The 56,313-nt window shown below is 50.6% G+C and carries 67 protein-coding genes, 2 tRNA genes, 1 rRNA gene and 1 other RNA gene (2 of these 71 cut by a window edge); 35 read left to right on the top strand and 36 right to left on the bottom strand.

What is annotated here, in order from left to right; genetic code table 11:
- The 7 genes from IMZ38_RS01660 to IMZ38_RS01630 form a co-directional block, all read left to right on the top strand.
- Positions 1–121: the 3' portion of a hypothetical protein gene (locus IMZ38_RS01660; protein ID WP_193436465.1), read on the top strand. It extends 164 nt beyond the left edge of the window; the window shows 121 of its 285 coding nt (coding positions 165–285); the start codon falls outside the window, past its left edge; the stop codon is at positions 119–121.
- Between the two features lie 142 nt (positions 122–263).
- Complete coding sequence (locus IMZ38_RS01655) at positions 264–785, top strand: hypothetical protein (protein WP_193436464.1); 522 nt, start codon at positions 264–266, stop codon at positions 783–785.
- Entirely contained in the window at positions 709–1,371 is a 663-nt protein-coding gene (locus IMZ38_RS01650; RefSeq protein ID WP_193436463.1) for a hypothetical protein, read from the top strand. The genes IMZ38_RS01655 and IMZ38_RS01650 overlap by 77 nt, the downstream gene beginning before the upstream one ends.
- Positions 1,372–1,707: a hypothetical protein gene (locus tag IMZ38_RS01645; RefSeq protein WP_193436462.1), complete on the top strand. Its 336-nt coding sequence runs from the start codon at positions 1,372–1,374 to the stop codon at positions 1,705–1,707.
- Between the two features lie 45 nt (positions 1,708–1,752).
- Positions 1,753–3,291, top strand: a complete 1,539-nt coding sequence (locus tag IMZ38_RS01640) for an ATP-binding protein (RefSeq protein WP_193436461.1) — start codon at positions 1,753–1,755, stop codon at positions 3,289–3,291.
- A gap of 119 nt (positions 3,292–3,410) precedes the next feature.
- Positions 3,411–4,412 carry a DNA double-strand break repair nuclease NurA gene (locus IMZ38_RS01635; RefSeq protein WP_193436460.1) on the top strand — a complete coding sequence of 334 codons (1,002 nt, stop codon included), beginning with the start codon at positions 3,411–3,413 and terminating at the stop codon, positions 4,410–4,412.
- 1,170 nt (positions 4,413–5,582) lie between these two features.
- Positions 5,583–6,554, top strand: a complete 972-nt coding sequence (locus IMZ38_RS01630) for a hypothetical protein (RefSeq protein WP_193436459.1) — start codon at positions 5,583–5,585, stop codon at positions 6,552–6,554.
- Between the two features lie 71 nt (positions 6,555–6,625).
- Here IMZ38_RS01630 and IMZ38_RS01625 read toward each other — a convergent pair whose 3' ends face one another.
- From IMZ38_RS01625 to IMZ38_RS01615, 3 genes are all read right to left on the bottom strand, one after another.
- Positions 6,626–6,826 carry a hypothetical protein gene (locus IMZ38_RS01625; protein WP_193436458.1) on the bottom strand — a complete coding sequence of 67 codons (201 nt, stop codon included), beginning with the start codon at positions 6,824–6,826 and terminating at the stop codon, positions 6,626–6,628.
- A gap of 76 nt (positions 6,827–6,902) precedes the next feature.
- Positions 6,903–7,073 carry a hypothetical protein gene (locus IMZ38_RS01620; protein ID WP_193436457.1) on the bottom strand — a complete coding sequence of 57 codons (171 nt, stop codon included), beginning with the start codon at positions 7,071–7,073 and terminating at the stop codon, positions 6,903–6,905.
- A gap of 122 nt (positions 7,074–7,195) precedes the next feature.
- Entirely contained in the window at positions 7,196–7,390 is a 195-nt protein-coding gene (locus tag IMZ38_RS01615; protein WP_193436456.1) for a hypothetical protein, read from the bottom strand.
- A 714-nt stretch (positions 7,391–8,104) separates the two neighbouring features.
- Between IMZ38_RS01615 and IMZ38_RS01610 the strand changes: the two genes are divergently transcribed.
- From IMZ38_RS01610 to IMZ38_RS01590, 5 genes are all read left to right on the top strand, one after another.
- Entirely contained in the window at positions 8,105–8,599 is a 495-nt protein-coding gene (locus tag IMZ38_RS01610; protein WP_193436455.1) for a hypothetical protein, read from the top strand.
- Between the two features lie 364 nt (positions 8,600–8,963).
- On the top strand, positions 8,964–9,650 hold the full coding sequence (locus IMZ38_RS01605) for an SPFH domain-containing protein (protein ID WP_193436454.1): 687 nt from the start codon (positions 8,964–8,966) through the stop codon (positions 9,648–9,650).
- A gap of 6 nt (positions 9,651–9,656) precedes the next feature.
- Positions 9,657–10,478: a hypothetical protein gene (locus tag IMZ38_RS01600; RefSeq protein ID WP_193436453.1), complete on the top strand. Its 822-nt coding sequence runs from the start codon at positions 9,657–9,659 to the stop codon at positions 10,476–10,478.
- Positions 10,471–11,409, top strand: a complete 939-nt coding sequence (locus tag IMZ38_RS01595) for a hypothetical protein (protein WP_193436452.1) — start codon at positions 10,471–10,473, stop codon at positions 11,407–11,409. Before IMZ38_RS01600 ends, IMZ38_RS01595 begins: the two co-directional genes overlap by 8 nt.
- Before the next feature lie 33 nt (positions 11,410–11,442).
- A complete protein-coding gene (locus IMZ38_RS01590) occupies positions 11,443–11,580 on the top strand; it encodes a hypothetical protein (RefSeq protein WP_193436451.1) in 138 nt (45 codons plus the stop codon).
- A 167-nt stretch (positions 11,581–11,747) separates the two neighbouring features.
- On the opposite strand, the gene IMZ38_RS01585 is transcribed toward IMZ38_RS01590, so the two are convergent.
- From IMZ38_RS01585 to IMZ38_RS01575, 3 genes are all read right to left on the bottom strand, one after another.
- Positions 11,748–11,930, bottom strand: a complete 183-nt coding sequence (locus tag IMZ38_RS01585; protein ID WP_193436450.1) for a hypothetical protein — start codon at positions 11,928–11,930, stop codon at positions 11,748–11,750.
- Positions 11,931–12,115: 185 nt separating this feature from the next.
- Positions 12,116–12,328: a hypothetical protein gene (locus tag IMZ38_RS01580; RefSeq protein WP_227410895.1), complete on the bottom strand. Its 213-nt coding sequence runs from the start codon at positions 12,326–12,328 to the stop codon at positions 12,116–12,118.
- Entirely contained in the window at positions 12,318–12,839 is a 522-nt protein-coding gene (locus IMZ38_RS01575; RefSeq protein ID WP_193436448.1) for an HIT family protein, read from the bottom strand. The genes IMZ38_RS01580 and IMZ38_RS01575 overlap by 11 nt, the downstream gene beginning before the upstream one ends.
- 87 nt (positions 12,840–12,926) lie before the next feature.
- Here IMZ38_RS01575 and IMZ38_RS01570 point away from each other — a divergent pair, with 87 nt between their 5' ends.
- Positions 12,927–13,736: an A24 family peptidase C-terminal domain-containing protein gene (locus IMZ38_RS01570; RefSeq protein ID WP_193436447.1), complete on the top strand. Its 810-nt coding sequence runs from the start codon at positions 12,927–12,929 to the stop codon at positions 13,734–13,736.
- Between the two features lie 187 nt (positions 13,737–13,923).
- Here IMZ38_RS01570 and IMZ38_RS01565 read toward each other — a convergent pair whose 3' ends face one another.
- Positions 13,924–14,142, bottom strand: coding sequence for a hypothetical protein (locus IMZ38_RS01565; protein ID WP_193436446.1), 219 nt, complete (start codon positions 14,140–14,142; stop codon positions 13,924–13,926).
- A gap of 39 nt (positions 14,143–14,181) precedes the next feature.
- Here IMZ38_RS01565 and IMZ38_RS01560 point away from each other — a divergent pair, with 39 nt between their 5' ends.
- Positions 14,182–15,093 carry a geranylgeranylglycerol-phosphate geranylgeranyltransferase gene (locus IMZ38_RS01560; protein ID WP_193436445.1) on the top strand — a complete coding sequence of 304 codons (912 nt, stop codon included), beginning with the start codon at positions 14,182–14,184 and terminating at the stop codon, positions 15,091–15,093.
- Between the two features lie 8 nt (positions 15,094–15,101).
- Here IMZ38_RS01560 and IMZ38_RS07380 read toward each other — a convergent pair whose 3' ends face one another.
- Positions 15,102–15,488, bottom strand: a complete 387-nt coding sequence (locus IMZ38_RS07380) for a hypothetical protein (protein WP_193436444.1) — start codon at positions 15,486–15,488, stop codon at positions 15,102–15,104.
- Between the two features lie 538 nt (positions 15,489–16,026).
- On the opposite strand from IMZ38_RS07380, the gene IMZ38_RS01550 reads away from it, so the two are divergent.
- The gene (locus tag IMZ38_RS01550; RefSeq protein ID WP_193436443.1) at positions 16,027–16,701 is read left to right on the top strand and encodes a TIGR00266 family protein; all 675 of its coding nucleotides are present in this window, start codon (positions 16,027–16,029) and stop codon (positions 16,699–16,701) included.
- Between the two features lie 101 nt (positions 16,702–16,802).
- Here IMZ38_RS01550 and radA read toward each other — a convergent pair whose 3' ends face one another.
- Positions 16,803–17,783: a DNA repair and recombination protein RadA gene (gene radA, locus IMZ38_RS01545; protein WP_193436442.1), complete on the bottom strand. Its 981-nt coding sequence runs from the start codon at positions 17,781–17,783 to the stop codon at positions 16,803–16,805.
- Positions 17,784–17,883: 100 nt separating this feature from the next.
- Here radA and IMZ38_RS01540 point away from each other — a divergent pair, with 100 nt between their 5' ends.
- Positions 17,884–19,722, top strand: coding sequence for a threonine--tRNA ligase (locus IMZ38_RS01540; protein WP_193436441.1), 1,839 nt, complete (start codon positions 17,884–17,886; stop codon positions 19,720–19,722).
- A gap of 58 nt (positions 19,723–19,780) precedes the next feature.
- Positions 19,781–19,942: a hypothetical protein gene (locus IMZ38_RS01535; RefSeq protein WP_193436440.1), complete on the top strand. Its 162-nt coding sequence runs from the start codon at positions 19,781–19,783 to the stop codon at positions 19,940–19,942.
- A 103-nt stretch (positions 19,943–20,045) separates the two neighbouring features.
- Here the strand turns inward: IMZ38_RS01535 and IMZ38_RS01530 are convergent, their stop codons facing one another.
- Positions 20,046–20,657, bottom strand: coding sequence for an archaellin/type IV pilin N-terminal domain-containing protein (locus IMZ38_RS01530; RefSeq protein ID WP_193436439.1), 612 nt, complete (start codon positions 20,655–20,657; stop codon positions 20,046–20,048).
- Between the two features lie 189 nt (positions 20,658–20,846).
- Positions 20,847–22,127 (bottom strand): phosphoadenosine phosphosulfate reductase domain-containing protein, encoded by a 1,281-nt coding sequence (locus IMZ38_RS01525; RefSeq protein WP_193436438.1) that lies wholly within the window; start codon positions 22,125–22,127, stop codon positions 20,847–20,849.
- A 518-nt stretch (positions 22,128–22,645) separates the two neighbouring features.
- Here IMZ38_RS01525 and IMZ38_RS01520 point away from each other — a divergent pair.
- Both IMZ38_RS01520 and IMZ38_RS01515 read left to right on the top strand, forming a co-directional pair.
- A complete protein-coding gene (locus IMZ38_RS01520; protein ID WP_193436437.1) occupies positions 22,646–23,134 on the top strand; it encodes a DUF4352 domain-containing protein in 489 nt (162 codons plus the stop codon).
- A 307-nt stretch (positions 23,135–23,441) separates the two neighbouring features.
- Entirely contained in the window at positions 23,442–24,398 is a 957-nt protein-coding gene (locus IMZ38_RS01515) for an NAD-dependent epimerase/dehydratase family protein (protein WP_193436436.1), read from the top strand.
- Between the two features lie 14 nt (positions 24,399–24,412).
- Here IMZ38_RS01515 and feoB read toward each other — a convergent pair whose 3' ends face one another.
- From feoB to IMZ38_RS01490, 5 genes are all read right to left on the bottom strand, one after another.
- Positions 24,413–26,482, bottom strand: coding sequence for a ferrous iron transport protein B (gene feoB / locus IMZ38_RS01510; RefSeq protein ID WP_193436435.1), 2,070 nt, complete (start codon positions 26,480–26,482; stop codon positions 24,413–24,415).
- The gene (locus tag IMZ38_RS01505) at positions 26,473–26,730 is read right to left on the bottom strand and encodes a FeoA family protein (RefSeq protein ID WP_193436434.1); all 258 of its coding nucleotides are present in this window, start codon (positions 26,728–26,730) and stop codon (positions 26,473–26,475) included. The genes feoB and IMZ38_RS01505 overlap by 10 nt, the downstream gene beginning before the upstream one ends.
- 84 nt (positions 26,731–26,814) lie before the next feature.
- The gene (locus tag IMZ38_RS01500; protein ID WP_193436433.1) at positions 26,815–27,792 is read right to left on the bottom strand and encodes an alpha/beta fold hydrolase; all 978 of its coding nucleotides are present in this window, start codon (positions 27,790–27,792) and stop codon (positions 26,815–26,817) included.
- Between the two features lie 21 nt (positions 27,793–27,813).
- Positions 27,814–28,053: a hypothetical protein gene (locus IMZ38_RS01495; protein ID WP_193436432.1), complete on the bottom strand. Its 240-nt coding sequence runs from the start codon at positions 28,051–28,053 to the stop codon at positions 27,814–27,816.
- Entirely contained in the window at positions 28,037–28,756 is a 720-nt protein-coding gene (locus IMZ38_RS01490) for a DUF2208 domain-containing protein (RefSeq protein WP_193436431.1), read from the bottom strand. The genes IMZ38_RS01495 and IMZ38_RS01490 overlap by 17 nt, the downstream gene beginning before the upstream one ends.
- A 276-nt stretch (positions 28,757–29,032) precedes the next feature.
- Between IMZ38_RS01490 and IMZ38_RS01485 the strand changes: the two genes are divergently transcribed.
- A complete protein-coding gene (locus IMZ38_RS01485) occupies positions 29,033–29,515 on the top strand; it encodes a hypothetical protein (protein ID WP_193436430.1) in 483 nt (160 codons plus the stop codon).
- 112 nt (positions 29,516–29,627) lie between these two features.
- Here the strand turns inward: IMZ38_RS01485 and IMZ38_RS01480 are convergent, their stop codons facing one another.
- From IMZ38_RS01480 to IMZ38_RS01470, 3 genes are all read right to left on the bottom strand, one after another.
- Positions 29,628–30,398: a DUF72 domain-containing protein gene (locus IMZ38_RS01480; protein WP_193436429.1), complete on the bottom strand. Its 771-nt coding sequence runs from the start codon at positions 30,396–30,398 to the stop codon at positions 29,628–29,630.
- A 14-nt stretch (positions 30,399–30,412) separates the two neighbouring features.
- Positions 30,413–30,826 (bottom strand): AbrB/MazE/SpoVT family DNA-binding domain-containing protein, encoded by a 414-nt coding sequence (locus tag IMZ38_RS01475; RefSeq protein ID WP_193436428.1) that lies wholly within the window; start codon positions 30,824–30,826, stop codon positions 30,413–30,415.
- 72 nt (positions 30,827–30,898) lie between these two features.
- Positions 30,899–31,708, bottom strand: coding sequence for a phosphoribosyltransferase family protein (locus tag IMZ38_RS01470; protein WP_193436427.1), 810 nt, complete (start codon positions 31,706–31,708; stop codon positions 30,899–30,901).
- Between the two features lie 188 nt (positions 31,709–31,896).
- Between IMZ38_RS01470 and IMZ38_RS01465 the strand changes: the two genes are divergently transcribed.
- Genes IMZ38_RS01465 through IMZ38_RS01455 form a run of 3 tightly spaced genes read left to right on the top strand, consistent with a single transcriptional unit; the run spans position 31,897 to position 33,975 of the window.
- On the top strand, positions 31,897–32,088 hold the full coding sequence (locus IMZ38_RS01465; protein WP_193436426.1) for a hypothetical protein: 192 nt from the start codon (positions 31,897–31,899) through the stop codon (positions 32,086–32,088).
- Positions 32,066–32,326: a hypothetical protein gene (locus IMZ38_RS01460; protein WP_193436425.1), complete on the top strand. Its 261-nt coding sequence runs from the start codon at positions 32,066–32,068 to the stop codon at positions 32,324–32,326. Before IMZ38_RS01465 ends, IMZ38_RS01460 begins: the two co-directional genes overlap by 23 nt.
- The gene (locus IMZ38_RS01455) at positions 32,323–33,975 is read left to right on the top strand and encodes a DEAD/DEAH box helicase (RefSeq protein WP_193436424.1); all 1,653 of its coding nucleotides are present in this window, start codon (positions 32,323–32,325) and stop codon (positions 33,973–33,975) included. The genes IMZ38_RS01460 and IMZ38_RS01455 overlap by 4 nt, the downstream gene beginning before the upstream one ends.
- Positions 33,976–33,995: 20 nt before the next feature.
- On the opposite strand, the gene IMZ38_RS01450 is transcribed toward IMZ38_RS01455, so the two are convergent.
- Together IMZ38_RS01450 and albA are read right to left on the bottom strand one after the other, a co-directional pair.
- Complete coding sequence (locus IMZ38_RS01450; RefSeq protein WP_193436423.1) at positions 33,996–34,694, bottom strand: hypothetical protein; 699 nt, start codon at positions 34,692–34,694, stop codon at positions 33,996–33,998.
- Between the two features lie 65 nt (positions 34,695–34,759).
- Positions 34,760–35,050, bottom strand: a complete 291-nt coding sequence (gene albA, locus IMZ38_RS01445) for a DNA-binding protein Alba (protein WP_193436422.1) — start codon at positions 35,048–35,050, stop codon at positions 34,760–34,762.
- 139 nt (positions 35,051–35,189) lie between these two features.
- On the opposite strand from albA, the gene rgy reads away from it, so the two are divergent.
- Positions 35,190–38,822 (top strand): reverse gyrase, encoded by a 3,633-nt coding sequence (gene rgy / locus IMZ38_RS01440; protein ID WP_193436421.1) that lies wholly within the window; start codon positions 35,190–35,192, stop codon positions 38,820–38,822.
- Here the strand turns inward: rgy and IMZ38_RS01435 are convergent.
- Complete coding sequence (locus IMZ38_RS01435) at positions 38,806–39,069, bottom strand: DNA-binding protein (RefSeq protein ID WP_319637047.1); 264 nt, start codon at positions 39,067–39,069, stop codon at positions 38,806–38,808. The genes rgy and IMZ38_RS01435 overlap by 17 nt on opposite strands.
- Before the next feature lie 308 nt (positions 39,070–39,377).
- Here IMZ38_RS01435 and IMZ38_RS07345 point away from each other — a divergent pair, with 308 nt between their 5' ends.
- Positions 39,378–39,506, top strand: coding sequence for a hypothetical protein (locus IMZ38_RS07345; RefSeq protein WP_264409062.1), 129 nt, complete (start codon positions 39,378–39,380; stop codon positions 39,504–39,506).
- Between the two features lie 41 nt (positions 39,507–39,547).
- An RNA gene (gene rnpB, locus IMZ38_RS01430) (RNase P RNA component) lies at positions 39,548–39,861 on the top strand.
- A gap of 2 nt (positions 39,862–39,863) precedes the next feature.
- On the opposite strand, the gene IMZ38_RS01425 is transcribed toward rnpB, so the two are convergent.
- Positions 39,864–40,373, bottom strand: coding sequence for a DUF367 family protein (locus tag IMZ38_RS01425; RefSeq protein ID WP_264409123.1), 510 nt, complete (start codon positions 40,371–40,373; stop codon positions 39,864–39,866).
- Positions 40,374–40,482: 109 nt separating this feature from the next.
- On the opposite strand from IMZ38_RS01425, the gene IMZ38_RS01420 reads away from it, so the two are divergent.
- Positions 40,483–40,746 (top strand): Lrp/AsnC ligand binding domain-containing protein, encoded by a 264-nt coding sequence (locus IMZ38_RS01420; RefSeq protein WP_193436419.1) that lies wholly within the window; start codon positions 40,483–40,485, stop codon positions 40,744–40,746.
- Between the two features lie 66 nt (positions 40,747–40,812).
- Here the strand turns inward: IMZ38_RS01420 and IMZ38_RS01415 are convergent.
- The 3 genes from IMZ38_RS01415 to IMZ38_RS01405 form a co-directional block, all read right to left on the bottom strand.
- Positions 40,813–40,918: transfer RNA gene (locus tag IMZ38_RS01415), tRNA-Ala, on the bottom strand.
- A 51-nt stretch (positions 40,919–40,969) separates the two neighbouring features.
- Positions 40,970–42,058, bottom strand: coding sequence for a tyrosine--tRNA ligase (locus IMZ38_RS01410; RefSeq protein ID WP_193436418.1), 1,089 nt, complete (start codon positions 42,056–42,058; stop codon positions 40,970–40,972).
- Positions 42,059–42,247: 189 nt separating this feature from the next.
- Positions 42,248–42,934: a metal-dependent hydrolase gene (locus tag IMZ38_RS01405; protein WP_193436417.1), complete on the bottom strand. Its 687-nt coding sequence runs from the start codon at positions 42,932–42,934 to the stop codon at positions 42,248–42,250.
- 70 nt (positions 42,935–43,004) lie between these two features.
- Between IMZ38_RS01405 and map the strand changes: the two genes are divergently transcribed.
- The 4 genes from map (at position 43,005) to rrf (ending at position 45,486) form a co-directional block, all read left to right on the top strand.
- Positions 43,005–43,907: a type II methionyl aminopeptidase gene (gene map / locus IMZ38_RS01400; protein WP_193436416.1), complete on the top strand. Its 903-nt coding sequence runs from the start codon at positions 43,005–43,007 to the stop codon at positions 43,905–43,907.
- Between the two features lie 28 nt (positions 43,908–43,935).
- Positions 43,936–45,066: a DUF1512 domain-containing protein gene (locus IMZ38_RS01395; RefSeq protein ID WP_227410893.1), complete on the top strand. Its 1,131-nt coding sequence runs from the start codon at positions 43,936–43,938 to the stop codon at positions 45,064–45,066.
- A complete protein-coding gene (locus IMZ38_RS01390) occupies positions 45,066–45,353 on the top strand; it encodes a hypothetical protein (RefSeq protein ID WP_193436415.1) in 288 nt (95 codons plus the stop codon). Before IMZ38_RS01395 ends, IMZ38_RS01390 begins: the two co-directional genes overlap by 1 nt.
- A gap of 14 nt (positions 45,354–45,367) precedes the next feature.
- Positions 45,368–45,486, top strand: a 5S ribosomal RNA gene (gene rrf / locus IMZ38_RS01385).
- Between the two features lie 29 nt (positions 45,487–45,515).
- Here rrf and IMZ38_RS01380 read toward each other — a convergent pair.
- Together IMZ38_RS01380 and IMZ38_RS01375 are read right to left on the bottom strand one after the other, a co-directional pair.
- Positions 45,516–45,809, bottom strand: coding sequence for a hypothetical protein (locus tag IMZ38_RS01380; protein ID WP_193436414.1), 294 nt, complete (start codon positions 45,807–45,809; stop codon positions 45,516–45,518).
- A complete protein-coding gene (locus IMZ38_RS01375; RefSeq protein ID WP_193436413.1) occupies positions 45,806–46,042 on the bottom strand; it encodes a TIGR00304 family membrane protein in 237 nt (78 codons plus the stop codon). Before IMZ38_RS01375 ends, IMZ38_RS01380 begins: the two co-directional genes overlap by 4 nt.
- 67 nt (positions 46,043–46,109) lie before the next feature.
- Here IMZ38_RS01375 and IMZ38_RS01370 point away from each other — a divergent pair, with 67 nt between their 5' ends.
- Together IMZ38_RS01370 and pyk are read left to right on the top strand one after the other, a co-directional pair.
- Entirely contained in the window at positions 46,110–46,412 is a 303-nt protein-coding gene (locus tag IMZ38_RS01370; protein WP_193436412.1) for a YunC family protein, read from the top strand.
- An 11-nt stretch (positions 46,413–46,423) separates the two neighbouring features.
- On the top strand, positions 46,424–47,827 hold the full coding sequence (gene pyk, locus IMZ38_RS01365) for a pyruvate kinase (RefSeq protein ID WP_193436411.1): 1,404 nt from the start codon (positions 46,424–46,426) through the stop codon (positions 47,825–47,827).
- 5 nt (positions 47,828–47,832) lie between these two features.
- On the opposite strand, the gene IMZ38_RS01360 is transcribed toward pyk, so the two are convergent.
- From IMZ38_RS01360 to IMZ38_RS01330, 7 genes are all read right to left on the bottom strand, one after another.
- Positions 47,833–50,229: a heavy metal translocating P-type ATPase gene (locus IMZ38_RS01360; RefSeq protein ID WP_193436410.1), complete on the bottom strand. Its 2,397-nt coding sequence runs from the start codon at positions 50,227–50,229 to the stop codon at positions 47,833–47,835.
- 42 nt (positions 50,230–50,271) lie between these two features.
- Positions 50,272–50,460: a YHS domain-containing protein gene (locus IMZ38_RS01355; protein WP_193436409.1), complete on the bottom strand. Its 189-nt coding sequence runs from the start codon at positions 50,458–50,460 to the stop codon at positions 50,272–50,274.
- Between the two features lie 61 nt (positions 50,461–50,521).
- Positions 50,522–50,624, bottom strand: a tRNA-Thr gene (locus tag IMZ38_RS01350).
- Positions 50,625–50,671: 47 nt separating this feature from the next.
- Entirely contained in the window at positions 50,672–51,379 is a 708-nt protein-coding gene (gene tpiA, locus IMZ38_RS01345; RefSeq protein WP_193436408.1) for a triose-phosphate isomerase, read from the bottom strand.
- 47 nt (positions 51,380–51,426) lie between these two features.
- A complete protein-coding gene (gene fbp, locus IMZ38_RS01340; RefSeq protein WP_193436407.1) occupies positions 51,427–52,572 on the bottom strand; it encodes a fructose-1,6-bisphosphate aldolase/phosphatase in 1,146 nt (381 codons plus the stop codon).
- Between the two features lie 87 nt (positions 52,573–52,659).
- The gene (locus IMZ38_RS01335; protein WP_193436406.1) at positions 52,660–54,468 is read right to left on the bottom strand and encodes a ribosome biogenesis/translation initiation ATPase RLI; all 1,809 of its coding nucleotides are present in this window, start codon (positions 54,466–54,468) and stop codon (positions 52,660–52,662) included.
- Positions 54,469–54,637: 169 nt separating this feature from the next.
- Positions 54,638–54,943, bottom strand: a complete 306-nt coding sequence (locus tag IMZ38_RS01330) for a DNA-directed RNA polymerase subunit M (RefSeq protein ID WP_319637046.1) — start codon at positions 54,941–54,943, stop codon at positions 54,638–54,640.
- Between the two features lie 158 nt (positions 54,944–55,101).
- Here IMZ38_RS01330 and IMZ38_RS01325 point away from each other — a divergent pair, with 158 nt between their 5' ends.
- On the top strand, positions 55,102–55,305 hold the full coding sequence (locus IMZ38_RS01325; RefSeq protein WP_193436405.1) for a 30S ribosomal protein S17e: 204 nt from the start codon (positions 55,102–55,104) through the stop codon (positions 55,303–55,305).
- 11 nt (positions 55,306–55,316) lie between these two features.
- On the top strand, positions 55,317–55,820 hold the full coding sequence (locus tag IMZ38_RS01320) for a hypothetical protein (protein WP_193436404.1): 504 nt from the start codon (positions 55,317–55,319) through the stop codon (positions 55,818–55,820).
- Positions 55,821–56,015: 195 nt separating this feature from the next.
- Here the strand turns inward: IMZ38_RS01320 and dnaG are convergent, their stop codons facing one another.
- Positions 56,016–56,313, bottom strand: partial view of a DNA primase DnaG gene (gene dnaG, locus IMZ38_RS01315; protein ID WP_193436403.1) — the final stretch only. Its footprint extends 956 nt past the window's final position; the window shows 298 of its 1,254 coding nt (coding positions 957–1,254); its start codon lies off the right edge, out of view; the stop codon is at positions 56,016–56,018.

Here is a 56,313-nt window from a genome sequence, read left to right as displayed (position 1 = left end):
CTATAGGTTAGCGGATAGAGGGCTGGCTCAGAAGTGGCGTGAGTTCCACAGAAAACATGCTCACCTCCTGATACTACCAAGGAGGTTACACTTGGAGAAACACGGACAAAAACAAAAATAGGACGCATACCCCATTCCTTCATGTAAAGAATCCTCTAGAAGCCTTATTCAAACCCGTCGAGTCCAAGCTGGCCAGGGAGCTCGCGCCCATTCTCGAAGACATATACTTTCTGACAAAACACGTTAACACCTCCCGTGATGTGTTGAAGTTCACGGTTAAGCTTGAAGTTGCCGGCCGGGACGTGTTGAACAGTCAGGCATGGCCTCGGGGAAGCCCTTGCAGAGCTGTAGGCGGCGTGTATGAGCCTGGAACCGGGAGGATGATCATCTACGTGGACCGCGTCCTGGAGGAACAGGGTGAAAACAGCCTGTTCAAACCGGTGGAGATGACCCTGTGGTATCTTCTAATACGCCACCTCCAGCACACCGCGCCCCACCTAACCATCAGCGGGCTCGCACCGGGCTCCATGGATAAGCCCACGGCCTGGGAGATGAAGGCTTGCATACTGAGCACTGTGCTCTCAAACTTCTTCCGCGTAGGCGTGGACCCAGCCTTATACAAGTTGGTCTTCGGCCGGACATGGCCGCTCGTGAAAACCCTGCTAGAGAAACCCCGTATAAGGGATATGAGATCCCCTCCCAGTAAGGTTGGGTTTACACCTCCCGAGAGAGACTCTTCTAGACAAGGTGAAACACCTGGCTTTCGAGCTGGAGAGAGAGTTTGAGAAACTACGCTACTTCGTCCTGGAGAAACCCATTGTATGGGAGCTGGCCAACGACTCCGGCGTGGACTGGAATATATATGTTGCGGCGCTGAGGCTCTCCCACCACCCGGTTGCACTGATGAGCCCTGGGGGCAAGGTGGTGCTGGAGTACTCGAGGAATGGGGTGCACACACACTGGTTCAACTGGGTAGAGGCGGTGCTTGATGAGCCTGTTGAAGTAAGCACGTCCAGGCTCGAGGAGGTGGTCTTCCACCCGGGGCACCCGGAGCCGGATGTTGAGCTCGCAGGCCCCGACTGGAGTGTAAGGGTGAAGGCTAGGATCAAGCCAGACCCGAGGGGTGAGGAGCCCCTGGTTTTCAGCAACCTCGGGGAGGCTATTGCAGAGCTGTCGAGGGCTAAAATACCTGTGGAGCTATCCAAGCCGGAGTGCCTGAAGAATTGGAGGTGGAATGAGCTGGTTTACACGCTACCGAGGCATGTTAACTTGAAGGAGAAGGTGTACCGCCTGACCAGTGTGAGGCTGATGCTACCGCCCGGCGCCTGCCCAGAGGATGAAGAAGAAAGGGGCCGCGCAGGGTGGTTTTAAGTGGACCACGAAGAGTGCTTCGAGAGCGAGTTCTACACCGGGATAGTGTACGGGGTGGCGGCAACCGTTATCGCCATCCTGGTTCTATTGTTCCTGGTGACTCGTGACTACTTTCAGCTAAGCCAGGGGCTTGCAGGCTTGTCGGAGGGCGCACTGATGGTTATCGGGGCCGTCTGGGGGAGCGGTGCAATGCTCTCCCTCCGCGTGAGGAAGGGCGGAAGGATCTGGTTCATCGGCGGAGTAATCGCTGGGACGATCATAGTCGTGGTTGTCGCAGCACTAATACTCGCCATTCTCGCATCAGCCAGCAGTGAGAAGGAGAACAATGCAGGATGATGCGCATAAATACGTGTTAAGCTAATAATAAAAGTGGTGGAGTTCTTGAAGCCTATCGGTGTAGTTGTAAGCGGTTCCTCACCCGTCAACGTCCCCATCCATGTGTACAAGGGCTGTGAAAACCAAGTCATGGAGGAAGCCTTCGTCATAATCAAGGATGACGAGAAGAACACGGATTACTTTGGAGTTATACGTAGCTTAAGGATGAACGACCCGTTGCTCAACCAGTCGCAGAGATCCAGCATCATAGACAACCCGGAGCTGGCTAAGCAGGGGAGGGAGGTGGTTTTTGAAACCTCGTACGTGAGAGTGCTAGGGGTTCTCCAGCCAAACGGCCAGCTAACCCCTCCGAGACAGCCTCCGGCGCCGAGGAGCGAGGTCTACCTTGTCGAGTCACCGAGGGATGTAAAACTCGCGCTTGAAACCGGCCTGGAGCTGGGGGAGCATAAGTTCAGCAGGATAAGAATACCGTTGAAGCCGGAGGCGCTTAAATACCATGTAGGAGTGGTAGGGGCGACAGGCACGGGCAAGTCTAAGCTGGTTGTAGCCCTGGTGAACGAGGTACTCGAGAAAACCGACTGGAAAGTATTAGTGTTCGACCACTCGGGGCAGGACTACGTTAACGTGCCGGGGTTCGAGGGTAAAGTGTTAGACGCGTCCGAGATCACGCTGGACCTGGAGTCCATAGCCGAGTATTTGAAAAAAGAAATATCGGCTAAGGAGGCGGGAGAGGATGCGCTATACGTCTCGCTCATCCTGTACATACTGAGCAAGGGTGATCTGCGTAAATTCTCGGAAAGCCAGGACCGGTCTATCACCGAGTTTGCTAAGGGCGTTGAGGGGAAGGTTGAAGTCAGCATTAGTGAAAACAAGGTGGGAGAGGCGTTGGAAAAGATGCCCGTGCTGCTTGAAACAGTTGATTTAGAGGAGGAGATGAAGAAGGTTAAGTGGGAAACTTCATCACTCGTAAAGCTGTTTGAGACCGTGATAAATATCGTGGCGGGAAAATCAACCAGTAAGAGGAAATACGTCACATTCATGTCGTTGCAGAAGGAATACATTGAATCCTTGAACAAAAGGAGAATCAGCAGTAGAGATATTCTCGAGAGGCTGGAGAAGGACAGGCTGGTTGTCTTAGACTTGAGCACCGTGAGGCAGGAGGAGCGGAAGTATGTGGTCTACTCTGTTCTACGCAGGATTTGGGACCGTATTGACGAGGCGAAGAAGCCTGTGAACACTCTAGTAGTTGTTGACGAAGCCCACAACTACGCCTGCTACCAGGGCTGCTACCCTTCAAGCAGCATTATCGAGAGGACTGCCAGGGAGGGGAGGAAGTGGGGTCTCGGGCTCGTGCTCGCCAGCCAGAGGATGATCGACTTCAGCACTGATGTAAGGAACAATATCAACACGTTCTTCTTCAGCAAGCTCCAGACGCCTGGAGACTTAGACAATTTGAAAGGTGTTTTAGACCTTGGAGGAGTAGAGTACGACGACCTTGCCATATTGGCGACCAGGGAGTTCTACTTCGCCGGGCTGGGCAACCCGTTGAAGTATCCTGTGTTGATCGAGGTGAAGCAGGTCTGAGCGTTGAAGAAGAAGCAGGCGTAGTTCCTGAGATACTAGCTGGGGAGCTCGATAATCTGGTTGATAACATACTCGAGAATGCTAGAAACATTGGGAAAACCCGCGAGCTTAGAGAGAAGTTGAGCAGTCAGGGCTTGATCAAGAAGTTTCCCGAGCACGGTGGAGGGGCTTGCACATACGCTGTTGACTCAAGCTATACTGTCCCACCCATAGAGGTGGCAGGAGGCTACATCTGGATTATACAGGTTGCAGAGATAGTAATGGGCGTTAAATGCAACACCCCGCCAACGCTTAAAGCATATGTAAGCTACCACCGCGATAGAGACTTAGCTGGTGTTCAAGCCAAAGTCCATGAGCGCAACGCCCTCTTGAAAGCACTGAAGGATAAGAAGAATGGGCAGATGGAGTTCGATATAGCGATAGTGGATGGAGAGATCTTGACGAGATATGGGGAAGAAGAGGATTCATCTCTCCCTAGCGAAGCCCGTGAACTCGTGAAGAAGGCGGAAGAGTTAACGAGAGAAGCCCTCGACCTAGCATGGGAGACTGATACACCGTTAATTGGTGTTTTAAAGAGGAGCTACTCCGGCGATATTAGAATTATTCATGAACTCTTCGATATTGGATTGAGTGATAGGGTGATCGCTTCCATAGTGCTAGACCATGGCGAATACTTTACAATAGGTACTTACAAAGAATTCTACGACGAGTTTAACCGGAAAATTAGAGAGATACTGGATAAAGTAAGCGATGAAAACATTGCCTCGAGAATACAGGCTAGATATGAATGGATTGGAAGAATAATTAGAGCGTATAAAGGATACGTTGGCAGAGTTAAAGTAGTCTTCTACAAGCCTGCTTTGAAAACAATTAATCTAGCTGTGAAAACAGAGATCGCGGAAGCACCCAGCTGGAGCGTGGAGAAAATAGTTTCGGCGCTCTCAGGAATCACCGGCAGCACCGGGTTCCCACTACCGCTCGACTACGTTGACCAGCTCTCATACGTGAAGTACGATACTAGGAGGCTCGTGTACGAGCTAGTGTACTCCAAGCTCTCGCAGAAAGACATGGAGCTTGCAAGACTACTCTTAAGCCTGGTAAACCCACAAAAACCCGTATAACCAATATTTTTACACGCCACTTTAACCTCCTCCACTAACCCCCGTAAAGAAAACACATTCCACCTACTATCCCGTAACCCCAGATTATATCGCGTAAGCACAACAAACAAGTCTTATACGATGTGAGAAGAAACCACTTTTATATTTCACCCTCCACATTGATTCACAGAGGAGTTCCTGGATTTGGTTAAGGAAAACATTTCGTAAGGGTCTGTATTAAATTCAACTAACCAATATTTCAGAATAATAAAAGCTAGAAAGAACTAGGAAACATGCATGAAAAACCAGAAATTTAGTTAAAGCATTGCATTAATGGATCCACTAGAAGCTTAATTGTTTTCCACGGGCTACAATGTTTATTGGTGCCTTGCAGCAATGTGTGGTCACAATCTCGCAACAAGTAGTTATTCAACGCACATTAACACTCGAATTCAACTAAACTCCTGTTTCTTTCATTCCCTATCTCGTAAGGATTATAGTCGTTTCTAATCAAAGATCCACGCATAGAATTCGTTCTAAATATATTTTGATTCGGGGTTATGGATCACTAGTGCTTATAGTCTCTAACTAACTGTTCTATAACGCTGTTTCTAAGTGTGAAAGTAAGAGTGTTCACCCCGCTACTTCATAGTGGAGCAGCAGACAATACCTTGTTGAAAACCAAGAATCGTGCTAAAGGAGTAACTGGTGCCAGGGATTGTTTCAAGGGTTTTAGCAGGTGAGAATTTATAACTTCGAGAAAGTAATAATGATGAAAAGAGAGAATACAACCAACTTGTAGAGTTGTAAAGACGAAGGGAGTTGTGGGAATTGGTTGAGGAAATACTCCATACGTTCTGGAATGGATTCTTGGAATCAATTATGAAAATGCTCCCCTTGCCCGAGGGAATATTGAGATGGTTCATACTTATCCTCGTATTTACCAGCCCTTTCATACTAGCTTTCCTATGCTTTTCCTTTACCGAAGCTTTCAGGAGGCGAAAGGGGTTAGTCACGGTAATAATACTCTTTCTCACTACTTTACTTTATGGATTGGTAAACATTCTCATGGGAATACTCCTATTTTTTATTTCTGCTCTCTTGATTATAGCGGCTGAAGGAATCGTTAAAACCCGGTGGAAAGGGTTAGTCACGGTAATAATCTTAATCGCTATTTTGTTTTCGACTGGATTGATTAAGTGGGAATGGATTGTTGAGTGGGTGAAGCAGATTAGATGGGAATGGATAGCTACGACAATGTTTTTCTATGTTTGGGTTTCGATCCTCATTTCAGACGACGAAATGAGTAAAACTACGGAATTGGAGAAAATGCCTGAGACTTCCGTTGTCTGCCCTAAGTGTTACGCGATGGGTGTAAGATTTGTCGTTCACGAAGTAATGGATCGGAATGAACTTATGCGTTACTCAGTAGCCTACTGCCCTAACTGCGGCTTCACGGTTATCACGGATGAAAAGGCAGAATACGTCCGCCACATTAAGAACGGTAGTCGTGAACAGGCAAAAGAGCTTGCCAAGAGAATCCGTGAATACAGAGAGTTCGCACAAAAGCTAAACTTAGATGAACTCGTCGAAAAATTGAAGAAAACGCCTGAGACTTCCGTTGACTGCCCTAAGTGTTACGCGATGGGTGTAAGATTTGTCGTTCACGAAGTAATGGATCGGAATGAACTTATGCGTTACTCAGTAGCCTACTGCCCTAACTGCGGCTTCACGGTTATCACGGATGAAAAGGCAGAATACGTCCGCCACATTAAGAACGGTAGTCGTGAACAGGCAAAAGAGCTTGCCAAGAGAATCCGTGAATACTTTCAACACATTCGATGCGGAGAGATAGAAATGCGTCTTAACCTGGAAGAACTCGTCGAAGAATTGAAGAAAATGCATGGAACCCTCGTTGCCTGCCCTATGTGTGGTAGACCGGGTGTAAAATACGATGTCTATGCGGAGACGTATCTAGGAAAGCCAATATCCTACCTCGTAGCCTACTGCCCTAACTGCGGCTTCACGGTTATCACGGATGAAGAGGCAGAATACATCTGCCACATTAAGAACGGCAGTCGTGAACAGGCAATAAAGCTTGCCAAGAGAATCCGTGAATACTTTCAACACATAGATAATCTTTTCGAAGAGAAGATGAAGTAATAGCTAGAAGTCTAGAGCAGTTGTTACGAAGTCTTCACATCCAGTAAACCAGCCAGCTTAACACATACTATTCAACCGGGAGAATGTACGCTGCTTGTCAAGGTTTTATGCCTTATAATAAATTCTTCTAGACACTCAATGCTGAAATCCATCTTCGACTCCAATCCTAATCTCGTATCGTAGATAATTATAGGTCTGCCCCACAAGGGAAACCTGTCAGCTGTCCATGACTGGATTTTCAACATCGTAATGCTCGGAACGGAACAAGGCAACAGAGCGGTGATGGTCGGTCTCAATCATGTTGACTTTAGCAAGAAATATAACTGCATAGTTGTATTGAAGCGTGCTTCAATAATATGTTTCGCCGGGTTTAACATCCAGTGTTTCAACACGTTCGATATCCATGATGTGACCAGTACTCTTCTTTATCCCCTTTCTAATTAACTCGTCATTCTCCCACAGCTTTTTCTCAATCTGCTCACAGTTGACCTGGGGCCTAGAACCAGAATTATCCGACAACACCCAGTTCTTATTGAGAAGGAAACTAACACTTATTCTCCTCATTACTGTGCAACTACTTGTTTTAACAACGAGAAATCTGGTTTTAGAACACTTTATGAATTTAACAAGCCATTAAAACACTAAAGCTCAACTGATTTCCAGTTAAGGCCTAAGGCTATGGCAATAGATGTTGCCCCAACATTAGCCGCGCCCAGAAACTTCGAAACCTCCGGGAAAACATAACCCAACATCACCTCAGCAACCACAGCGTCAGAAACTCCTCCAGCATTGAAAGCCCCGAGACTTCCCACATCTCTACCTCGCCTATAACGCAATCAACAGAACAACGTTTAAAACCAGATGTTATCCACTGCTTTTCCATGATTGCGTAAGTGGAAAAACAAGTAGAATTTAGTAAACCATAAATACACTGGTAAATTAAACCTCTCATCACCCACTTTTCGAAACATTCTGGAGGCATTGAACCCGTAAGGAGAAGGAATGTGTCATGGTGTGAAACCCTTGGAACCCTTGCATATGTTTCTAGGATTTTATAATCTCCGCGAGTCATAGCGAGATACGGGTAAATCATAACAGCCAGGGAGAAACCCTTCCACCCTCAAGGATGCGCTCAGCCTTAACATCATGTCAAGAACCCTCCTGGAAAAGCTTAAGCAAGGGAAGAAACCAATTAAAAATCCTTCAAGAACAATATGAATCTAGAGGATGCTGAAGCACTAGTAGCAGAAAACGTTGAAAACGCCCCAATCTAAAACAGCAACCATGGAAAGATGTGTTAGATCGGGCGGATAATTCAGAGTTACAGACAGAGGCCCGTTGTGAAAACCCTACTCACCTACATCATCATAGCAACCATCATAGCCGCGACAGCATCAAGCAAGCTGTTGAACAAGACCTGGACAAGCACCTGGAAATAATTAAACCACTAGACAACAACGGATTCCAAGACAATAATGAGAAACGATTTACCCAGCAAGTAAGCAACAGTAAGAATCTCTTGGAAATCCAATCCTTTTACTAACTATTTAATGGAGAAAGCATTAGACGGGGAAATAACCAGTGAAGAATTAAACCACACGATCAACCTAACCACCCTGGTTAAAGGATTATACAACGAGGTTCCCAAATTCTACTTCATAAAATACGATGAAATCTACAGACCCTACAAACAATACATCAATGATACGGTTCAAGTAACCGATCACGCTTTCAATCTAGGGTTAAAACTATGTTTCGACAAGGAATCAACCAATAACGCAACAGTAGAAGCAATCACATACTACAACATAGTCGTTGAAAAAGACAACCTGCAAGAAGATCTAGAAGCTAGATTTATTAACAAAAGGAACACGGGTCAGAAATACCGCAACAACCTAGTCGACTTCGAACCAACCACAATAATAGACGCAACCGGCAACACCATCCTAATAGAAAGCTTCGACAAAGCAAGAGACACGTGGATGATAACCCACCTGTTAAAGCAGAAGTCCAAGCTAGTAAACCAGCCAAAGAAGTTTGGGTAAACAAAATGATACAGCAAGTTGCATGGAACATATTCGACGACAAAAACGGCCTATCATACCATGATGGGAAAATGTTCTCCAACAGATAAAAACGAGTGGCAAGTAATCCTAGGCTTCGCGACTACATGGACAACCTGCCATCAAAAATGGAAAAATGGTTTACCAATATTCTTCTTCTACTGGGATTCCGATTTATTAGAAAAATACCAGACAATATTAATATAGAACTGTCACCCTGTTTTATCTCAGGAAATTTACCGAACAAGGCTTTCAACAGGGAAACCTACGAAATTGATGCTGGAATAAACGCATCTAAACCTTTCATTAAAAGACTGCATCAAATGTATGACATGGTAGTAATCGCGTGGAAAACCCCGAATCAGAAGAATACGAATACGCCATGATAGCAGACAGCAGGACACTTTATTTGACTGAGTTCAGGTGTCGTGTTAGCGATCCAGTCTTATTCCTAACACAGGTTGCTGGAGCATCGAGAGGGCTTTCTCCACCTGCAGTAGCAGACTTCATTAGGAATTACTTCCTAGAGGACTTTATACAAGAAATACGTAAGTACACGGTTATGGATACTTATTCAAACATAAGCGGGGTTGTAGCCGGGGTAAAAGCAGACATTATCTACGATGCATTTAAACAGAGAGGCCTTGAATTTTATATGTTTAAAAATGATATTGAAATAGGTGGTGTAAGTCTCCCAATGTTAGAGAAGATGGAGAAAGAAGACCCGACACATGGTCTTCCATTACTCCTTGCAATTCAAAGAGGCAATGAAGACAAGGTATTGGAGATGGTTAGAACAGTTGAGGTTATGAGGGCTTCGGGTAGGTCACCTGTAACTGGATGGTTGGGTGCTTTGATCGCTACACCTGGATTCCCCCAGCCAATGGTTCATCAGCAAGAGCAACAAAGAAGGTCACAGATAATTGAGAAGTTAAGAGAATTAAAACGAATGCTCGATAAGGGATTGATTAGACAGGAAGAATACGAAAAGTTAATGAAGAAATCATTAGGAAAATACAAACAAGAGATGTGATAATACATGTTTAAAAAATGGTTCTTTAAAAGCGATGTTGAAAAATTTGAAGATTTAATGAAAAAAGGCTTCGATGAGATCAAGAAGAGACAATTTAAAAAAGCTGCAGATACGTTTCGCGAAGCATATGAAGTAGCAAAAAAATCAAAAGATCCAGTATTGTTCGGCAAGGCAAATCTGGCTCTATTCTACGCGTTATTCTACGAAGCTCTACATAACCTACATAAAGGGAAACCCACGTCTTTTAAACAAGTAGCAGAACAGTGTAAAAAACTCGAGCCTAATATAGAGCTAGACCTGGGATTAGTCAGTAAAGTATATCCGCTCGAACTCGCACGAGAACTAGAAATTCTAGCCGAGTATTACGATCTACCCTCATTTGAAATCAATAAAATCAAGTCCATGGATTTAAATACAGCTGAGAAATACGAAAGAGTAGCTAATATACTACTCTCCGAAGGAAACAAGAGACTGATTCTCGAAAACCTTGTAAACATTCATAAACCACTAGACGTAATAGGGTTTAAGCTACTAGGCTTCTCGAGAATAATCAAGGCCGCTAACATAGAAGAAGAAAACCCCCTCAAAGCCAAAGAATTATATTCAGAAGCTAGCACCCTTCTTCCTCCAGATGATCCGGAAGTCCAAAACATAAAGGAGTTTATTAGTGACAGGATCTCCAAGTTAAAAAGCGATGTTGAAAAATTTGAAGATTTAATGAAAAAAGGCTTCGATGAGATCAAGAAGAGACAATTTAAAAAAGCTGCAGATACGTTTCGCGAAGCATATGAAGTAGCAAAAAAAATCAAAAGATCCAGTATTGCTTGATAAAGCAGATTTAGTTTTATGCTACGAACGACTCTACGAAGCTATACACAAAGCCATATCCAAGAAAAATACTGAATCCCTTATGGATGCAGCCGAGCAATGCGAGAAGCTCGGTCCTGCAACAGAGTTGGATCTAGGACTAGTTAACAAGGTTCGTCCCCCTGAATTAGCACGAGAACTAGTCATCCTAACTATACTACTCAGCCTGCCCCCACTTGAAGAAGACAAAATCAAGTTAATGAATTTAGATGTCGCCAAAGAATTTGAAAAAGTTGCTAATATACTACTATCTGAAGGACCAAGGAGATTTATCCTAGGGGATATTGTTGGTATTCACGATTCATTAGACGTGATAGGACATAGACTATTTGGTTATTCAAGGATAATCGTGGCTGTTCATATCGAAGAAAAAGAGCCAAATAAAGCCTTGGGATTATACTTAGAAGCTAGCCCCCACCTTCAAGATACTCCGGAAGCAATGAGGTTTATTAATGACAAAATCTCCAAGTTGAGTAAGACGACTAGGTGCTGGATCTGCGATAGAGAGATCCAAGGCGAAGATATAAACTACGTATACCTACCAGCCACGATAAATGAATACATGAGAGAACGTTATGGAAAAAACGTGCCGTATCTAATCAATGGAAACAACATTGCTGTCTGCAAGGTTTGCTATACTATGATACATAATCTAAGTGATGAAATCTCTAAGTATTACTACAACCTGACTATGGAGAAATTAACAATGATGGAGAAACACATTTATGAAAAAATAGACGAATTGATATCAATAATAGAGAAGATAATGACACGTCTGGAGCACATAGAAGAAGATATGAAGAACATGGAAGAAGAACGTACACGGTGGGAAAGAGAGATAGAATGGCGCATAAGTGAAATAGAAAAACGTATTGGTATGGATCACTACTAAGGCTAAATATATGCCGGAAGTATACAAGCTTAGATGTACAAACTGCGGACCCCTCTTCCAGATCCCAAACCAGGTAAAAACTGGGTTAAGCACGGGTATTGCAGTTATATAGATAAACTCGTTGACGTATCAAGATATATTAGTGATTTGAAAATAAAGCTCGAGAATTGAATCAAGGAAATACTTCCGCCAACCTTAATTATATCAACCATCGCGAGAAAAGAAACCTTCACCGAGGAAACATTGTGGGATGCTATTTGGAAGGAAAGCCCCTGGCATGGAACCCCAGGAGGTTAACCATAATTTAAAAAGTTTTTAATTTAATTTACTTAAATATCCTACAACCCTAGCATTATGGCTAAGGCTCCTTTCCTATACGCTTCAATCGCCGCATTCAACTGGAAGAAAGAATTGAAAAAGTTTTCAAACCCTTCTCCACCTCCAAATTTTTCCATCTTCCTTTTTACAAAAATTATTTCATGCTCTTTAAACTTTGAAATATAATAGAGATAATTTTTCAACCAAGCAGGGCTTGACCGAGGTCTGAATGGGTATTAAAGTGAGGCTTGATCATTTGGGATTACCGCTTGTTTTAGGATCCGTCCGCGGTAATTTCTTCATCCCGTTCTGGTCTTTTGGGGGCAAGTTGTCGTCATCTTGTTTAGGATTCTCCTAACTCCCTTATATTGTTTGAGAGGATTGCTTCCTACTGGTTTTTACTGGTTTTCCGGAGTTTTTCAAGGGCTTGGTCTGTCAGCCTTATCTTGCCGAGTATTTCAAGGGCTTTCTCAATTGCTTCCTCCTCGCTCCCGGCTCTCACGTTTACGATTATGTTGGTTCCTGTGACGCTGACCCTGTATCTCTCCGCTCCCAGGAAGAAGTATTTCTCAACAACTACCAGGTCTTTCTTAGACACCACTGGGGCATTCACCATGCTCTTTTAAAACCGCCTCTATAGATTCTTTCAAAACCTTGTAGGCATCCCTGAGGCTTATGGGCATTGGCTTGGTGTCTGCTATGATAGGCATGAAGTTTGTGTCCCCAACCCATCTAGGCACGACGTGGAAGTGGACGTGCCCCGGGACCCCGGCGCCCGCTGCCCTCCCTATGTTAGCCCCTATGTTGAAGCCGTCTGGGTTGAAGGCTCTCCTCAACGCTAGGATTGAAAGGTTGATCAGGCAGAAAACCTCGGTGAGGACGTGAACCGGGAGCTTCTCAGTGCTCGCTTCGTGAGCATAGGGGGCTATCATCAAGTGGCCCGAGTTGTATGGGTAGGCGTTCAAGGCTATGAAAGAGTGCCTCCCCTTGTAGACTACGAGCCCCTCCTCCTCGCTCATCCTTTGAAGCCTGCAGAACAAGCACTCCTCCTCCTGGTTCCTGGAAACCTTCCTCACGTATTCAAACCTCCACGGGCTCCACAGAATCTTCAACAAGCACCGCCTGCCTCGGCTCTTATTAATGATTAACTGCCTTGTTTTAATAGCTTACCCTTACATTAAACAAGCAGGGTGCTGAGGGTGATCAGCTGGGAGTGGGCCTGGATCCTGGAGTATGCTAAAATAGTTTTCACGCTACTCTTCCTAGCCAGGTTCTCCATTGAGGATTACAGGAAGAGGGAGGTTAACGACCCGGAAGTATATGCTTACGTAGCGGGCTCAGCAGTCTTCTACGCATTGTCAACACTAATCATTATCTCAAACCTCCCGCCAGCCTACGCCGCTGTCTACACAGCCCTCTCGATCACTATAGCACCAGTCCTCTTCACACTCCTCTACCTTAAAGGATTGATGGGGCTGGGCGACGTGTACGTTGCCACAGGCCTCTCCCTAACCTTCACATACCCGGTGCTCTTCAACGAGACAGGGCTACCGGGAACACCTGCCATAGCCCCTCCCGTAATACTGATCATATTGTACGCGTGCGCATCAATAATCATATACTCAGCGGGGAAAGCCCTGCACATCCTAACACGGCACAGGGATATGCTGAAGAACCTGAGCCTGACGGAGAAAATACTCCTCCCAATCATTGCGAAACCCATGACGGTTAGAGAATACTTGGAGACAAGGTTCCTCTACCCGTTAACAGTTTTCGAGGAGGAAGCCGGGGCGGTTAAGCAGAAGATCAGGCTATCCTACGATGTAGAGAAAGAGGATTACAGGGAGCACCAGGCAAGGCTTAAAACCCTAGTGGAGAAGGGCCTGGTAAGCCCTGAGGCTAAAATATGGGTGGCTCATGGAATACCATTCCTAACCCTACTACTACTAGGCTTCACAACCTACCTGGTACTAGGGGATAAGCCGCTAACCCTGCTCACCCCGCACTGAGCAAGCAGGTTAAGCCGTAACCATAGGATTGAATAGTAGGAGAAGGCAAGCCTTAAGGAAATGGCTCGGACAACTAGGTATCACGTTAAAGACGCTTCTAACCGTTTGTCCCTAGAGGGTCATCTTTATTGTTCTAGGAATGTCTGGGTGTCGCCTCCATGGACTTCCACCCCGCCCACCATGGTTTCTAGGCCACTGTGGAGTCATAGGTGGCTGTCGACCCCGACGGCACGGGGCTCCCATCTACAAGTAGTCCTAGGGCGCCTGGAGCATTGCTCCAACCACCCCACAGGGTCCTGGAGAACCAGTTCCAGCATGCAACAACACCTCTACGCCGCGATTCACCGCTAATACTCCACTTGCCTATTCGAGAACCATTATTGTATGCGATTTGTGCTTTAAGCAACTGAGCATGTTGAAATTTTTACTGGTTAGAAAATATTGTGTGAGTGAAGCGGTGGATTCGTTAATGAATGGGTTGTTTAAACTAATAATCGCGTATGCGAGGCTAACCCGTCCCCCAGCCCCATTGCTAATGGGGCTCGCTGTTTTCATGGGGCAGGTTGCAGCTCTTGGAGGCTTGCCGGAGCCAGGCTTAATGCTCGCCCCCGTAGCAGCTTCGATGCTGATGACTGCTTCATCATTCGTCTTCAACGATGCTGTCGACTACGAGATAGATGTTGTGAACAGGCCTGGAGCACCCCTGCCCTCGGGAATGGCTTCTAGAAGAGGCGCCACAGTCTTCAGCATCCTGCTTTTCACAGCAGGCTTCGCCCTCTCCCTGCAAACCAATGTGCAGTCTTTAATAATGTTGAATACTATGTACGCCTTGTCAATCCTGTACAGCCTAAGGCTTAAGGCAACCGGGTTGCTGGGCAACATTGTTGTAGCGCTATGCGTTTCAGCATCATTCATATACGGGTCGCTGACAGCTACCGGGCGGGTTAACCCCGTGGTCTTGAAGATTACCTGGATCAGCTTCTTCATCAACCTTGGCCGCGAGGTTGTTCAAAGCATCCAGGACATGGAGGGTGATAGGGTGAAGCAGGTTAGAAGCGTTGCAATAGCTTACGGTCCTGAAACAGCTGCACGGCTTGGCTCACTATTCACTATACTAGGGTTAACCTTAGGCCCCTTGCTATTCCTCAACCACGAGGCAGGATACTACGGCTTATTCTCGCAAACCTTCGCGCTAATCCTGATCCCGGAAGCAGGGCTCGCCTACTCCATAATCCAGCTGCTGAAGAATCCGACGCCGAAGAATGCTTCAACGTTCCTGAAAAGGTTTAACCTTTTAACAATAATCATACTGTTAATACTTGCCTCAGAGTTTGCAAGGTCGGCAATAACGGGTTAAACGGTTTCTCACCCGTGGTCATTAAAGGCCTCGCCAGGACGGGTTGAACCGTTCCCCTTTTCACGCTCAACATGCTTCCATTCATTAAACAGCTTGTAAATTCTAAACTCCAATGGTGGATGAGTATAGTAAAGTGGTCTTCTAATGAAGTCAAAATAGTGGAGTGGTACATTCCAGCTATACTTGAATAATGTTTTCAACACATATTTACATGTTATCTTCGACGGATTCTCCAACTCTTCAAGGTTTATTTCAATCTCCTTAACGTATTGCGAGTAGCTCTCAATTGAACCGTACAGGTGGAGTTTCAATAATGATGAAGCAATAGCCTTATAGCCTGCTTCTTTAAGAGCGTTGAGGTCTGCTTCGTGTTCAACAATCCAACTGGTTACCATAGCGGCAGTAGTTACAGTTGGTGTAAAGGGTAGTATAAAGCCTATCAAACCAATAATTGATAAGATGTCATCACTCACAATTGGCAATAGCATAATATAGATGGCGGTTTCAACTACTACGAAATACCAAACTATAGCTATTACATATTGACTAATATTAAGCAACTTCTTCCCAGTAAGACCCTTCTCATGCAAAAGAACGGTATAGATCTCATCTCAGCCCAGTACTCTGTAAAGAGGTTCACCAACATAGGAACGCTTTTCAGATGCTTTGTACCATCTTTAGAGTACTGGTCCTTACAATGTAAGAACCGCTAGCAGTACTAATAGCCATCTATCTCGTAATCAGCGTCTGCTAGTACTAGATGATAGAACCGTGTGGAGTAGAATTATTCGAAGAAACTTATACTCACCACTTATTCCCCTGTTTTCAACATCTTACCAGTCCTCTGAGAATGGCCTTATCCGCATACTCTAGCGCGGTTGTAATCTATTTTAAGTATTTTTCGAGTAGGTAGAGACCCAGGTGGGTTTACGTATGGAGTGGGTGGTTGAGCACCGTCCATCATATTCAATTTTAAAAGTCAAGTTAAACCCGGGGGAACGTGTATATGCTGAACCAGGCGCCATGGTGTATATGAGTAGTGGGGTTCAGGTTGAAACCAAAGCTCACGGCGGCATAGTGAAGAGCCTGTTACGTACAGCTCTTGCTGGTGAAAGCTTCTTTATAAACACATACTATGCTAGAGAACCGGGCGAAGCATGGTTTGCACCATCCCTACCAGGCGATATCAGTTACGTCGAATTAAAGGGTGATAAGGGACTCGTAATCCAAGATACCAGCTACATCGCCCACCATGGAGATGTCAATTTAACCACAGCCTGGCGTGGACTGCGCGGGCTCATAGCTGAGGGAGAGCTTGTATGGCTTAAAGCAGAGGGGAAGGGTGGTGTCTGGATTTCAAGCTATGGCGCTATCGAAGAAGTCAATCTTAAACCAGGTGAGAAAGTATTAGTTGACAACTTCCACTTCGTTGCAATGGATGATGGTATTAAATGGGATGTTAAAGCATTTGGAGGAGTGAAATCTTTCATACTTGGCGGAGAAGGATTCGTAGTTGAAGTAACAGGGCCTGGTAGACTGTACGTTCAGACGAGATCGCTGTCTCCGCTTATAGAGGTAATATCCAAATACCTCGGAAGAAGAAAATAACAAGTGAGCAGTTTTCAAACCGGTTTCTCAGATCTCCTCATTTTTCAATGCTCACACAAGGTGAAAAGACACACCCTTATCCAGGAGCCCTGGCTACCCGCCTACACTTCTTCAGAGTCCCTTATGCCCTCCTCGGTTATGATGAAGACTGCCTCGCCCTCGGGGAGGTGGGGTGCGTCAACTACTCTCGCAATCCTCTTGTTGCCCTTGGACCTTCTCAGCTGTATTCTCACTCCAGGGGTGTGCGCGAGCACGTGTCCCCCGACAGCTGTGGTGGGATCCCCGTAGAAGACGTCGGGCCTTGCCATGACCTGGTTTGTAACAACCACTGCTATGTTGAAGGCTTCGGCAAGCCTCATCAGCTGGTGGAGGTGGGCGTTAAGCTTCTGCTGCCTCTCAGCCAGGTGCTCCCTTCCAGGGAACTCTGCCCTGAAGTGGCTTGTAACGCTGTCAACTACCACGAGCCTTACATCGTTCTTGGGGACGAAGGTGAAGAGGTCGTCTATTATTGAAACCTGGTGGTCGCTGTTGTACGCTCTCATGTAGAAGATGTTGTCCATGACCTGGTCGGGCTCGAGGCCAAGCCCCCTCGCCATTGCCTCAATCCTCTCCCACCTGAAAGTCCCCTCGGTGTCAACGTACACTGCCTTCCCGCTTAAACCACCCCTCTCCGGGGGTAGCTGAACGTTAACGCTGAGCTGGTGGCATATCTGGGTTTTACCGCTACCGTACTCCCCGTAGAACTCTGTTATAGTCTTTGTCTCAATCCCCCCGCCGAGGAGGTCGTCAAGGCTCTTGCTCCCCGTTGTGATCTTCTTAATGTTGAGTCTTTCAAGCTTAACCTCCCTGGCTGTTTTAAAAGTAATGCCTAGAGCTCTCCTAGCGTTCTCAATAACCTTCTGGAGAACCGTGGGCGGTATCCCTGTTTTCTCAGCGAGCTCGTCAACCCTTGCAACAACCACGGTCCACGCTGAGGAGTAGCCGGCTGCCTCCAGCTTGTCAGCTATCGCTGGGTTAACGCCTGGAATATCCCTTATGGATAAAACCTTAACCTCTCCCCTGCCTGCTGATTCACGGCTCAAAAACCCACACCTAATTATAATTATGGTTTAAAAGCTGGTTTAAACCTCACGCTATTTTAAACCCCTTCACCAATAATAGTGTTTTAAAAGGGTGGACTCGTTGAAACTACTGCTCATTCACTCGAGAACATTCCAGTACACTCCTATAGAGCCGGCTGTGAAGGAGCCGGAGCCCCTGCCTGAAGGGGTTAGGGAGGAGAGGTTTGAGAACGCCCTGGTAGTGTTCACAAGCATTGAGAACGGGGATGACTCAAGCGTTGCGGAGAGGGCGAGGGATGAGATACTCGGGGTTGCAGAGCAGGTGAAGCCCTCCGTCATAGTGCTCTACCCCTACGCGCATCTCTCAAGCGACCTGGCCCCGCCCTCAGCAGCTGTGAGCGTGCTCGAAGACCTCAGGGCTAAGCTGACAGCAGCCTCCAAGATACCTGTTCACAAAGCACCCTTCGGCTGGTACAAGTCATTCAGGATCGAGTGCCTCGGCCACCCGTTGAGCGAGCTCTCTAAAACCGTTAAGAAAACCGGGGCTGTGCAGAAAAGGGTTGTCGAGAAAAAGTTCTACATCATGACGCCTGATGGAAGCCTGCACGACCCAGCATCCTTCGACTACTCAAACTATCCCGAGCTGAAAATCCTCGTCGACAAGGAGGTTTTCGGAAGAGAGCTCGAGGGAGGGGAGAACAGGGTTAACGACTACTGCCGCAAGTTCGGGTTTGAATGGGAGCCTATGAGCGACCACGGCCACATGAGGTACGGTCCCCACGGCGTCGTAATGATGGAGTCAGTGTTCAGGTACTCGTGGAAGGTTGCAAACGAGCTTGGAATACCAGTGTTCAAGGTAATGGGGACCAACATGTTCAACCTTAAGGAGAAACCCGTGTACGAGCACGCAGCACTCTTCGGCGACAGGCTCTACGAGGTCGAGCTGGACGAGGACAGGTTCGTCCTCAGGTATGCCGCATGCCACCAGCAGTTCGCAATGCTCAGGGACTGGGTTATAAGCCACAGCCACCTACCCTTCGGCGCTTTCGAAGTAGCCGACAGCTACAGGCTCGAGCAGAGAGGGGAGGTAGCCCTCTGCTTCAGGCTTAGAAAATTCTACATGCCCGACCTTCACATATTCAACAAGAACCTGGAGGAGGCTGTAAGGGTTTCAAGAATAGTTCAGGATAAAATCCTCGAGGAGGCTGGGAAGCTGGGGAGGAAGTACGTAGCATTATACAACATCACCTCGGACTTCCTTGAAAACCACAGGGAGAAGCTCCTGGAGTTCGTGAGAAGGGAGAACTACCCCGTCCTCCTAGCAGTCATCCCTGGCGGAATATACTACTGGGTCCTCAACGTTGAATACCACATAATAGACAACTTGAAGAGGCCGAGGGAGATAGCCACGTTCCAGATAGACATAGGGAACGGTAAAAGATTCAACATAACCTACGTAGACGAGAAAGGAGAGAAGCACCACCCGGTGATAATCCACACGGCAATACTGGGAGGGGTTGAAAGATACATCTACATGATACTAGACACCGCGGCGATAGCTGAGATGAATGGTCAAACACCATACATCCCAACATGGATAAGCCCCATCCAGGCGAGGATAATACCAGTCTCCAAGGAGTATGTTGAGCACGCGCTGAAAACAGCGCTGGAGCTTCAAAACCAGGGCTTCAGAGTAGACGTTGACGACAGGGATGAGACACTGGGGAAGAAGATAAGGGATGCTGGGAGAGAGTGGATACCATACATCGTTGTCATAGGCGAGAGAGAGGTTAAAACCAATACTTTAAACGTGAGGATAAGGAGGAGTAACGACCAGAAAGCAATGAGCCTCGAGGAGTTCGTCAAACTGTTGAGGGAGGAGACCAAGGGGTATCCTCAAGTAGAGTCGGCAATGCCCCTGAGGCTCAGCCAGAGACCACTCTTCTCCTACAAGCAGTAGGAGAGTAGAAGCAGTTTTAAACAAGCAAGCTTTTTAAAATGATTGAACGGTGCTTCAAATGGGATGCTGGCTACTCAAGTGCAGGGAGTGCGGGGAGACCTGGAAACTCCTGGTATCCTTCCCGCTTAGAAAAGAGTTCAAGCAACTCTACCACTACTGCAGCAAATGCGGCAGGAACACATACCATGAAATAATAGACTACGTCGAGGATGAGTGCTGAAATAGGTAGCCGTGAACAAGCCCAGGCAGCAGTGTTGGAGAAAAATATGAGTTGATGGGGGAAAATACTTCGTGTTAAAATAAAAAAGCATAGGTTAACCATGTTACCCTAGGTTGACAAACCCTGACGTCTCAGGCAGGGTCGGCGGCACCGTCCTCTCAACTATTAGTGGTGCTCCCTGCAGCGGCCTGATCTCGACCGTGAACTTCTGGTATTGGGTTAGACCTGTAGGTAGTCCGATGACCACTATGAACTTCTCGCCCGGCTCCAGCACGTAGTCAGCATCTCCCTGTACAATGTATATCTCTGCAACCGGCGCGGTGTTTGCTGAGGGGTGCAGACTGGTTAAGTCAACAGGCGTGCTCGCTGGCGCCTCCGGGTCATTATCCTGGTTTATCTTGCTGAACGCTCCCCCCGGCAGGTTTATGACTACGTCTATCTTATCGCTCGAGAAGTCTACTGCCAGCTGCCCCGGTGAAACCTTCAAGGGTATGTAGATGAAGGTTATCCCGTTGTTATCGCCATACCCTAGCACTGACCCGTCTACTTCGAGTGCTGTTGTAGCCTCGTTTAATCCTTGCTGCATTACTTCTTTGCTCTTCTGGGTTGTGTACATTCCCATGTTTATTACTACGAAGGCTAGTGCGGCCGCGACTATTACGAAGGCTATGAGGACGATCGCGGCCTCAATGCCCACGATACCCTTCTTCGCCATACAGGCTTCACCACGGGGATCTCTCCCCAACGTTATTTAAAACCCTCACCCAGAATTCGCCCAGCCGGCGACGCTGAAGCATAAAGCAGGGAATCGGCAAGCCGGCGAATCAGTTAAAGCCTCTGCCAGCACTGCCTGCTTCAGAATCCATTAATCCCCTACCACCCTCCATGCCTACCCTGGTTGCTTTCAACCCGGTTCCCGGGTACTCCACCGCATTCTCAAGTAATCCCCCATGCTCACGCCAGCTGCCTTGGCAAGCTCTTCATGAATCCCACGGTGTTTCGAGAAGGATAGGTGGAGCTCGTAAAGGTGCATTGCAGGGCATGCCACACACCCGATCCTTGTGAAGCCTTGATCGTAGAGCGGGTTGAGAGGGGTTTTCACAGAGTACAGGTATGCTTGGACAAGGAGCCTCGGCCACTTCTTAATGGGAAGGGCTCTCGTAACCCCTGGGATTAAAGGATTATATCCCAGCCGGGGTGTTTTAGCACGGCCGAAGCTCTCGTAATCCCTCGCCCCGTCGAAGTAGAGCTTCAAGCCACTGTTGCTGTAGAATTTTCTCAAGGGTTCAAGCTTCAAAATCCTCGTACACCACCTGTCATCCACGCTCATCAACCCCTTCTCCCCCACCAGGTCAACCACTCTAGCACTAGGCTCCAGCACAACCAGCTCCACGCCAAGCCTTGAAGCCACCTGCTCAGCATAGCGGAGGCTCTCGGGAAACTCCAGGCCGGTGTCGCTGTAAACAGCCACCACCTTCCCCGGCCCCAGCGCCTCTGCCGCGAGGGATAGTGTTGCTGTTGAATCAGCCCCTCCGCTGAAGGAGACAGCAGCCTTTCCCGAGCCCTGAATACTCCGGTAGGCTTTCATGATAAAGCCCTTTGCTTCCCTGACGCTCTCCCTTAAAACCTGCTGGTTAGCCCTGACAACATCCTCGGCCCCGCCCTGCGCAAGCTTCCTGAAGCCCCGAGGAGCCGCATCCTTCACCTTAAACCTCCCGCCACCCCCAGTCCTTCTAGCAACCCCTACATACCCTCCCATCCTCAGTAAAACCATGTTTGAAGAAGCCGCGCACTCCTCAGGGAGCTCGACCCGCTTCCCCTTTAAATGCCCGGCAAACCCTACATCGCAGGCTTGAGCCCCCTGTGATTCCAGCAGGCTTGCCAAAGCCCCTGTGGGAGAGAGGCTCCAGCCCTCCTTCACGCTGTAGTAGGCAACGCCCAGTCTTAAAGCATGGGCGTGGAATCCGAAAGCATAGTCTACCTCACCGCTCCACGAGGGAACCCTGTGAAAAACCACTAAATCATTCTCGAAGCCAGGGTCCAGGTTGAAATACTTCCTCACAAGCGAACTGACAAGCCTCCTCTCCCACGCCCCCGCAAGCCATACATCACCCTTTATCCTCCACCCTCCCCTCCTGCTTAAAACCGGGGCGGCAGGCTCCTTAACCCATGATAGAAAATACACTGCCCTCCACTCCCAGCACCAGTGAGCACTGAAGCCCTAGGGATCACGATTGTTTAACCTGTTTAAATTATTAAGAGTCGTGCAATACTCGTCCTCGCTACGACAAAAGTAGCGTTCGATGTTGTGTCAGCGGCGGCTCTGCAGATACGTAACTACATTCAAACACAAACACGACGCGAAACATGTGAAGACATCCTAGGAAGCCCGCAAGACGCTATGAATGTGAGAGTTGTAAATTGGGAGTAGGATGATGTCACATAGTAGTCTACAAGGTGTGCGCGAGCCGCCTTGACATCGGCATCCCTGGATCGTCCTCCCGCCTCTGAGCGGCCACGTGTACGTGTTCACACTCCCGTCCGGCTTCAAGCCTAGGAGAGGATTATCGTCGAAGCCTTCACAGCGGGCGGCGCATTCCGCTCCTCAGCCATTCCCTCCGCTTCCCAGCTCTCCGTAAAAACCGTTGAATGGTGGACCTTTTAAATCCCTCCCTTCTTAGGTAATCCTCGGGTGCATGATTTATGCAGAGCAGGGATTTATTGATCATCATAGCCGTCGCAGTCATCGCGAGCGTTGCCACAGCATCATTGTTCTCTATCGCGACCAAGACCACTGTAACCGAAACAGTGACCAACACGGCAACCGTCTACACGCCCGTGACGATATGGATGACCACCACTCTCTCTACCACTACGACCGTCTATATACCCGTAGATAGTTGTTCGGAAAACCTTCAAATAACCTATGCCTATGCTACTGTAGTGCAAGGTGGATGGAGGATTGAGTTAAAAGTTGAAAATAAGGGCACATCAACGGCAATAATAGACACGATATTTGTGAACGGTGTACCTTACACCGGTGTAAATCTACCTATCTCACTGGAAGCTGGTAAGAATACCATAATAACCATAACTCTACAGCAAGGTCAGTTTAACTCTGGGCAGCAAGTTGAGATCAAGTTGCACACCGCTAGTGGTAAGGAGTATCCGAAAATGGTTACCCTGCCGTAGGCTCCTCTGAAAAGTTTTAACACCTCTACTCCTTACTTCTTCCCGATGGGTACAGCCGTGAGCTGGGCTACTATAGTGTTAGCAGTCGTTATCATGGCGGTTGCCTTGACATCTGCCATAGCGGTGATCATGCTGGTCACCCCGCTCCACGATGAAGAGGTCGACGATGAGCTCGCTGGAGAAGACTATTTTCTCAAAATGACCTGTGATCCTTGTGGCGCCGGACACTGCTAACCCGGTGAGGAAGGTGAAGTTGGCTAACTGCTTTAATTAATAATTCAGGAAATAGTACTGTAAGGGGGTTTGAATGAACAGGGTGCTGGTTACCGGTGGAGCCGGCTTCATAGGGAGCCACCTCGTAGACTACCTGCTCAGCAAGGGGGTTTACGTTAGAGTTGTCGACAATTTGAGCAGCGGGAGGCTTGAGCATGTCTCACATCACTTCGGGAGCAAGCTCTTCGAGTTTGTTGAAGGGGATTTGAAAAACCCTGAGACGGCTTTGAAAGCTGTTGAAGATGTTGACACGGTTTTCCACCTAGCGGCAAACCCTGAGGTAAGGCTGAGCGTTACCGAGCCCATTGTGCACTTTAACGAGAACCTGCTCGCCACCTTCAACCTGCTCGAAGCCTGCAGGAGGAAGGGGAGCGTCAAGCTGTTCGTTTTCGCAAGCTCCAGCACGGTGTATGGGGATGCAAGCGTGCTTCCAACCCCTGAGACGCACGAGGTTAAGCCTATAAGCGTCTACGGTGCCAGCAAGGCTGGTTGCGAAGCCCTGTTATCATCCTATTCACACCTCTACGGTTTCAAGGGGGTTTCACTACGCTACGCTAACATCGTGGGGCCCAGGCTGAGGCACGGGGTAATATACGACTTTATCATGAAGCTCTCGAGGAACTCGCGGGAGCTTGAAATACTGGGCGACGGCTCCCAGAGGAAGAGCTACCTTCACGTGAGAGATGCTGTTGAAGCAACCGTCACAGCCGCGGAGAACTCTCCGAGCACCTACGACTGCTTCAACGTGGGGAACGAGGACTGGGTGACTGTTACCGAGATAGCTGATATTGTTTCAAAAGCAATGGGTGTTAAACCCTCCTACAGGTTTGTCGCAACCGTTAAGGATGGGAGAGGGTGGCCAGGGGACGTGAAGCTAATGCTCCTCAGTATTGAGAAGATTAAGAAGCTGGGCTGGGCCCCCAGGCTCTCCAGCAGGGAGGCTGTTGAGGAAACGGCTAGGGCACTGGTGGCTGAGCTAGGCTTGAAGTAGCTTGTGAAACCCGGCTACCCGAGCGTGACCAGGAGCCTGGTTAGAACAGACCCTGCGTAGGCAACAGCCATCATTAAAACCACTGTCAACGCTACATGCCTAGCGCTCCTTGTCTCAGAGTATATTGCTGAGAGAGTGGCTAGGCAGGGGACGTAGAGGATTGTGAAAACCGCCAGAGGGATGAGCTCGGCATCCGTCAACCCTATCAGGACTGCAGCCTGCCTCACCGTTGAAGACCCTGAGACAACCAGGAGCGAGGATATGAACAGCTCCTTGGCGAAAAACCCTGTGAGCAGTGCGAAGAAAACCATCCAGGCACCGGGACCGGAGATCCCTAAGGGCTGGAGCAGTGGGGTTAAAACCCTCGATGCTTCCGCTGCAACGCTCTCCGAAGGGTCTAGCGTAAGCTCCAGGGAGGGGGAGACATGGGTTAGAAGCCACACCGCGACACTGGCTGTCAGTATTACCAGCCCAGCCCTCTTAAGGAAGTGTTTCAGATCGCTCCAAACCATCCACCATAAAACCCTGGGGACAGGCTTGTGCACAGGGGGGACCTCGAGGAGGAGCTCAGGGCTCCTCTTCCTAGGCTTGTCCTGAACCCTGTATAAAGCATAGTTAACAGTGATGAACGCTAGGAATGCTGCCAAGTACCCTGCTATCACGAGGAGGCTGCTTGAAAACGTTGACAAGGCGGTGGAGAGGGCGAGGATAACTATCAGCCTAGCCTGGCAGGGGATGAAGGGCAGTGTTACGGTGAGCCTCAGCCTCTCCCTCAGGCTGATGCTAGCCCTCGTGGCAAGGATTGCCGGCACGTTGCAACCTAGCGAGAGGGTTAGAGGGAATATCGACGCCCCTGACAACCCGATCTTCGAGGTTAAATAGTGCGCGCCAATAGCCATCCTAGGCAACACGCCGCTGTCCTCGAGCGCGGCAAGGATCAAGCTGACTACAAGTATCAATGGGATGAAGGTTAAAACAGCCCCGACACCCCCGATCACTCCCTCAGCTATCAGGGAGGCTGCGAACGGGTTTCCAACCGCTTCCGCAACCCATTCCTGAACCCTCCCCAAATACTCCTCCATCAGCCCTGAGACACTGTGTTTTTCAACAGCCTCAGCCAACCCCTCCTGCCCGAGAATGCTGAGCAGGGTGGTGAGCGGGAAGCCCGTGTTAATCGTGAACACTGCAAGGAACATCAGGGTTATGATGAGAATGCTTGCCAAAGGGCCGAGCACAGGGTTGTAGAAGAACCTGTACTTGAACCCTGCCCCTGCAACCCTTTTCTTAACAATACCGGCGCCCAGCACTTCCAGGATGAACTGGAAGCGCTTGGAGGCGGTGAAGGCTGCTAAATCCCTGCCCACAATCCGCTGTGCCTCGCTCCTGACAGCTCTAACCTTGTTTAAAACCTCCTCTCCAGCCTTCCTCAGCAGTTTCTCCTCGAGATCAACATCCCCCTCCAGGAGCTTGACCGCGAGCCACCTCGACGGGTAGTTGGTGAGCACCCTGTGCTCGAGTATTATCCTCTGAACCGAGTCAACGAAGGGCTCGAGCTCGCCGTAGTCCAGGATGAGCAGCGGCTTACCCGGGGGTTTCGAAGCCGTTTCGAGAACCCTGTCTAAGAGGGCTTTAAACCCTCTATCATCAATTATTGATGTTGCAACCACGGGGGCTTTCAGCCTGCTCTGTATTAGATCGTAGTTTATGTGTATACCGTATGAGTGGGCGAGGTCTGTTTTCGTGAAGGCCACTATAACGTTGCCCGTGAGCTCCAGGGCTTCTACCGCAAGGTAGAGGGTTCTCTCGGGGAGGGTTGCGTCAACCAGCACCACCACCGCGTGGGGGTCACCGCTGAGAATATACTCCCTGGACAGCTTCTCCTCGAGCGTTGTCGCCGAGAACCCGTATATCCCGGGCAGGTCTATAAGCCGGATCCTCCTCCCCTTGTACTCGACAACGCCCTCAGCCCTCTCAACAGTTGTACCAGGCCAGTTAGCAATCCTAACATCCCCGCCGGTGAGAGCCTTGAAGAGTGATGACTTGCCAACGTTTGGCTGTCCGAGAAGAGCAACCCTTACCTCCACCCAGCACCCTCCCCCACTACTTGAACCCTTATCCTCCTCGCTAAGCCTCTTCCAACAGCTACTTCAACACCCATAACCCTCACGATCACCGGGCCCCTCCAGTTGTTGACGAGGACCTCGATTATGGAGCCTGGGACCAGCCCCATCTGATACATTCTGTAAACCCACCCACCCCTCCCCTCGTAGCCCAGGACCTTGACAACCCTTCCCTCCTCCACAGCGTCGAGAGTTAAGGAGTCGCTGGACATTGTTAGGGCCACCTAATTACTCCTGGTAGATCAGTGATAACCCACTACCCTATTATACCTGGCGTTAGGACGCCTAACAGCCCGCTACCCGTGCGAGATGAACGGCTGGACAGCCTCCAGGAACCTTGCAGGGGATTCCTCATGGGGGAGGTGCCCAACATTCTCCATAACTATCAGCGTGGAGTTGAGGAGGGCTGACAGCTCAATGCTCGACTCCAAGGGGACTATCTCATCCTTGTCACCGTGCACTATCAACACCTTCTTGCCAAGCCTGGGGAGGTCCCCAGTGATATCGGGGAAGTCGCTGTGCTTTAAAACCCAGTAAAGCCCCTTATCCCAGTTCCTTGCTTTCAAAGGATGCTTGTAACCCTCCACCACGTCGCTCGTTAGAAGCGTCTTATTATACCATGCCTTGTAGAGAACCTGCTCGAGCTGTCCGACAAACCCTCTCACAACCACGGGGCCGTACTTGTCCGCGAACGGGAGGTAGAAAACTATGCTCTCATACCACGCCCTGACCCTGGGCTTCCAAGCCGGGGCTATCAGCACTATCGACTCAACCATTTCGGGATGCTTCAGCGCGAAGAGGAGCGCCAGCCCGCCCCCGGCTGAGTGGCCGATGAAAACCGCCCTGGAAACGTTAAGCCTTGAGAGAAGCCTGTAGGTTAGCTCGACAACTCCTTCGCTAGTGTAAGGGTTGTAAGGAGTCCTGCCGGGCTCAACCCTCTCCGTGAGGCCGAAGCCAGGCCTGTCGAAAGCTATGACCCTGCCCATGGATGAGAGGTTGCTGATGATGTATCTCCAGGAGAAAACGCTCGCTCCGAAGCCGTGGAGGAGTATGAAAACCCTGTCACCCGACCCCTCGTCCAAGTAGTGTATTTTGAAGCCGTCTATCTCCACGAACCTGCTGTTCTCGAAGCCTATCTCCTCAACCGGCATGCCCACCTCGGGGACAGGGATTAACGCTAGGATGAGCAGCACGAGCAGTGCTGACACTATTATCTTACCCTTCCTCGTCCTGAGGAACCCTTTCGCTTTAGCCTTAAAGCTTTTGAAATCCACGGGGCAACCCTTCCAGGCACACTATATTTTCTTAGCCCTAGCCCTCTCCCGCTGCGAGAGAGCTTCCTCATACTCCTCCATTATCTTCTTAACATACCCCTTCAACTCTTCCTGCGGCACTCTTTCAACCAGGCTTTTAAAGAAGCGTGAAGCACACCGGGAGCTGTGGAAGCTCAGCGTTAAATCCCCGTAGCTTAAAACAATCCCCTGGCCCTTCGGGAAAACCCTTCCGCAGACCACGCACCTATACCTGGCACTCACTAACACCAGCCTCTCCCAGCTTGTCGGCAAGCTTTCCTGTTTCAAGAGTGTACAGCCTGATCTTCATGTTCTTATTGCTCCGGCTCCTCAGCTCCACGAACTTCCTGTCAGGGTTGGGCTCGAAGCAAACGTCCTCGTTGAAGGTGATGAACTGCCTGTTATCGATCATCACTCCTCTCCTGTAAACCTCGAAGCCGATCCTGGCGAAGAGGAAGGTCTGCATGTCACTCCCCCTGAACAACAGGAACCTGAGCCCCTGCATGACGCCAAAGAAGAAGGCGTACATGCCGAGGAAGTATATGAACCTCAGCACCACCTCATTCCCCGTGTACTCGCCTATGATGCTGACTATTAAGGGGCCTATGTAAGCCTGGTAGATGCTCCAAAGTATGAAGACGAAGAACAGTAGCATGAAGTTCAGCATCATCATGGTCATCTGCTTCTTCAGCTCAGCGTTCAAATACTTGTCGTACATCATGGCGTTAACAGGGTTCGACTCCTTGAAAACAGGGGAGCCCAGCTCGCTCTTCGGCGGGGGCTTCATACCCTTGCTCGTCAGCTTAAACATCACGGCCATGAACACTATGAAGTATAGCAGGAAGAAGGCGAAAGCCCATTGAGGAACCACTGCTGAAACAAGTGCGAAGAGGATCATGGATAATGCTTGAATAACCCACATGATTTTCCTAGGCGGCTGACTCATCATCTCAAACACCGGTAGATTGTGGTCGAAGCTGGCTCTTTAAGAATTATATTAACCAGCTTAATAAATAATGATCCCGGATGATGAGTCGCCACTTGACGGATGAGTGAAGACGGTCCGTGTTTCTGAACAACCACTCACACTGCTCGGGAAGCGATGAGGAGGAGCTTAGTGCGGAAAGGTGAAGAAGTTATCCCCGCCTGAGCTCTCACCCACGATCACAGTGATCCAGGATAAAAGCAGGGCCAGTACTCTAGTTTAAACAGGGTGGGCTGGTTGAGCAGCCCGAGATTATTCATCAACATAATCATCGATGTGCAGCCAGGCTGGGTTTCGAGAACCGATAAAGCGTTGAAGGGGAAAGGGTTTAAAACACGCCTAACCCCTCCCTCAACGATAAGCGGGTTGAAAGCCTACGGCGCTGGAAACCCTGGCGAAGTAGTAAGGGAGCTGGAGGAGCTCCTCTCAACCACCTCGTGGAGAGCGCTCTGCATAGAGCATTGGCTACTTGTTAAGAAGCAATGCCCCTGTCCGGGAGGGAGGGCGTGTGTCGAGCCAAGGAGCGGTCAGCTACTCCACGCTTACTGCAGGGAGGATGGGGGCGTGAGCTACCGGGTGTTGAACGCTAAAACCCCTCCTCCTTCAAACCCTTTAAACACTCCGAGAAGCATGTTCAAGATCTGTGGTGAGCCCGCGGGCTTGCAGGATTTAACCGTGAAACTATTAAATATTCTGAAAACATTAACAAGCATAGAGTGATGAACGCCCTATCCATTTCGAACAATCGTGATGAAGAATGTCGAACCCAGGCTGACCAGTCTTTTAATTAAGCAGTTACAGCCCGGGAACCAGGGGTCAGCAGCCTGCGAGCTTACTCGACCCTTGCATCCTCCCCAAGCACTTTCCCGCAAACCTGTTTAAACCTTGAAGCATCGCTGAGCATTGAGACATTGTTGAACATTACGTACGCGGTGTTGAAATTCATTTCCTTGAGAATGAGCGCCAGCTCCTCCAGGTCTTTATCAGTATACTTGTACGAGTAGTTGACCTCTCCCTCTCCAAGCCCGTGGAGCCTGGTGTAGACTACGCCGCCGTGGAATACTGGCCGGGCTTTCAACAAGTCTGTCACATGTATCACGCCGTGCTTGCTCAGCAACTCCTTAAGGACTGGTGCGCGAGCCCACTCACCCCTGGGCTCCCAGCCGTACTTGACGCTGCCGGACATTGAGACTGCTTGCTCGAAGAACTCGTCAACCCATTTAACAACATCCTGGTTGAAAGGCATGCTGGCCGGTGTCTGAAACACCACTATAAAGGCGTCGAGGGCTCTGGCAACCTCCAGTGTTTTCTCAAGCGCTTGAATATTCTCCCTGCTAGGCTTCAGGAAGCCGTAGCCCTCCGGGTTGCCCCCGGGCTTCCTCCTCATCCTCCTCCAGGTGGGGGATGTTGAAGGATGGGTTAACACCTGCCACGCCTTAACCGCGAACGAGAAGCCCTGCGGAGCCTCCTTTCTAATGCTTGAAGCCCATTCAACGCTTGGCAGATCGTAGAAGGTGTTTTGAAGCTCCACGGTTTTAAAAACACTGTAGTATTTGCCGCGGGCTGTTGGAAACCCGCAGCACCCTGTGATAACGGTTTTCATACCCTGCTGATCCCTTACTCAACCGACATGTAGCTTGCTTCAACGTTCTTGACCGGCTCCAGCTTCCTCATCTCGTCGGCAACCATGCCTGGCTCAGTCCACTCCGACTTAGCCAGGTCTACGATCATCTCGCACTCGCCAAGCTCCTCCCTCTTCAACACCGTGCACCTTGTTGAGACAATGTCTATGTTATGCTGGGCGAGAAACCTTGTCAGCTCGGCTAGGACGCCGGGGCGGTCCTCAACAACCAGCCTGATCTTTATAAGCTTAGCCGCGACCGGGATGGGAAGTAGCCTCAGCTCCTTCTTCTCCTTATCAGCCACCACTAGGAGGTACATGCCCTCCCTGATGTCCAGGACTTCCCTAACAGCCATTGGGATTGTAACCCTTCCCTTGGAGTCAACCTTCACAAGCTCTTCGATCTTCATTGCTTATCCCATTCAATGTTATTTTGTTTTAACAAGCTTATAACAATATCTCTAATCCCACATTATTCCCAATCATATCGCGAATGGGATGGTTGTTAACACTTTAACGCCCTGATCCTCGAGCCGCATCCTCCACGCCTCGCCAAGCCCTAGTATAGCTATGACATCGACTATCTCAGCCCTAGACTTAGCTATCATGTCGAGCACGCTGCTCAGCGTCCTCCCCGAGTACACGACGTCGGCGAGCACCAGCACCTTGTCCTTCCTGCCCAGGAGGTCCCTGTCCAGGTATAGGTTTTCAATCTCCTTAGGGCTCCTCATAACCATCGTGCTGTAGTACTGTATTCCAGGGTAGCTCTTACGCTTCACGAGAACTATTGGAGCGTTAAACTCTGTTGAAAGGAATGATGCAACCGGTAGCACAGCCTCAGCTGTCACCACGATCTTCGTCACCTCCTTCCCGGTTAGCTCCAGGAGGAGCATTACTGAGAGCAGGCGGCTGATGTACGGGTCTTTCAAAACCCTGAGCAGGTCTATCACAGGGCTCTTCTCCCTCTCGACAAGCTCCTTCACGAAGAACCCTATGTCTATAGACAACGCTATCTTCGCAAGGATGCTGGCAGCCTGTTCGAAGCTGGGTATTATCGAGCCTCTCGCATACCTGCAGAGAACTGATTCCGGGATCCCTGTTAGCTCGTAGAGATCCTTGTAGGAAAGGTTCGGCTTTAAAAGCCTCAGCAACTCGTTAGCCATCAGCCTCATCTTCATCTTGTCAGCCTTGCTCTGAGAGTAGGTTTTCATAAGCTTTGCAGCAATATCCGCTACCTCTTTCTCGCTCGGCTTCCTCGCGATAAGCACTCTTCCAGTCTTAACCCTAAACATGACACCACCACGGTTAATCAGGTATTTTTAAAATACTTAAATAAAAATTTAAATACACAGGGATGAGAGGGGTTTTAAGTACTGATAGGTGAGGAGAAACCCACGCGCCGACCTTCCTTCTGAACACTCCACGGTCTTTAAGGATAAACAGCTTTAATACTGTACTAGTGTCTTGAAAACATGGAGCGGTGAACAATCATAGAGTTCGTCTTCAACGAGAAGCTGCTGAGGCTCGGGATCCCCCGGGGCCTGCTGGAGGAGGCTGCGTCGCAAGCCCTAGCCCTCGGGAGAACCTACGCAAAGGCCTGCGGGGAGTGCAGCGGCATAAGCCTGTGCATCCTGCTGAGGCTGGTCCTGGTGAACGATTCATACATGGTTGAGCCCGAGGGTCTCCTGGTAAAGCTCCCGCCTGAAACACCGCTCGACGAGAAGACAACCTGGTTTTTAAAATACACGGAGACCATACGGAGCTTTGGAGGAAGCGTTGAACTCTACATCGGCAGGAGCAGCTGGCCCAGTGTCTACGGGCTCGCCTGCAGGGACACGGGGCTTGCGAACACTTTCGTGGAGCTCCCGGAGCCCGAGGAGGCGATGCTGTTCGAGGAGGATGGGGCATGATAGTTTTGAAGACTCGTAAATGGATTAGTGATGAAGCCTTCAGGGAAATACTGAGGATTGCCGAGTACCAGGGCGGCGGTGGAGGTGAGAGAAGGTTCATCCTCAACCCTGAGAAAGCCGTCCGCAACGGGTACTCGTACAGGGATGTTGTGGAGCTGATCAAAGAGTACCAGCTGGAGCTTGAGGGAAGCCTGGACGAGCTGGAGGCTGCCTTCCAGCCCTACACCCCCGTGCTGGAGTGGGACAGCCTCACAGGCTATGTTAAGCTGTACATTCCATGGCCTGTTTTCAACAAGGCAAGAGCATTCCTCTCCGAGCTGGGCGCTAGGAGGGCTGCGTCCAGCGATACTGGAATAGTCTACAGGATCCCGCCCTACAAGCTGCACACCGCCTACTCCAAGCTGTCGGAGCTGGGCTTGGAGGTTAGGGATCCTGGGAGGCTTCTCGAGGATAAGCTCCTCCCGTTGAAGCCGGAGCTGGTCAACGTCTCGCTCAGGAGCTACCAGCAGGAGGCGCTGGAAAAGTGGAGGAGCAACAACTACCAGGGGATTGTAGCCCTCCCAACAGGCTCCGGGAAGACTTTGATCGGGGTTTCAGCGGTTGTTTTAACCGGGAGGAGGAGCCTGATAATAACCTACACCAGGGAGCAGATGTTCCAGTGGAGGGATGTAATAGTTAAATCGACGAACATCCCGCAGTCAATGATCGGCCTCATGTACAGTGATGAGAAGAGGCTTGCCCCTATAACCATTATAACCTATCAGAGCGGTTTCAGAGTGATAAGCGAGATCTCCCCCTTGTTCGACCTCCTAATAGTTGACGAGGTCCACCACCTCCCGGCGGAGAAGTTCAAGCACATCGCGGTTCACAGCATAGCCAAGTACAGGCTAGGCTTATCCGCAACCCCTTACAGGGAGGATGGGAAGCACGAGGAGCTGTTCCCCCTGCTGGGAGGGATAGTGTACCATAAAACACCCGCGGAGCTGGCTGCAACAGGGTTCCTGGCACGCTACCGCGTCGTAACCGTTAAAGTAGGGTTGAAGAAGGATGAGCTCGAGCAGTACAACTCTCTCAGGAAGCTCTACTTCAAGCTGGCTAACGGGAGGGATTTCAAGAAGGTGCTGGAGGACGCGCTAAGAGGTGATCAAAGGGCTAGGGAGGCTTTGAGAATACACAGCCAGATGAAAATGCTCCTAGCCAAGTCGGAGAGCAAGCTGGAGAAGGCTGTTGAAATAGCCCGGAGCGAGCTGGAGAAGGGCGGTAAGATAATCGTGTTCACCCAGTACGTGGAGCAGGCGGAGGAGCTGAGTAAAAGGCTTGGAGCATACTTGTTAACAGGCGAAGTCCCCCCGCTCGAGCGTAAGAGAATACTTGAAGAGTTCAAAACAGCCTCCAAGGGAATACTCGTGGTCACCACGGTCGGGGATGAAGGCCTCGACATACCTGACGCTAACGTAGGGGTAATGGTGTCGGGCACAGGTTCAAGGAGGCAGTTCATCCAGAGGCTTGGAAGACTCCTGAGGCCGAAACCAGGGGGTGAGGAGGCCCGGCTCTACGAGATAGTGTTGGAAAAAACCCCTGAGGAATACCAGTCCAGGAGGAGGAAGACCTCCACCCTAGACTTCGACGAGGCTTTCAACCAGGAGTGAGCTCAGGCGAGGACACTTTTTTAATCGGCTGAGCCTGCTGAAACATCAATGAGGAGCCAGTGAATAATCCTCCAGAACCCTGGGCACTCCCCGGTTCCAGGGGGTTTCACAACCATCTTCCTCTCCTCGAAACATGCCTGGACAACAGGCTCAGCCCCGCCGGGGCCGACGGCAACAATAACCGGTGTGAAACACCCCTCCCTACCCTCGCTCGAAGCCTCCCTCACAGCCGGGTCGAAGAGGTCGTGATGCCCTACAAGGCCGCCCAGGCTGGTGTAAACCTGGCCCACGGCCACCAGCTCCCCGCAGGCCGGCCCGGGGCTGGAAACAGTTACAAGCCAGTCTGAAACCTTCAAAACCCCTTGCTCCCTGATGGATAGGAGGCCTCGGAGGGTGCTCGCAAGGCTTGAAGCGTTGACGAGGCTGTACTCCAGCCAGGTATCCTTGTGGGTGACGTAGCGTGGTAGCCCATACCTCCCCGCCACCGCCCCGGCCTGTTCGGAGCGGTCTGGAGGGAACACGAGGGTGAACGGGGCTACTGCTACTTGAACAACCTCCCCGTTAACAACAACGTAAGTGTAGCCTGGCCTACGCGTAACGTATAACTCCTCGAACCCGCTTCCGGAAAGCTGTTCGAGGAAGCTTGTGAAAACCTGTGTTTCAAGGCTGAAAGCTTCCACCAGGAGCGAGCTCCTTGGAACCCTTGGCATCTCGGGCAACCGGTAGAAGGGTTGTGATTGATGGAAATATTCTAGAAAAACCCTGCTTGCTGTTTCAAACCCGTTTACTCCTTAATCCTCAGCTTAACCTCGATGATGCTGACCCTGGTCTCCTTGCCCTGCGGGTTGGTCACTGTTTGACTGCCGATCTTGATGTCCTCAACGTCTACTTTACCAGGCAGGAACCTGTTCCTGATGATTTCGACCGTGTCGACAGCCTTGCTGATGGCTCTTCCGCGGGCCTTGATGTATACCTCTCTAACACCCTGGTGTACCAGGGTTAGTACGGCTATCACGTAGTTCATTACGGGTTTCTTCCCAACTAAGACTGTGTTTGCACTCTGGGGTTGCGCCATATTTCACACCCTATGGATTTTGTTTTACTGGTTAGAAATATGATTAATCTGCTACTATAAAAACCTTTTCCCCGCAGGGTAATACACCACCCCTTCTTTTAAAACAATCCCGCGCAACGGATTTGAATACCGAGGATGAATGTTGACGATTGCTTTAAACCCGTTGTACAGGAACTCCTGCCCTGTCTGCGGTGGAGACTTAACTTCGAGAGATGTTGAAGAGCATGGGAAGTGCCCGAGGTGCAGGAGCAGCCTAGACTCATCCCTCAACGTTTTCACCCTGAGCAGGATTATCGAGGATGAGGTAGGGGATTTCGAAGAGTTTTTCAAAACAGTAACCAGGGGGCTTACACCCTGGGGGGCTCAGAAGACATGGGTTAAGAGGATACTGTCAGGCGAGAACACTGTGTTAATAGCCCCCACCGGCATGGGGAAGACCACGCTCCTCATTGCTTACGCCGTGTTCGCCAGCAGCAGGGGTAAGAGAATCCTGTACATAACCCCGACAAGAGCCCTGGGCAAGCAAATACATGCTAGGATAACCGGGGACGGCGGCGGGGAAGCCGTTTTCTACGACTCAGGCCTGTCGAGGAAGAAGAAGCAGGCAGTCCTGGAGAGGATTGTTAAAGGAGATTTTAAAATACTCGTGATAACCAACAGCTTCCTTGGAAGAAACTTCGACCTTCTCAGCAGGCACGAGTTCGACATCGTCATCGTTGACGACGTGGATAGCTTGCTGAGGAGTGAGAAGAATATTCTGAGACTACTCTACCTCCTAGGCTTCAGCGAGGAGGTTGTCCAGCTGGCGAAGAAGAGGCTGCAGCTCCTGTGGAAGCTCATGGTTAACAAGAGCTTGAACAATGAGGAATCCTACTCCAGCATTGTCAAGGAGTACCTGGAGCTCGACGCCAGGATTGAGTCATCCCTGAGAACGTTGAAGAGGAGGCAGCTCATCGTTGCCTCGGCCACCGGGAGGATTAAAGGGGTGATGGGAAGGATCCTCAAGGACCTGTTGCAGGTGGATGTTTCAGGGATAACCATTTACGGGAGGGATGTAACGGACTCCTACCTGCTAAGGAGCCCGGGCGAGGCCGCGGGGGAGCTTGCCACGCTGGTTAAAGCCCTGGGCCCCGGGTGCGTGATCTACATATCCCCCAGGCACCCGTTCAAGCAGCAACTGGTTAAGCTCTCCGAGGATCTCCGAGAAATTCTCGAGAAGGAGGGTTTCAAAACAGCTGATGCAACCCCTGCCAATATTTTGAAGATGGTGGGCGGGCAGGTTGATGTTTTAATAGGGAGCGCGAGCTACTACGGGTCCAGCGTCAGAGGAATAGACGCTCCCCAGAGCATAAAGTATGTTGTCTTCCTTGGAACACCTGTCTTCACGGTGAGCCTGGAGTCTTTTCTCTCAAACCCGAACATGCTTGCGAGAATCCTGATAGAGCTTGCTGAGAAAACCAGTGTTAAATCACTAAGGGAGAGGGCTTACACTGTTAGAAGACTAGTATACTACTTATCGCCGGGCGAGACAAGGCTGCTACGTAACGTGCTAACCGGTAAGATCCCTGAGGAGGCTGTTAAACCCCATGAGAAGCTCTACAGCAAGTATGTTGAGTTGAAAACCCTCTACATCGAGACAGTTAAGGAGGTGGAGGAATACCTGGACGCTAACACGGTCCTGGAAGCAGGATCCATAACCCTCTTGAAAAACGGGGACGCCTACCTTGCAGTGATCCCGGACGCTATGACCTATATCCAGGCCAGTGGAAGGGTGAGCAGGCTCTACGGCGGCAGGATGACCCACGGCCTATCCCTCATCGTTGAAGCACCCCTCCTATCAAACCTTGTGAAAGGCCTGGAGCTGAAGCTCAGAATGATCAACAAGGACCTCGGGTTTAAACAGCTCGGGGAGCTCGACCTCTCCGCTGAGAAAAAAGCAGCTGAGTCGACGAGAACAAGGAGCGGGGAGTGGGCTTTAAAGTACAGGAGCGTGCTAATCGTTGTAGAATCCCCGACGAAGGCTAAGACGATAGCGAGATTCTTCGGGAAGCCCGTGTCGAGGAGGATAGGGGATGTTAACGCTTACGAAATCCCCGTGAAGATTGGCGGGGAAATAATCGACTTGAACATAACGGCTACCCGGGGCCACCTTTACGATTTAACCACCGATCCCTCCATCGACAACTACGGGATCGTTGTTGAAAACGGGCTGGTAGCACCGGTTTACGAAACCATTAAGAGGTGCAGGGTGTGCGGGACACAGTTCACCCATGAGGCTTCATGCCCCAGGTGCGGCAGCGGGGTTTTCTCGGACCAGAAGAACGTTGTAAACGCGTTGAGAAAGCTCGCGGGCGAGGTTGACGAGGTGTTGATTGCAACAGACCCTGATGTCGAAGGGGAGAAAATAGCCTACGATGTCTACCTCTCAGTACTCCCCGTTAACAGCAACGTGTGGAGGATTGAGCTCCACGAGATAACCCTGCAGGAGTTTCTCAAATCCCTTGAGAGGAAGAGAGGTGTAGACAGGAACAGGGTTCTCGCTGAGATCTACAGGAGGAGCCTTGACAGGCTGGTAGGGTTCAGCCTCAGCCAGGACCTGTGGTCAAGGTTTGGGAAGAAATACCTGGGGGCGGGCAGGGTTCAAACCCCTGTGCTGGGAATGATTATCCAGAGATACAGGGAGTATGTTGAGGGGAAGTGCAGGAAGATTGAGCTCGAACTAGGCGAGCCCTTGAACACCAAGTACTCGGTCTGCGTTGACAAGGATTCAAGCCTGGCCGAAGAGGTTGGGAAAGCTGGGAAAATACTGCTGCGGAAAGAGGGCGAGGAGGTTGTCGAGGTTTCTCCGAAACCCCCCTACACGACCGATGAATTCCTGGTTGACGCTGCCAGGAGAGGGATCCCGGTCAGCCTTGCAATGAAGATTGCTCAGGAATTGTTCGAGGCAGGCTTGATAACGTATCATAGAACAGACAGCAAGTACGTGAGCGCGACAGGGGTTTCAATAGCTTCGAAATACCTTGCCGCGAAGAATTTGAAAAGCCTTCACAGGCCGAGCCACTGGGGGGAGCCCGGGGCTCATGAAGCAATAAGGCCTGTCTACCCTTACGATACCGATGACTTGATGAAGGCTTTCACGGAAGGGTTGATACCGTTAACGATTCCCTTAACAGGCCTCCACTACAGCCTCTACGACATGATTTTCAAAAGATTCGTGGCAAGCCAGATGAAGCCTTTCAAAGCGGTTAAATCCAGGTTCACCCTCTGGGTTAACAATACTGCGCTGGGAGCCATGGAGGTTTACACCAGGATAGTTGAGGATGGGTTCAACCTTGTCGCAGGCGTTAAAACCCACGGCGGACTCGAGAACGTTCGGGAAGCCGAGGTCCTGGTGAAGCAGGTTAAAACGTCGATCTCCAGCAGAACATTCCTCTACAGTGAGGGAGACCTTGTAGCCTTGATGAAGAAGACAGGTATTGGCAGGCCGAGCACCTACTCCAAGATAATATCCAGCATTGAGAAGCACGGCTACATTGTCAAGTCGAGGAAGAAGCTTAAGCTGATACCGACTAAGACGGGGATAATGGTTTACAACTATGTTTCAACAGCCTACCCGGACCTGACTTCCGTCGAGCTTACCAGGAGGATGGAGGAGCTGATAGATGAGATTTCCACGGGCCGCTTAAGCGCTGCCGAAGTGATAATTGATTTAATGCAGTCTCTCAGCACGAGGAGCTTGATGCCTGTTAAAACCCTCAGTACTTTTTCCTAACAGTAATAGCTATGAATGACTTAAACCTCCCCTTAAACCTGTCACTCCCAATATCAACCTTAACCAGCTCAACACTATCCCCAAGCCTTGAGACAAGGGCGTTGTAGACGTCGACAGCCTTGCTTACGAAGCCACCGCTACCCTTCAACACAACAGTGCTGCTACCTTCCTGGAACATTAGGATGGTTTCAAACACGTAATCCTCAACCGGCTTAGCACCAATGTTCACCAACCTAGCCTCTTCCACAATCCCCACCATTAACAATAGACATATGGATTTACTATTAAATATTGCCCTCGCCGGCACAGGGTGGAGGCGATTCAGTTGAAACCGAAGGGTAGAACTGGGGAGTTTTCCTATGCTACCTCAACTATTACTCACCCACCCCTCAACTTCTACTCTACAATTAAGAAATAAATCATGAAGAATCAGTTAAAGTAAAATAGAATTATTAGACAAAAATAATATAATCATTATACAAATATTTTCTTATTTCAGTTGGAAAAAATGTTTCTAAATTTCAAAATATGCATTTGAAACATAGGGGTGTGGGGTTGACCAGTTGTTTCCAGTTTCTCCATTTGAAGCTTTCCCGTAAAACCGGGGAGTTTCCAGCATTGGATAAGGCGAAGGTCCCAGGCGGTCCAGTCGAAGGGTTCCCGGTGAACCCCCCGGTTTCATAGAGGTTGAAGATTATAGGGAGGTTTATCAAAAATGTAATCAGGGGGCTGGGCGGCCCGTTGACGCCTCCGTTTGGAGGTGAGGAAACTCCGCGCACCCCGTGGCAGTGCGGCCCCGTAAGGGGCACGGGTAGTCCCCGTGGCAACGGCACAGAAACGGTACGGCCGCAGCTGGGTGGCGATGATGCGGACGGGCCCCTGGTGACGGGGGTTTTAAACCGTTGAGGACGGTTGCGGACGCGTTGAAACGGCCGCCCCGCACGGTGCAAGGCCTGATCCCGGTGTGAGGGCCACGCGACCGGTGTAGGCCGCTTAGACGAATACGGGCTTAACAGAACGCGGGTTACGGCCCGGCCCCTCCTAGCATGGCGGGCTATCCCCCCAGTACTCCCGGATTACCCTGACCAGCTCCTCCCTGCTCCCTGCTTTCGAGCACGACTCCAGCAGCTCGGTGTTGAGGCTGTGGAAGGTGCTCATCCACTTGTAGAGGCCGAGGAGCTTCTCATAGGTTTCCGTGAAGCCTGTTATGTATGCTGCGGCTGCGACGGCTTCAATGCTTGACAGCATGCAGGGCTTCCCATAGTTTACAGGGTTGCCGGGGAGGAGGGGCGGGAGCTTGACGTGGGCTCCGGGGAGTTTTTTAAACTTATCAGGGGTTAGAAGCCTCCAGCTAGCGTCCAAGACAAGGACGCCCTTCTCCTCGACCAGCCCCCTGTCCCAGGGCCCTAGGTATTCAGGGCTGAAAGGATCCAGCACGACTAGCCCCCGCCTTGCGAAACCGTGGTCAACAAGCCTTGCCAGCCCTGCTTTAACCATTTTCAGCGCTGTGTTTTTAACTGGGTCATCCTCATAATATATTATAGCGTAAATCCTGATCCTGCACCACCGTTCATCACTATGGTTAATCCCAAATTAATGGTTTAAATCTTAATAGAAATATTTATTATACAGGGTTGACTAGTATTAACATGGTGGGAGAATGGCGAAGTCAGCGGCAATAGTACTGATACAGACAGAGATTGGCGCTGAGTCCAAGGTTTTAGACGAGCTCTACAAGATGCCCGAGGTTAAGGAAGCATACGTCGTCTACGGCACATACGATGTCGTGGTTAAGATAGAGGCTGAGGCGTTGGAGAAGATAAGGGAGATCGTTACAAACCATGTTAGGAGGCTCCCGGACATAAGGACAACGGTTACAATGATCGTTGTAGAGGAGAGGATTAAATCCTCCCCCAGCCACTAGTTAATCACAAGTTTTTTTTAAATCCCACTTCTCCGAAACCCTGGCAGGATGGTTAGAAGTGGTTAGTGGACCGGCCGGGATTTGAACCCGGGTCCTCCGCCTCTCCTCGACCTCGGTAGCGCCCCCTTAGGCCATGCAAGGGCGGCGCTCTTCCAGGCTGAGCTACCGGCCCTCTAAAACTGAAATATAATTTAACAGGGGTTTTAAATGTGGGTAGGCAGGGCTACCTGGTTACCTTAGCAGTCTTCAACTCCTCCAGGAGGCTCCTAGCGCCCGGGTCGCTGCTTATCCTCCTCCTAACATTGTCGAGAAGCTTGTTCAAGGCTGATGCTGTAGCCTTCTTCAAGTCCAGCGGGTGTATCTTTCCTTCAGCGTAAAGCTTCTCCAGTACCGAGTAGTCTTCAACAGTGATGGTTCCCCCGTACTTCTCCGGCCTCTCAATAACGAGGGTGAAGCCCGGCTGCTGGAACAGCAGGTACTTGTTAATCTCCAACACAGGGTTGAGCTCCGTGATCCTTGGAGGACAGTAAGCCTTCATGATCTTGGCTTCAACAGCCTCAGCATCCTCGTGGACGAAGATAGCTGTCTCCGGCTTGCTCTTACTCATCTTCGCCTCAGCAGCGAGCTCGTCAGCCTCAAGCCCGCTCTCCATCCTCCCTCCCGGGCCCTGTAGCCCGGTTATTATAGGGGTGTGTATGGCCACAGGCTTCTTAAGCCCCAGCTTCTCCGCGATATCCCTTGTAAGCATGTGAGCCTTCCTCTGATCCGTCCCGCCCACGGCTATGTCGAGGTCGAGGTAGAAGATGTCTGTAACCTGCATTAACGGGTATATCAGCTTGGAGAAATCCGTCTCCCCTTCATCAACCCTCCTCCCCATGATGGTTAAAGCCCTCTTAACCCTTGCGAGGCTGACCTGCTTAGCGGATTTGAGTAGGAGGCCCCAGTAGTCCTTGTCGCTGGCCAAGTCCTCAGCGTCAACATACTTAACCCTTCCCTCAGGCACGCCAATAGCCTCCAGCACTATCCTAGTGTACCTGGCAGCCTTCCTGATGAGCTCAAGGTTCCCCCCGAGCTTGTCGTTGATGTATGCGTGCCAGGTTGCCTCGAGCAGGTAGAAGTCGACCCCGGCTTCAACGAGGTCTCTCACCTTGAACATCCAGACAAGCCATCCAACATGGACGAGGCCGCTTGGCTCGAACCCGAGGTAGCCTTTCGGCTTCTCCTTCTCCTCGAAAACCTTTCTCAACTCCTCCACTGTTACTACTTCGGAAGTATTCCTTGTAGCAAGCCTTAACCTCTCATCCACGTTCACGCGCGACACCTTATAAACAAGTATTAGCAACCAGGTTTTATTTAAACAGGAACATGTCCCCCACCCCTAACACCCGTGGTCATCGAGGCCGTACGGCTCGGCTTCCACGGGCTCTTAAAGGTGGGAGCGGGGCTGTTGTTTAAGATTATTGCTTAAAAACCTATTAACTCTTTCAACAAGCCGTGCTCGCTAAGGGTATGCGAAAACCTCCCCCGGCTTCAACACTACTACTTTAGTGCTGGTTTTAGACTCGACAAGCTGCTTGAAAACCTGGGGGTCTGCTTTTATCAGCGGGAACGTGTTGTAGTGCATTGGTATAGCGTACTTAGGCTTCAACAACTCCACTGCTTTAACAGCCTCCCGCACCCCCATTGTGAAGTGTCCGCCTATCGGGAGCAGGGCTATGTCAGGGCTGTAAAGCTCCCCTATGAGCTCCATCTCGCTGAACAGCCCTGTGTCGCCTGCGTGGTAGATGGTTAGGTCCCTGCCCTTGACGACAACCCCGACTGGAACCCCCCGGTTGCTACTGTGGAGCGCGGGCGTCAACACTATCTCAACATCCGGGATTGCGAGGGCCCCTCCAATATTACCGCCGATTGCTTTAACACCTTGCTCCTGAGCGTAAAGAGCTATCTCGTAAACACCCACTATCGGAGCCCCCGTGTGCCCCGCTACCTCTATAGCATTGCCCAGGTGGTCCCCGTGATCATGGGTCACGATGATGTAGTCTATCCTTCTCTCCGAGTACTCGGATGGTTTTACAGGGCTCAACGGGTTTTCAATCCAGGGGTCGATCAGCACGGTCTTAACAGCATCGTCCAGCCCGGTTAACACTATTTCGAAGAAGCTGTGTCCAAGATACTTTACAATACCCATTCAACCCACCATTAATCTATATTGTTTAATACTTGGAAAAAGCTTTATGTCTAGAAAGGGTTTGAGCCCAATGGTTTCGGATGACGAGCTTGCGAAGCTTTTGAAGGCTGGCGAGATAGCGAAGAGGGTTAGGGAGGAGGCTCACAGGGTTGTGAAGCCTGGGGCCAGGTTCACGGATGTTGCGGAGCACTTGGAGAGGATGATAAGGGAACTGGGGGGTTCCCCCGCATTCCCGATCAACATAGGCGTCAACGAGGTCGCAGCACACTACACCCCTGTCCCAAACGACCCCTCCGTAATCCCCGACAACTCCGTGGTTAAAATAGACATAGGGGTTCACGTGGACGGCTACATAGCCGACACCGCTACAACAGTCTGCTTCAACCCGGCTATGGAGGGGCTGGTTGAGGCTGCTCGGAGAGCTCTTGAAAGAGTTGTCGAGGTTTTCAAGCCCGGGGTTAAGGCTTCCGAGATCGGGAGGGTTGTCGAGGACACTATAAGGAGCTACGGGTTTAAGCCGGTAAAGAACCTGAGCGGCCACAGCATATCAGCCTACACTATTCACGCAGGCGTGAGCATTCCAAACTTCAACGACTTGTTCGCAAGGTTTAAGCTGGATCAAGGGGTTTACGCTGTGGAGCCTTTCGCAACCAACGGGGCTGGGCTGGTTAAGGATGTAAGCTTGAAAACAATCTACGCTCTCAAGCAGGGAAAGCGTGGGAGGCTCCCCCCGCAGGCTCTCAAGCTCTACGATCAAATCTACGGTGAGAGGAGAACCCTCCCGTTCGCTGAGAGATGGTATTTGAACCTCGCATCCTCGGCTGAGGGGTTGAAGGGGTTGCTGGCTTTGATGGAGAGGAACCACTTACTCACAGCCTACCCTGTCCTGGTTGAAAGAGAGGGCGGGCTCGTATCACAGTTCGAGCACACCTTCATAGTTCTCGAGAAGGAGGTTGTAGTATCCACCCTCTAGTTTTAACACATGTTTTTAAACGACTATAGTGTTAGAGATTAAGAAGAGTGCTGAGTGGGCTGGTATGGACGGGGACACGTCTTCAATGATCATGCAGCTGATATGGCTGATATTCTTCTTCCTCATAATTACTGGTTTAAACCAGAAGATACAGACCAAGATATGGATCATGGATATCAGGACTAAGCTTAACGTGATAATGTCTCTTGTAGAGGAGGATAGGCGGAGGGTTGCGAACATGCTGCGCAACCTGGGGGTAGCAGCCCCTGATGTGCTGATAAACAGGGTTGTAGACTTCTTCACCATCGAGCCTGTTGAGATAGAGCCCACAGACATTATCAAGAGGCTTGACCACCTGGTTAGGACGACTGATGAGTCGGTTAAGAGAATGGTTGAGGCAACAGTCCCTCATGTTGGAAGGTATGAAAAAACCCTGATCGAATCCAGCCTTTCAATAGTCGGGGCTTTAAACACTATTTACAAGATTGTCAGGCACTACCTGCTAACCGGTGAAAGAGAGAACAACTGGATCCTTATAATGCAGCTCCAGTTCCAGATGCCGATGATAATGAAGATTGTCAACACTTATCACGAAGCCCTCGACGCCTTCTCAACCGGGAAGCCAATAGGTGACGCTGCCGGCCCGTTAACGGTTCACAGGCTTATAGAGAACGGGCAGGTTGTGTCGAGAAAGGTTGTTGATGAAACCAGCATTATAGAGCTGTACTACAAGGATAGGAGGGTTTTCGTGATAAAAGCTGAGGGCCCCGGGAGCAACGTGGGACACCCGGGCGCTGTTTTAAACAAGCTTGTCGAGGACTTGAAGGGTAATGTGGACTTGATCATAACTATTGACGCTGCTTTAAAGCTCGAGGGGGAGGAGACAGGGTCGCTGGCGGAGGGTGTTGGAGCAGCAATAGGCGACCCAGGCCCTGAGAAGATAGCGATAGAGAGGGCTGCCTCCAAGTACAATATCCCGTTGAGAGCCCTGGTTGTTAAGATGGATTTAAGGGAGGCTATAACCGTGATGAGGAAGGAGATTTTCGAAGCATGCTACAAGGCTTTCAAATATGTCGACAAGATCATAGAGGAGGAGACGAAGCCTAAGGCAACAGTGATCGTGGCTGGGATAGGCAACACCATGGGGGTGCCTGGCTAATGCCCGACGGGATAGATGTTTACAGCTTATTCCTCATCATAGCCGTCATACTGCTGATAGCCTACCTTCTAATAGACACCTTCACCAAGAAGCCTAAGAAGAAGGAGTATGTTACAAGGGAGCTGTTGAAGTGTGCTAAATGCGGATTCTCCGTTGAGAAAGAGTTCGAGCCAGGCGACTTCATAGGGCTCGTCAAGGACAAGTGCCCTAAGTGCGGCGGGGAGTTAAGGGTTGAGGGAATCTACTCTGTCGAGAAGGAAAAGATTTTAAAACCCGGTAATCCTTAGGATTGATAGGTGCCCGACCCGGCCATAGTGGCCGGGCAACACCCGGTCTCGTATCGAACCCGGAAGTTAAGCCGGCCACGTCAGGGTGGCAGTGAGGTCCGCGAGGCCTCGCAGCCGCCCTGAGCTGGGATCGGGCACTCTTCCCTACCGCTTGCTCAATCACTAATCCTCCCAGGCTTCTTCATCCCGGGACTGCTTCCTCAACTGTTTCAACACACTGGTTGCGAGGAAAATGTTCAAGAGCACTGCTACAGCAAGGATAACTATCAATGCTAACAGTAGGATACTGATAATCCCGGGGCTTCCAACACCCCAGCACAGCGGTATGAAGAATATGATCACGCACCCCGCAAACCCTGCTTCCCCGCCGCCGGACCCCGTCCACAGCGCCGCGGCCGCTAGCACTACTGCAAAGCCGAGGGCTATTAGTATAAGCCCTATCCTCCCAGGGCTCATGAAGCAACCCCTGCTGTGAAAACTATTAAAACAGCTAGCACCGCGGCAGCTATCAGCAGGAGCGCAAGCCCTATCCTCCTCGAGCTTGCGACCAGGATCGGTATTGGGCCAATCATGATCAACCCTCCGGCCTCAACCCTCCCCCCGCCCTCCTTGATCATGGAGTAGACTAGGACGAGGATCCCGGCGATAATCAACACCAGCCCGATTAAAAGCAGCTGTAGAGCAGCCATCCCCGCCGGCCCCAGCATGCTTTAATCCCTAATCAACCTAATATGGATTCATGAGGGTGTTTTAGAAATGGCTGGGGAAGTAGTCCGTGTGAAAGAGGTGAGGCATGGCGGGAGGAAGTACCTGGGGCTCGAGGTCAGCCTGCCAGGGTCGCCCCCGCTGGTCCTCCTAGTGGGTGAGTCAGGCTTCGCCATGTGCGGGTTCCTCGATGTTTCAGCAGCCGAGAAGAAGGGTGTGGTGGCTGTTAAAATACCCGGGGTAGGCTCGGTTGAGGAGTTGCTTGAGAAGGAGATTGCTGAGGCAACCTCGAAGGCCGAGGCTAAGGGTTTGAGGAAAGGGGTTAGGCTTAAGGATGTTCTCGACCAGTTGTGAGAGGAGCGGTCTTGAAGCCAAGGGTTAAAATACTTGCAACCCTCGGACCCAGCAGCGGGGATTTCGAAACAGTTAGGAGAATGATTCGTGAAGGAGCATCAGGCTTCAGGATAAACTACGCCCATGGCGATGCGAGAACATGGGATCTCTACGTTAAAATAGTGAGAGAAGCCTCGGCAGAGCTAGGTGAAACCGTATCCGTGATAGGGGATCTGCCCGGGCCCCAGGTGAGGTCGGGTGATTTCGAAGGGTTCAGCGTTACCAGAGGCGACCAGGTCCGGCTGGAGCATGCTTCCACGAGCTCGGGCGCGAGGACTATTCCTGTACCGGTGCGCGAGCTCTTCATATCCCTCGAGCCAGGCGACGTTGTGCTCTACGGTGACGGCGAGATATCTCTTAGAGTGCTGAGCGTTGACGAGCACTCATCAACTCTACTGGTTTTAAACGACGGGGTTGTCAAGCCGCGGAAGAAGATCGTTGTCCAGGGTAAGGAGATAAGCCTCCCCATGCTCTCCGGCAGGGATGTGGAGCTGTTGAACCATGCTGTTTCAAACCAGCTGACGTATGTTGCGTTAAGCTATGTCAGAAGCTCCAGGGATGTGGAGCTTGTTAGAAACATGCTGAGGGGCAGGAGCTTCCAGCCCAGGGTTATCGCTAAGATTGAGACCAGGTCAGCGTATCTAAACCTTAAGGAGATAGCTGAATCATCCGACGCTGTCCTAGTGGCTAGGGGAGACCTAGGGCTCCACTTCCCGCTCGAAGAAATCCCTCTCATACAGAAAAACATTGTCTCAGTAGCCGACTCCCTCGGCAAGCCCAGCATTGTCGCAACCCAGGTGATGGAGTCGATGATTGAAAACCCGAGGCCCAGCAGAAGCGATGTCGTAGACGTTTACAACTCGGTGTACGACATGGTTGACGCGGTCATGCTTACGAATGAGACCGCGGTTGGCAAATACCCTGTTGAAACCGTGAAGTGGACTAGGAGGATTATTGAAACCGCGGAGTCCCGCCTCGACCCTGCTATCCCGCAACGCTCCAGAAGGGTGGGGACAGGACTGATGGAGAAGTACGCGCACGGCTTGCTGTCACTCGCTGAGAGCTTGAACGCTAAAATACTCGTCTACACTAAAGGCAACACTGTCCCCCCGCTTATCTCGAAGCACAGGCCGCTTGTCCCCGTCTACGTTGGCACATCCTCCAAGGTGATTGCTGAAGCCTTAACAATCTACTACGGGCTTACACCGGTAAACCTTGGCGGGGCGGGCGGAGACATGGATTACGAGAAAGGCGTTGAAGAACTCTACCGTGTTGTAAGGGAGAAGAGGCTTATCGACATAGGGGATGTCGTGGTTAAAGCCTACGTGAAATCAGGAACCGGCGTGCACGAGATAATTATCGAGGAGGTAAAGTAGCCTTTCTAAGACCTTAAAACAGAAAGCGCGTTAGCGAGAACGCTTACATCGCTTAAAATCATTGCGGCAGCCGCCATCTCCGGCGTTATGAAAAGCCGGTGGCTCAGGTAAAGAACCCCCATGGCTAAAGGTATGAGCACCACGTTGTATGCGAAAGCCCATGCAATGTTTTGAACAATCTTTCTCTTAACCAGCCTGCTGAAGTCAAGCAGGAATGTAAGCGTTCTCAAGCTGTTGTTTAAAACCACTATGTCACCAGCCTCCTTGGAGACATCGGCCCCGCTACCCATTGCCACGCCGACATCGGCCACGGCAAGGGCTGGGGCATCGTTTAACCCATCCCCCACGAAAACTACTTTTAAACCATTCCTCTGCATATCCCTCACCAGGTCAGCCTTATCCCTTGGCTTAAGCCCCCAGTAGGCGAAGTCGAGCCCTAGGGCTTCCCTGTAATACTTCACGCTTGCCTCGACATCCCCGCTGGCTAAGCCAACTCTGAAACCCCTCTCCTTCAACGCGCGCACAACGCTGGCGGCTTCATCCTTCACAACATCCCCTATCTCCAAGACGGCTTCCACCTCATTGTTTATGAAAACCATGACAGGGGTGTTCCCCCTTGCCCCTGCCTCCTCTACAAGCCTCAAGGCTTTCTCGCTAACCGGTACTCCAAGCCTCTCCGCCAGCTCCAGGTTGCCTACTGCAACCCCTATGCCTTCGACAAGGCCATAAACCCCTTCACCCGGGATGCTTACATATTCCTCGGGCTCGGGGAACTCTACCTTCTCGCTAACACACTTCTCAACTATTGCTCGCGAGAGAGGGTGCTCGCTCCGGGATTCAACGGAGCAAGCCATTCTTAGAACACTCTCCACCCCGGCGTTGCCTAGCAGGTGTGTTTTAACCACAGCCGGCTTCCCAACGGTTAGAGTACCTGTCTTGTCGAAAACAATGGTGTTGGATCCTAGGATTTTCTCGAAGACGTCTCCAGCCCTGATTAAAACACCGCTTCTAGAAGCTTTTAAAACAGCTATGGAGACTACGAGCGGTGTTGCAATACCTAGTGCGCAAGGGCATGCAACAGTTAAAACCGCGGCTGTAAAAACCACCCCCATCTGGAGATTCCCTGCTAGGAGGCTCCAGTAGGAGAATGTTGCCGCTGCAAGCCCTAGGACGATCCATGTGAAGTAGCCAACTATTTTATCGGCAAGCCTTGCCAGCCTCGGTTTAACGGACTCAGCCTCCCTCACTGTTTCAATAACCTGTGCTATGAGAAGGTCTCCGCCAACCCTTGTCGCCCTAACCCTTAAGAAACCCGTGTTTAAAACACTACCTGCGAGAACGGGATCCCTGTTTTCAGCCTTCTTGGCGCGGGGAACCGGCTCCCCTGTGAAGCTTGACTCGTCCACGTAGCCGGAGCCCTCGACAACCACTCCGTCAACAGGGATGATCTCGCCCGCCCTAACCTCTACAACCTCCCCCGGGGCCAGCTGGGAAACAGGTTTTTCCACAACGGAGTCTCCAACCACCACTCTTACACTGCCCCGTAGCAGCGAGGCAAGCTCCTCCAGTGATTTAAACGCTCTCCTCCGAAGCCTCTCCTCCAGGTATTTCCCAAGCCCGACGAACCCTATGACCCCGGCTGATGCTTCGAAGAATGATGAGGAGTGTAAACCCCCGTGCAGGTGCATCAGCCCAATGGTAGATGCCACCCCGGCCGTGAACGTTGAGATTACTGAGACAGCAATCAAGGAGTCCATCACCGGGATCAGCATTAACAGGGATTTCAAACCCCTTGCGACAATATCGTAGTTGAGAACAATGGCTGCTGCAGCCATGGGGAGGAGCAGTTTTTCACTTACAGCGCCCCAGCCCTGAACACCCCCATTCAGCATTGAATACATGGAGAGTGACACAGCTGTTAAGCCAATGATGAATGAGGCCACCCTCCTGTACAGCAGGGTTTTCTCGCCCAGGCTTACAGACTTCTCGGCAACAGCGGTTAAAGGCTTGGCCCCGTATGCTACCAGCCTGCTTGCAACATCCTCGGGAGTGGTTTCCAAAGGGTTGTAGACAACTGTTGCAACCCCGGTTAAGGAGATCTTTGCGTCGAAAACTCCTTGCAAACCCCTTATCTTAGACTCGAGCAATGCTGCCTCCTCGCCGCTGAGGCTTTTCAGGTCGAAGTACATCTTCTCCTTGTAGACATCGTAGCCAGCATCCCTTACTGCTTCGTAAACATTCTTGAGAAGGCACTTCTCATCATCATACTCAACCTCTGCCTCGCCAGTGCTCACCTCGACCTTGAAACTGCTGACGCAGCCGAGGCTTCTCAACCTTCTCTCAATAGCGTATACGCAACTAGGGCAGTCAATCCCTATGATCTTAAGCCTAGTCCTTCTCAATGATTAAACACCTTCAAGCCTGCTAGAGGAAGGCTTTAACCGCTACTCGGGCATGCCGCTGGGGCCGTGGGTGAGGTAGTGCTCAGGGTTTTTCTCAAACTCTTCGAGACATCTCCTGCTACAGAAGTAGTATATCTTCCCCTTGTACACTGTTTTAAACCGCGCGCTCCCGGGGTCGACGCTCATTCCGCACACAGGGTCTACCTGCTTCTGGCTCAAATAAACCACCATGTATCAATTATAACAAAGTTATTAATAAACCCGAACCCCTCCACGCTCGTGAGCACTGTAGAGCCGCCGGCGGGATTTGAACCCGCGTCCACCGGCTGTCCAGCGACTCCGGTGTTGATCAGCCGTTACGAGGCCGGCGCTCCACCGGGCTGAGCTACGGCGGCTCTATAATGGTTTAGGGAGAAGGTGTTTATAAAATGTTAAAGTATGGTTAGGCGAGGGCTTTCAACGCGTTGAGAGCCATATCCTTCATGACGCTGTAGGGGTCTTTAGCCTTCACGATGCCTGATGCTACGAGAACACCGATTGTTCCCAGCTTGATTGCCTGGTATACGTCCTCCCCTGTGGTTATGCCTGCTCCTGTCAGGATTAAAACCTCCTTGTTAACGCTCCTGATCATTGACACGCTGTTGGTTATCACCTCGGGCTTGGCCTTGCTCACGCTTACCCCTGTGCCTATTAGCTCGGGGGGTTCGACAGCTATCATATCAGGCTTCAGCAACGCTATAGCGGCACCGGTTTCAGGCACGTCTGCGCAGGCAAGGGTTTTCAATCCGAGCCTCCTAGCCTTGGCTATCAGCATGTTTATGTCAGCAATCTTAAGCCTGTGCTCGCTGTGGTTTAATATTACTCCTTGAACCCCAGCCTCCTTCAACCCTTCAACCGGTATGTAGCCTGTTACAGCCCCTGGCTCAACAGGGTCTGCGTGCTGCGCGAAAACCTTAACCCCTGACCCCTCAACCTCTTTCAGGACACGGTGTATCTCGGTGAACGGGGGTGCTAGAATAATCTCAACACCGGTTTCCTCCCAAACCCTTCTCGCATCCCTTGCTATTCGCAGAGCGTTCTCGCCGAAGCTGTGGGGGTGGTATGCCTTGTAGTTTACAGCTATTATAGGCTTCAAGCCAGACACCCTCATATATTAGCCCTTGTGTAGAGCATGTGGTTGTTAAGAGGGGAAAAAGACTAGTGTGAGAGCAGGTCGCTGTGCTTCTTAACTACCTTAGCCTCCTCGGTTTTCACAAACCTATCCTTCAACTTCTCCAGCACTGACGGCAGCGTGGTGTACTCCATCTCCTCTGGCCCGAGCCTGTGAGGCATGAAGGGGCCGTGCCTCCTCATGTACTCGGCAATGGTTTCCGCAAGCCTCCTCGTCTCGTCGAAGGCTACGTCGTCGAACAGGTCTACTGGACCTATCAGCCTGCCTCTTGAAATATTCCATCCTAGAGCAATTATTCTCGGAGGCCCGTCGAACCTTGTAACCTTCGCATACCTCATTGGCACAGGCATTAATGGGCCGTGGTGAGACCCTCTCATCCACCCTGCAACCAGGTGTGGGAAGCTGAAGGGCTCCAGTATCTCCCCCACTGCGGGGAGCCCGTGCTGGGCTCTCACAATCGCTACAGGGTCATCCTTCCCAACATATCTCCCGGCTGTCAGGTTGAGCCTTTCAACGCTGACCACGGCTGCGAGCAGGTTGTCGGATTTCCTGTAAACCCTTCTCACAATATACCTGCCAGGGGTTCCTATCAAGGCTAGGACGTCGTATGATTCCTCGGGCGTTTTCATCAAGACACTCCTGCCCTCGAACACATCGTATACTTCGAATATGAAGCCATCGTGCATCTTAGGGTCTATTACCAGCCCAGCAGTGTTGAACGGGTCTGCGAAAATCCTGTAAATAGGCATGTTGAAGGCTCCGGGCTCGGTCTTGTCAGCGTGGAATGTTATAACGGGCTCAGCCTCCCTCTCCTCCATCTCGAGCTCGGCCACGCCGGGGCCCATTCCCCTCACGTTCCCAGAGAAGGCCTCGCTCAACAGGTCCTGCCCGGCAGCGTAGAGCTTCAGCTCCCTGGCAACCTTCGTGGCTGATTTGAAAGCCTCCCATGCTAAGCCGTGGATGTCCGGGTGGTCAACTCCTTTCCTATGGGTCATTATCAACTGGATGTCGTCGCCTACATGTGTTACGTAGAAGTCTATTATAATATCCTTCTGCTTAGCCTCCGCCAGGATCTTCGTTGCAGCAGCCAACTGGTCTGGGTGAGGCATGTGGTGTCCAGCAATGCTTCCAACATCTGCTTTTATAATAGATAAGGTGATTTTCTCTCCCATAATTACACCATATTTTAAAGTATTAGTTGCAAGGATTAATAAACATGTATTCCCGGGTTAACGGAGATTTTTAAACGTTTGTTTAAATCAATCTGGGATGTAGTACTCACCGCGAGCTTTCTGCTCCCTATCAAGCACTGACCCAGGCTTGTTTATCCTGGGACGGCCTGTCTCACTGTCTTTTCTAACGGTTATTGAAAGATTCATTAGAAGAGTGTTGAAGCCCTCCCTTATGCTGAGAGTCCTGCTAGCGTATCCCTCGACGGAGGGCTTGCCCGTGAAAACCACTATCTTATCGCTTATGTAGTTTTGAAGCATTAGGTCGTGCTCAACCACCACGGCAGTCTTCTTCTTCTCCTCAATAATCCTCCTGATAACTCTTGCAACAACAATTCTTTCCTCAACGTCAAGGTATGCGGAGGGCTCGTCTAAAAGGTAGAGGTCAGCATCCCTTGCCAGGGAGACGGCTACAGCAACCTTCTGCAGCTCGCCACCGCTGAGCTCTTCAATCCTCCTATCCAGCATCCTGTTCAGCCTCAGCTTCCTCACAAGCTCGTTGTAGAGCCAGGAAGCAGGGTTGAGTGCTTCCGTGGAAGCGTTCCTCAGGGCCTGAGAAACTGTTTCCTCCGCGAAGATCTTCGGGGACAGCTCCTGGGGTTTAACGCTCACCTTCTCAACGGATATTAGCACGCTTCCTTCAACAGGCTTCAGCTCCCCGCTCAACAGCTTGATGAATGTTGACTTGCCAACACCGTTAGGCCCGAGGATGCCGAGGACCTCGCCAGGGTATGCCTCACCCTCCTCAACCACGAGCTTGAAGCCTGATGAAGGATACTGGTGTATCATCCTCTCCCATTTAACCACCGGGTATTCCGACTCCTCGAAGCGTTTCTCAGCAACCTGTATCCTGAACCTTACTGCTTCAGGCCGGATCCTCATGTTCTCAGCGGGAAGGTAGCCGTTCAAGTAGTGGTTTATCCCTGCTCTAACACCGTAGGGTTTCGACGCTATCCCGTAAACCCCTGGCTCACCGTATATTACCACGATGTTGTCGCTGATGTAGTCGAGGATCATGAGGTCGTGCTCGACAACCACCACGTAGTTTTTAGAGGGGTTGGTGAACTCCCTGATAGCGTCTGCAACCCTAACCCTCTCCCTCACGTCGAGGTAGCTGCAGGGCTCGTCGAAGAAGTATGCGTCAGCATTCTTCAACAGGACGGCTGCCACGAGGAACTTCTGCAACTCCCCGCCGCTCAGCTCTGACACGCTTCTATCGAGAAGGTTTTTCAGGTTCAGCTTATCCACAACGTCCTTGAACAAGCCTCTCTCATCAGCCTTGGATAACAGGTCTCCAACACTCCCCTTGAGCACGCGCCTAGCAGCTTCAATATACTGGGGTTTCACAACACTCTTCAACTCGTTATTGGCTATGCGGGAGAAGTATGTCTGCAGCTCGCTCCCCTTGAAGGCTTTAACAACCCTGTCCCAGTCTGGGTCGCTGGAGTAGTCTCCAAGATTAGGCTTCAACTGCCCTGACAATATCTTAATGCTCGTCGTCTTCCCGGCGCCGTTCTTCCCGATAATCCCCAGCACGCCGCCGGTTTTCGGCACGGGGAGGCCGTACAGCTTGAACATGTTCTCCCCGTACCTGTGGACAAGCTGCTTCTCCAGCTCATCGGGAACGTTGACGATGGATATTGCGTTGAACGGGCATTTCTTAACGCATATTCCACAGCCTATGCACTTATCCTCGAATATGACGGAGTGGCTCCTGTCCTCGCTTAAATCTATAGCCTTAACCTTCCTCGTCCTGTTCACAGGGCAGAACCTTATACACTCAAGGCTGCACTTATCCGGTTTACAGTAATCCCTGTCAACCACTGCAAGCCTCGTCAACCACTACCCCCTCTCCTCAACCAGCGCTGCTCTCTACCCGGGCAGGATCAATTTGAAAGCAGGCAATCCCGTGCTGGACAATTATAATAGGATTTGAAAACCATTTTATAACTGATGAAGAATGGTGACGGCTCTGAGCCTTGAGCGATGAGGAGTATGAGTGACTGATTTAGTCACTCTCCCCGCTTTCACCTTCCTCCGCAGCAAACTCTTCGAGGAATATCTCGTAGTACTCCTGCAGCATCTCCCTCTCCTCAGGTGTTAGCCCGGAGGCCTTACTCTCCGTTGCCTTAGCCGTTACAACCCTCTTGCTGGATTCAACCTGGTATTTCATCCCGTACTTCTCAAGGTCTTTCTTAGCAGCTTTGACCTCGTAGCCGCACTTGCTGCATTTGAAGAAGACTTCTCCATCCTTCCTGGTAGGCATCATGGGGCCGCCGCATCTAGGGCAGAATTTAACCACGTGTTTCACCACGTTCTTCTACGACTTTTATAATAGTGTATAATAACCGTATTATAAAGGTTTCTAGTCGAGGAAGCCTCGCGAGCCAGCCCCTCAGGGCTCCCGGGATTGTAATATTTTAAAAACCCGCTTACAATATGGTATGTGATGACTGCTAAACGGTGATGCTTATGGGGAAGATAAGGATCCGTGTCGTTAAGAGAACCGCCAGGGAGCTGCTTGAGAAGTACCCGGATATGTTTACAAGGGATTTTGAACAGAACAAGGCCCTGGTCTCCAGGCTGGTGGAGACTCAGTCGAAGAAGGTTAGGAACCTGATAGCAGGCTATGTAACCCACCTGGTTGCTGTCAGGGAGAAGAAGGCTAAGGCTTGAGAGGCCTGTTCTTGCAGACACCAGCCGATTCCGACACTGTTTTCTCAGTAGAGCCCGGCGGGGAATGCCTTCTCATAAGGTTTAACAAACTAGTGGTGAAGCTGTTCGCTTACAAGTGTGTCAAGCAGCATGAGGATTTCGAGAAGGAGCTGGGGCTCAGGGGTCTCACCCCGGATAAGCCCGCGGCTATTCTCCCGCTCTCAATGTTTAAAACCCCTCTCCAGCTTGTCCAGGCAGGTATTCACTACGAGCTCTACAGGAGCGAGCTTTCAAGATTCAGGAATCAGGGGCTTCTCCTACTCCTGCTGGCAACAGGTCACTCCCAGATCAGCAGCCTGCTCAGCGATCTAAGGGCGAGGTATTCCGAGAGCAGCCACTACCTGCTGTTCTCGATAGGTGGTGAAGGCTTCGACAAAACAGGGTGCGAGGTTTTCAAGGATTATGTTCAAAACATTGACGAGGAATCCCGGGCTGTTCTTGTAAAAAACATTAGTAGTTTACTGTCACTGATATAGCCCTACCACTCCTCTTCTTCCCACTCTTCCTCCCATTCCTCTTCCTCTTCCCACCACTCCTCTTCCCATTCCTCCTCGAACCAGACCAAGCCCTGCACCTCGTTAGTTACTCCTTGTTTTAAATTGGTTGGAACCCGGTATTTAAACTATATCCCTGAAGGCTGAGCCCGGTTGAACAAGGAGTGGGGGAGTGCTTCAGGAGAGCTCGTTGAAGGTTAAAAGAACTATGTCCCGTGGCTTCTCCTCAACCTTCCCCAGCCTAGCGCCCACGAGGACTTTAACATTCTTCTCGGCCGCTGTGTTTATCAGCCTCTGGGTTAGGATACCATCTAGTAGTACGCCGTGAACGCTGCCGGGCTGAGCGCTCGCTAGCTCGTTGACAAGGTCTCTAACAGGGATTTTCTTCAAAGGATTCCAGTTCTGATCGTACAGGACGGCTTCAAGAGTCCCGACTAAACCCTTAGCATCCTCGGCAAGCTTCCCCGGGATCACA

It is taken from the genome of Thermosphaera aggregans, from assembly GCF_014962245.1.
In the GTDB taxonomy this organism is placed as follows: domain Archaea; phylum Thermoproteota; class Thermoprotei_A; order Sulfolobales; family Desulfurococcaceae; genus Thermosphaera; species Thermosphaera chiliense.
This window is presented reverse-complemented; position numbering and strand designations above follow the sequence as displayed.

Bases quoted from the DNA above. Each gene is read 5' to 3' on its own strand.
- IMZ38_RS01470 (WP_193436427.1), bottom strand. From the start codon at position 31,708: ATGTTTAGGGTTAAGACTGGAAGAGTGCTTATCGCGAGGAAGCCGAGC.
- IMZ38_RS01550 (WP_193436443.1), top strand. From the start codon at position 16,027: ATGGAGTGGGTGGTTGAGCACCGTCCATCATATTCAATTTTAAAAGTC.
- rgy (WP_193436421.1), top strand. From the start codon at position 35,190: ATGTTGACGATTGCTTTAAACCCGTTGTACAGGAACTCCTGCCCTGTC.
- IMZ38_RS01455 (WP_193436424.1), top strand. From the start codon at position 32,323: ATGATAGTTTTGAAGACTCGTAAATGGATTAGTGATGAAGCCTTCAGG.
- IMZ38_RS01390 (WP_193436415.1), top strand. From the start codon at position 45,066: ATGCCCGACGGGATAGATGTTTACAGCTTATTCCTCATCATAGCCGTC.
- IMZ38_RS01490 (WP_193436431.1), bottom strand. From the start codon at position 28,756: ATGAGTCAGCCGCCTAGGAAAATCATGTGGGTTATTCAAGCATTATCC.
- tpiA (WP_193436408.1), bottom strand. From the start codon at position 51,379: ATGAGGGTGTCTGGCTTGAAGCCTATAATAGCTGTAAACTACAAGGCA.
- IMZ38_RS01520 (WP_193436437.1), top strand. From the start codon at position 22,646: ATGCAGAGCAGGGATTTATTGATCATCATAGCCGTCGCAGTCATCGCG.
- IMZ38_RS01530 (WP_193436439.1), bottom strand. From the start codon at position 20,657: ATGGCGAAGAAGGGTATCGTGGGCATTGAGGCCGCGATCGTCCTCATA.
- IMZ38_RS01355 (WP_193436409.1), bottom strand. From the start codon at position 50,460: ATGGTGGTTTATTTGAGCCAGAAGCAGGTAGACCCTGTGTGCGGAATG.
- IMZ38_RS01610 (WP_193436455.1), top strand. From the start codon at position 8,105: ATGGAGAAAGCATTAGACGGGGAAATAACCAGTGAAGAATTAAACCAC.
- IMZ38_RS07380 (WP_193436444.1), bottom strand. From the start codon at position 15,488: ATGGTAACCAGTTGGATTGTTGAACACGAAGCAGACCTCAACGCTCTT.
- IMZ38_RS01370 (WP_193436412.1), top strand. From the start codon at position 46,110: ATGGCTGGGGAAGTAGTCCGTGTGAAAGAGGTGAGGCATGGCGGGAGG.
- IMZ38_RS01515 (WP_193436436.1), top strand. From the start codon at position 23,442: ATGAACAGGGTGCTGGTTACCGGTGGAGCCGGCTTCATAGGGAGCCAC.
- IMZ38_RS01380 (WP_193436414.1), bottom strand. From the start codon at position 45,809: ATGAGCCCTGGGAGGATAGGGCTTATACTAATAGCCCTCGGCTTTGCA.
- map (WP_193436416.1), top strand. From the start codon at position 43,005: ATGGTTTCGGATGACGAGCTTGCGAAGCTTTTGAAGGCTGGCGAGATA.
- IMZ38_RS01535 (WP_193436440.1), top strand. From the start codon at position 19,781: ATGGGATGCTGGCTACTCAAGTGCAGGGAGTGCGGGGAGACCTGGAAA.
- IMZ38_RS01475 (WP_193436428.1), bottom strand. From the start codon at position 30,826: ATGAAGATCGAAGAGCTTGTGAAGGTTGACTCCAAGGGAAGGGTTACA.
- IMZ38_RS01505 (WP_193436434.1), bottom strand. From the start codon at position 26,730: ATGTCCAGCGACTCCTTAACTCTCGACGCTGTGGAGGAGGGAAGGGTT.
- fbp (WP_193436407.1), bottom strand. From the start codon at position 52,572: ATGGGAGAGAAAATCACCTTATCTATTATAAAAGCAGATGTTGGAAGC.
- IMZ38_RS01405 (WP_193436417.1), bottom strand. From the start codon at position 42,934: ATGGGTATTGTAAAGTATCTTGGACACAGCTTCTTCGAAATAGTGTTA.
- IMZ38_RS01590 (WP_193436451.1), top strand. From the start codon at position 11,443: ATGTACAAACTGCGGACCCCTCTTCCAGATCCCAAACCAGGTAAAAAC.
- albA (WP_193436422.1), bottom strand. From the start codon at position 35,050: ATGGCGCAACCCCAGAGTGCAAACACAGTCTTAGTTGGGAAGAAACCC.
- IMZ38_RS01375 (WP_193436413.1), bottom strand. From the start codon at position 46,042: ATGGCTGCTCTACAGCTGCTTTTAATCGGGCTGGTGTTGATTATCGCC.
- IMZ38_RS01420 (WP_193436419.1), top strand. From the start codon at position 40,483: ATGGCGAAGTCAGCGGCAATAGTACTGATACAGACAGAGATTGGCGCT.
- IMZ38_RS01480 (WP_193436429.1), bottom strand. From the start codon at position 30,398: ATGAAAACCGTTATCACAGGGTGCTGCGGGTTTCCAACAGCCCGCGGC.
- IMZ38_RS01325 (WP_193436405.1), top strand. From the start codon at position 55,102: ATGGGGAAGATAAGGATCCGTGTCGTTAAGAGAACCGCCAGGGAGCTG.
- IMZ38_RS01600 (WP_193436453.1), top strand. From the start codon at position 9,657: ATGTTTAAAAAATGGTTCTTTAAAAGCGATGTTGAAAAATTTGAAGAT.